The sequence below is a fragment of the Streptomyces sp. SID13726 genome (assembly GCF_010548375.1).
Classification (GTDB): domain Bacteria; phylum Actinomycetota; class Actinomycetes; order Streptomycetales; family Streptomycetaceae; genus Streptomyces.
Window position 1 is genome coordinate 1 of sequence record NZ_JAAGLY010000017.1, and the last position, 55,793, is coordinate 55,793.

The window sequence follows — 55,793 nt, forward strand, 5'->3', positions numbered from 1 at the left end:
GGTGGACGGCGTCGTGGCCGCCCTCGGGGGAGCCGATGGCCCAGGGCACGCCGACGTCGTCGGGGCCGGCGGAGAGGGTGTTGTTGCGGCCCTTGCGGAAGGTCGTGCCGATCGGGTGGATCGGGGGCAGGTAGACGACGTCGAAGCCCATCGCGGCGATCGCCGGCAGGCGGCGGGCGGCGGTGCGGAAGGTGCCGTGCGGCTGCTCGGGGGTGCCCTCGGAGCGGGGGAAGAACTCGTACCAGGACCCGAACAGCGCCCGTTCCCGCTCGACCAGCAGCGGCAGCGTCTCCGACGCCGTGATCAACTCCCGCAACGGATGGCGGGCCAGTACCGCGTCCACCTCCGGGGTGAGGGCCCCCGCCAGCCGGGTCGCCACCGGCAGCGAGTCGTCGCCGAGTGTCCGGGCCGCCCTGAGCAGCACCACGCGCTGCGGCCCCTCCGGCACCCCGGCCGCCGCGTGGGCGTACAGCTCGGCGCCCTCCTCCAGGACCAGACCGGTGTCGAGGCCGGCCGGCACCTTGATGCGGGCGGTGCGGCGCCAGGTGCTCACCGGATCGCTCCAGGCCTCGACACGGTACGTCCAGTGCCCCTCGACGTCCGGAGTGACCTCGGCGCCCCAGCGGTCGGTGCCCGGAGCCAGTTCCCGCATCGGCGTCCAGGGGCTGTGCCGGCCCTCCGGGTCGGTGAGGACGACGTTCGCGGCCACCGCGTCATGACCCTCGCGGAACACGGTCGCGGTGACCTCGAACGTCTCGCCCACGACCGCCTTCGCCGGGTGCCTGCCGGACTCGACGGCCGGGCGGACGTCCCGTACCGGGATACGGCCGATGACCGGGGTGGAACTCATGGGTCTCGCCTCCGTCGTGCTCGAGGCCGGGCGCTCAGCGCCCGGCCGGGGATCGAAGCCGCGTCGGAGGTGGCTACCTCCCCGCGGGGGAACCTTCCACGGATATCGGCAGAACCCGGCGGACGACGGCACTCGCCCGCGGCCGGTCGCCCTGCTCCTGGAGATACGCCACCACACTGGTCCGCAGATAGCGCTCGGCCGCGTCGGCCGCCTCACGCGCGCAGCGCTTGCCCAGCAGGACGCACAGCGTGTAGCCCGAGTCCTCGAAGGTGGCCCGGACGGTGCGGTCGCCAGGGGCGGCGAGCATCCGGCGCTCCCAGGCGCGGTAGCGCCGCAGTTGCCGGGCGACCTCGGCTTTGGCCGGTAGCAGCATGGCGACCTTTCGGGGGCGGGGGCGGACCCTGGGTACGCGAGATCCTCACTCATGGTGCACGGGTAACGACTCAGCGTCTTGTTGGATCTTCAACGACCCCATCGGTCGCTCGTGTTGCACGAATGGCGTAGCGCTCCCACTCTGAAGCGATAAGCGCTCACGCTCCGTTGTTCGGGGCCCGGCCCCGCGGGGGCCGGGAGGAGCGGGAGCTTCGCCGGTGAGGAGCCAACGACGATGAAGACCGCAGTGCCCTGCTACTACCACCTCGACGTGGAGGTCAGCCCCGAACGGGTCGGGCAGGTCAGGCGCATCCTGGCCGCCCATCTCCGGCTCTGGGAACTGGAGACCCTGGTCGAGCCCGTCTGCCGCAGTGCCGGACTGCTGCTCGAGGCCATCGACGAGCACGCGACGGACAAGAACACCTCGATCGAGCTGTGGTGGAACGGCCAGCACCTCATCACCGCCGTCGCCGAGCACGACAGCGACCTGCGCCCGGACCTGGATCTGCGCGGCTGCCTGGAACGCATCGCCGCGACCAGCGACGGCTGGGGCTGTTGCGCCACGGACACCGGCAGCAAGGTCATCTGGTTCACCCAGCGCGCCCGCTCCGGCGAGAGTGTCCCGCTGGTCCCGACGGCCCCCGTGCCCCGGCTGCGGGAGGTGCTCCAGGTGCCGCGCGCGGTGCCGGTCCCGGCCCTGGCCGCCGGCGGGCGCTGACGGTGCCGGTGTCCAGGAGGAAGCCGTACCGGAACGACGGGACAGGGGTGTGCGCCTGGAGCGGCCACCCCTACCCGCTGGGCGCCGTGTTCGACGGCGAGGGAACCAACTTCGCGCTGTTCAGCGAGGTCGCCGAGCGCGTCGAACTCGTCCTGGTCGACGAGCGGGGCGCCCACACCGGCGTCCCGCTGACCGAGGTCGACGGCTTCGTCTGGCACGGCTTCGTGCCGGGCGTCGGGCCCGGACAGCGGTACGGCTATCGCGTGCACGGGCCCTGGCAGCCCGAGCTCGGCCACCGCTGCGATCCGTCGAAGCTGCTCCTGGACCCGTACGCCGAGGCGGTGGACGGACAGACGGACAACCACCCCTCGCTGCGCACCCCCGGTGCCGACAGCGCCGGGCACACCATGCTCGGCGTGGTCACCGACCCGGCCTTCGACTGGGGCGAGGACCGGCCGCCGCGCCGCCCCTACGCCGACAGCGTGATCTACGAGACCCACGTCCGCGGACTCACCCGCACCCACCCCGACGTGCCGCCCGAACTGCGCGGCACCTACGCCGGTCTCGCCCACCCCGCGGTCGTCGAGCACCTGACCTCCCTCGGGGTGACCGCCGTCGAGCTGATGCCGGTGCACCAGTTCGTGCACGACGGCGTGCTCCAGGACCGGGGCCTCACCAACTACTGGGGCTACAACACGATCGGCTTCTTCGCGCCCCACAACGCCTACGCCGCCCACGGCACCCGCGGGCAGCAGGTCACCGAGTTCAAGGCGATGGTGAAGGCGCTGCACGCGGCCGGGCTCGAAGTGATCCTCGACGTGGTCTACAACCACACCGCCGAGGGCAACGAGAAGGGCCCCACGCTCTCCTTCCGGGGCATCGACAACGCCTCCTACTACCGCCTGGTGGACGGCGACTGGGGCCACTACTACGACACCACCGGCACCGGCAACAGCCTGCTGATGCGGCACCCCTACGTCCTCCAGTTGATCATGGACTCGCTCAGGTACTGGGTCACCGAGATGCACGTGGACGGCTTCCGGTTCGACCTCGCGGCCACGCTGGCCCGGCAGTTCCACGAGGTGGACCGGCTCTCGGCGTTCTTCGACCTCATCCAGCAGGACCCGGTGATCAGCCGCGTCAAGCTGATCGCCGAGCCGTGGGACGTTGGGGAGGGCGGCTACCAGGTGGGCAACTTCCCGCCGCTGTGGTCGGAGTGGAACGGCAGATACCGGGACGCCGTACGGGACTTCTGGCGCGCGGAACCCGGTTCGCTCGGCGAGTTCGCCTCCCGGCTGACCGGCTCCTCCGACCTCTACCAGCACAGCAGGCGCCGCCCGCGCGCCAGCGTCAACTTCGTCACCGCGCACGACGGTTTCACCCTGCGCGACCTCGTCTCGTACAACGACAAGCACAACGAGGCCAACGGCGAGGGGAACCGGGACGGGGAGAGCAGCAACCGGTCCTGGAACTGCGGCACCGAGGGCGAGACGGACGACCCGGCGATCCTTGGACTCCGTGCCCGTCAGCAGCGCAACTTCCTCTCCACGCTGCTGCTTTCGCAGGGCATCCCCATGCTCGGCCACGGCGACGAACTCGGCCGCAGCCAGCGCGGCAACAACAACGCCTACTGCCAGGACAGTGAAGTCTCCTGGATCGACTGGCGGTTGAGCGACGACCAGCGTGAACTCGTCGACCTCACCCGGAAGCTGATCGGACTGCGGGCCGCCCATCCCGTCCTGCGCAGGCGCCGGTTCTTCCGCGGCGAGACAGTGACGCACGCGGGGCAGCGGCTGCCCGACCTGGTGTGGCTGCTGCCGGAGGGCCGGGAGATGGCCGAGGAGGACTGGCTGCGCTCCGACGCCCACGCGGTCGGCGTCTTCCTCAACGGTGACGCCATCGCCGAATCCGACCCGCGCGGACGCCGGGTGGTCGACGACTCGTTCCTGCTCCTGCTGAACAGCCACTGGGAACCGGTCGACTTCCTGCTCCCGGACCTCGCCTACGGCGAACGCTGGACGACGCTCGTCGACACGGCCGAACCCCAGGGAGCGGACGAGGCGGAGCACAAGGCCGGCACGGGCATGACGGTCGAAGCCCGCAGCCTGGTCCTGCTGTCCCGGCCGCCGACGGTCACGGACGAGGCGAACCCTCCTCGGCGTCGAGCGCGCCGAGCGCCCCGAGCAGCGGGGTGACATAGCCGGACGCCGTGGAGGCGCCGGTCGACAGGACGACGGCCTCGCAGTCCGGGCCGAAGCCGATGACCGCGCCGGGACCGGGATGGGCCTCGGGGAGCGTGTAGCCGAGATCCCTCATGAACGGGACGATCCTCTCCCACCGTTCCGGGGTGTGCCCGGGCAGCCGGTTGTTGACGCTGACCATGTTGAGCACGCGCCCGCCCTCGTCGTACGTCGGCGTGAACATGAACAGCCTGCGCTGCCGGTCCGCCTCCCGGACCCGCGCCAGCTCCCACGCCAGGCCCTCGGACACGTGCACCGCGACGACGATGCAGCGCGACCGGGGCATCAGGTCGAGGAACACCTGCTCCCAGGTGCCGTCCTCGCCCCAGTTCCGGGAGGCTCCCTCCCGGGGTACGCGGTCGGCGGGGTCGCCCAGGGCGACGAAGGGGCCGACCCGGTCGTTGAGTTCGCGGCTCAGAAACTTCTCGACGGTCTGGAAGGCCTCGAAGCGGTCCTCGGTCAGCCGCCTGGCGGTCCGCTGCGCGCGGTTGAGCCCCTCGGGCAGCTCCTTGCGGGAGAAATAGACGGACTCCCGGCCGAAGGTGCGCAGAAAGAGCACGGGCGGCCGCGGGTCCTCGCTCAAGGTCTGGTCGGCCGTGGGCAGTTCACTGCGCCGCCGCATCCACTCGGCCCAGGAGGCCGCCACACCGAACAGCAGCACCAGCCGGATGCCGGAACCCCAGGGGAGGCCACCGAACACGGAGAGCGCCAGTGAACCCAGCGCGCACATGCCCGCGAGCGTCGACACCAGCCCGAACGGTGTCCTGGGCCGTCGTGGTCCGAACCGCCTGCGCCTTGCCATGAGAAACCCCCGTACGGTGCGTGTCCACCCGGCTCAAGCGTCCTCGGCCGGATCGCCGCCGCGCACCGCAAAGGGCCCCGAATACAGGGGTGTTGATGCGTGCGGGGGAGTCGCCGGGTGTGCGATCGGCGTAGTTCCGGCTCATCCGGGACTCAGCGCGCGCACCCTTTGGAACGCTCGTCGTGACAGCGGTTCGACACGGGTCGTGACAGCGGCTGGACACAGGGGGAGAGCGGAGATGGACCGGTATCGCAGGGGGTGGACAGCGGCTGCCGTGTGCGGGGTGCTGATGCTCGGGGGATGCTCCGCCGGAGGGGACGGCGACTCGCCGTTCGGTGACGTCAGCTCCTCCTCGGAGGAGACCGGGGTGGAGCCCACCCGGTCGAGTCCTGACGATGTACCGGACGGCGACGTCGGCTGGCAGGCGGAGACCGAGGACGCCGTGGCCGTCGTGGACACCTTCTGGGCGACCCACTGGAACGACCACTTCACCGGTGCCTACGAGTCCCCTCAGGTGTTCGGCGCCTACCGGGCGGGCAGCCCGGACGCACCGGGCTGCGGCGGTGAACCGGCCCTCCCGGGCAACGCCTTCTACTGCACCGACGGGGACTTCCTGGCCTGGGACGCCCAGTTGATGGCGGACGGTTACCGCAGCGGGGACTCCTGGGTCTACCTGGTCGTCGCCCACGAGTGGGGGCACGCCGTGCAGAACCGGGTGCTCGGTCTCAGCGACGTGGCACAGGAACTCCAGGCCGACTGCCTGGCCGGAGCGACCCTCTTCGGATCGGAGGACCTCCGGTTCGAGGAGGGCGACACCGACGAACTCGCGGCGGCGCTGGCCGCGCTGGCCGACGACACGCCGTGGACGAACTCCTCGGACCACGGCGACGCCAACGAACGCATCTCGTCGTTCGCCGCCGGCGGGCGGGGTGGAGTGGAGGCGTGCATGCCGACGGAGTGAGGCGGCGCGAGCCGGGCCACAAACCGCGCGAGCCGGGCCATGTATTGCCGTTACCGCTCCCGGTGGGACGTCACCGTGAACAGGGCCCCGTCCGGGTCCCGGAGCACCGCCTCGTCGCCGGTCTGGGACAGCACGCCGCCGCCGTGGGTCTCCGCGGCCTTGGCGCAGGCCGCCACGTCCGTGACCGTGAAGTGGACCTGCCAGTGCGGGCGGATCGTGGGGTCGGGGGCCGAGCCCAGCGCGCCCGACTCGATCCGGGCCACCACGTCGCCGCCGCTGCGCAGCACCACCTCGCCGCCCTCGTAGCGGACCTCGCAGCAGCCGGGGCGCTCCGAGGCCCAGTCGAAGACCTCGCCGTAGAAGATCGCCGCGTCGAAGGCGTCACGGGTGCGCAGCCGGACGAAGGCGGGCTGGGCGCTGCGCCACCCCTCCCAGTTGGCGACGAGCTCGCCCTCCCAGATGCCGAAGCCCGCGCCGTCGCCGTCGGCCAGGAGGGCCGCCCGGCCCGGCGGGAAGGAGAGCGGGCCGACCGCCAGGGTGCCGCCGCGTTCCTGTACCCGGGCCACCGCCTCGTCCGCGCTGGGCACCGCGAAGTACGGCGTCCACGCCACCGCCATCTGCCACATCGAGGCCACCGCCGCGATCCCGGCGACCGGGGTGCCGTCCGCGAGCGCGACCCGGAAGCGGTCCCCGAGCTTCGCCGGCTTCCACTCCCACCCCAGCACGGCCCCGTAGAACGCCTCCGTGGCCTCCTGGTCGCGACTGGTCAGGCTCACCCAGCAGGGGGCGCCGAACACATGGTGCGTGGAGACGACCTCGGCGGTCGCGGTGGGCTGTCTCGGGTCGTGGTTCATGGCAGTCGCGTCCTGCTCTCGTCGGCCGGCGGCCACCGGGTCGGGCCTCAAGTGTCCGTCCGGAACCGCCGCGGGCGCCTGCCGAGTACCCCGGGGGCGGCACCGAAACGGTGGCGTGTCCGCCCTCCCTCGGGGTGGCGTGGACCCGTCCGGGTGACAGGATGGACGGGTGCCAGGCGAACCGAACGAACCCGAGGACGAGTCGGACCGGATCTTCGAACTTCAGGGGGAGGTCGACCAGCTCAAGGAAGCGATCGCCTCCCACGCGGTCGTGGACCAGGCCATCGGCATGGTCGTCGCGCTCGGCAGGGTCACCCCGGACGAGGGCTGGCAGGTACTGAAGGACGTCTCCCAGCGCACCAACATCAAACTGCGCAACGTGGCGGAACTGATCCTCATCTGGGGACGGTCCGGCGAGATCCCCGCCGGAATCCGGGCCGAACTCCAGGAGGCCCTGGAGCGCCGCGGCCCGACCCAGATCCCGGAGGCGCCGCCGGAGTGACGGCGCCCGCGGGGGTCAGCCGGCCTCGGACAGCGCCTCCTCGGACAGCACCTCCCCGCGCAGCCGGTCGAAGCAGGTGCTGAGCAGCCGCGAGACGTGCATCTGCGAGATGCCCAGCTCCTCGGCGATGCCGCTCTGGGTCATCCCCCGGAAGAAGCGCAGGTAGAGGATGGTGCGCTCGCGCTCGGGCAGGGCTTCGAGACAGGGCCTGACGGCCACCCGGTCGACGACCACGTCGTAGCCGGGGTCGGTCCCGCCGAGCGCGTCGCCCAGGGCGTAGCCGTCGGTGCCCGGCATCTCGGCCTCCAGCGACAGCGCCGAGAAGCACTCCAGGGCCTCCGTGCCGGTGCGCACCTCGTCCTCCGTGAGCTGGGCCCGTTCGGCGATCTCGGCCGTGGTGGGCGACCGGCCGGGGATGGTCGCCGAGAGTTCCTTGGAGGCCTGCCGGACCCGGTTGCGCAGGTCCTGGACCCGGCGCGGCACGTGCAGCGTCCACATGTGGTCGCGGAAGTGCCGCTTGATCTCACCGGTCACGGTCGGCACCGCGTACGCCTCGAAGGCGCTGCCGCGTGCCGGGTCGTAGTGGTCGACGGCCTTGACGAGCCCGAGGGCGGCCACCTGGTAGAGGTCGTCGAGGGACTCTCCGCGACCCCGGAAACGGACGGCGATCCGCTCGGCCATGGGCAGCCACAGCTCGACCAGCTCGTCGCGCAGTGCCTTGCGCTCCGGGCCGTCGGGCAGCCGCGCCAAGCGCTCGAACGCCGCGTTGGTGTCGGGGGCGTCGTCGTGCGGATGGGGCTTCGTTTGGGTGGCGACGGTCATGTCGCGCACCTCCCTGAGCGGGTGCTGAAAGGACAGACACCGTGGGAGGCGCGCGCACTCGGACCCTCGCGAGGGGACATCCGGGGCCCGCTCGGCGGGCTCCCACGGACGTGCCTCCTGTCCGAAGCACTTCTCTGCGAATGCCCGCTATCGGGTGAAATCAAACAGAAACCCGTCTATGTGCTTGACTCGCCCTTGGTCGAGATACCTCTGACACAGAGCTAATCTCGACGATGTGGACGAGGAGACCTTCCCGCAAGAGCTGGCCGACGCACTGGTCGGCGTCCAGCGGCTGCTCAGGCGCAGACTGCGCGCCGGACTGACCGTGCCGCGGCTGCGCGGCGCCGAGGTCGAACTGCTGCGCCTGGTCGAGTCCCGGCCCGGCATCGGCGTGTCCGACGCCGCCAAGGAGCTGTACCTGGCCGGGAACTCCGTATCGACCCTGGTCAACCAGCTGGTCAAGGAGGGCCACCTGGTCCGCGAGACCGACCCCGCCGACCGGCGTGCCGCCCGGCTGCTGCTCACCGAACAGGCCGAGGCGCGGCTCAGGGACTGGAAGCAGCGGCGCGTCGCACTCGTCGAACGCCAGGTCGCCCGACTGGACGCGGCCGACCAGGAGGCCCTGCGCGCCGCGCTCCCCGCCCTGCGCGCGCTCGCCGTCAACCTGCACGAGGAGGCCGAGGAGTCATGACACCCGAAGCTGTTTCCTGCACCGGGCTCGCCTACGCCTTCGGCGACACGAAGGCCGTGGACGGGCTCGACCTCACCGTCGGGGAGGGCGAGGTCTTCGGACTGCTCGGCCCGAACGGCGCGGGCAAGACCACCGCCATCCGCTGCATCACCACCCTGCTCCCGGTCCCGGCCGGCATGATCCACGTCTTCGGCCGCGACACCGCCGCCGACCCGATGGCCGTACGGCGCCTGCTCGGCTACGTACCGCAGCAACTGTCCGCCGACGCGAACCTCACCGGCCGGGAGAACGTCACCCTGTTCGCCCGCGTCTTCGACGTGGCCCGCAAGGAGCGCGCCGCACGCGTCGGCCAGGCCCTCGCCGCGGTCGACCTCACCGACGCCGCCGACCGGCTCGCCGGCACCTACTCAGGCGGCATGGTCCGCCGCCTCGAACTCGCCCAGGCCCTGGTCAGCGCGCCCCGGCTGCTCATCCTCGACGAGCCGACCATCGGCCTCGACCCGATCGCCCGCACCGGGGTGTGGGAGCACATCAACGCCGTACGCGAGGCGACCGGCATGACCGTCCTCGTGACCACCCACTACATGGACGAGGCCGACCAGTACTGCGACCGGGTCGGCCTCATGCACCGCGGCCGTATCCGCGCCCTCGGCACCCCCGAAGAACTCCGGCGGGGCCTTGCCGAGAAGCGGGGCACCGACACCCTGCCGACCCTGGAGGACGTCTTCCGGGACGTCGCCGGCAGTGGACTCGAAGACGAGGGAGGGGATTTCCGCGATGTCCGAAGCACCCGCCGCACCGCGAACCGTGTCGGCTGACGCGAGCTCCATCAGCCTGCTGCTGCGCCCGCCGGAGCCGCGCGCGGGCTGGCGCCTGCTGCCCGCCCGGGTGGTGGCGATGTGCGCCGTGGAACTCCAGAAGCTCAGCCACGACCGCACCGAGCTCTACACCCGCGCCGTCCAGCCCGCCCTGTGGCTGCTGATCTTCGGCCAGACCTTCACCCGCATCAAAGCGATCCCCACCGAGGGCATCCCCTACATCGACTACCTGGCGCCCGGCATCATCGCCCAGTCCGCGATGTTCATCGCCATCTTCTACGGCATCCAGATCATCTGGGAGCGGGACGCGGGCATCCTCAACAAGCTCCTCGTCACCCCCACCCCGCGCTCGGCGCTGACCACCGGCAAGGCCTTCGCGGCCGGTGTGAAGTCGCTGATCCAGGCCGTCGTCGTCATCCTCATCGCCGCGCTCCTCGGCGTCTCCCTGACCTGGAACCCGCTCAAGCTCCTGGCCGTCGGGGCGATCGTCATCCTCGGCTCGGCGTTCTTCTCCTGCCTCTCGATGACCATCGCCGGCATCGTGCTCAGCAGGGACCGGCTGATGGGCATCGGACAGGCCATCACCATGCCGCTCTTCTTCGGCTCCAACGCCCTCTACCCGCTGTCCGTGATGCCGGGCTGGCTCCAGACGGTCAGCAAGGTGAACCCCCTCAGCTACGAAGTCGACGCCCTGCGCGGCCTCCTGCTGGGCACCCAGCATCATCTGGCGCTCGACTTCGCGGTGCTGGCCGTCGCCGCCGCACTCGGCATCACCGCGGCCTCCTCCCTCCTCGGCCGTCTGGCCCGCTGATCATGCGTGGGCGACGTGATGTGCGGCACGCCGGTGGAAGGGTTTTTCCGGCCGTCTGGCGGATTCTGCCTGCGCACGGCTTGATCACTGATCAAAGGGGGTGAATTCCCTGGCCACAGCGCATTCCGCTCATTTGACAGTGCATTGAGCACACAGATAGGAAGCAGCTCTCTGAGGTCGAAGAGGTGCACTGTGTACGAGCCGAACGTGGTCGGGGACTGGCAGGAGTACGACGAGCATGCCGGTCTGCGGGTCCGCGTCCACCGTCTGGAGGCGGCCGAGCCCCCGCGTGGACGCGACGACGCCGCCGAAGGGCTCACCTACTTCAGTGTCCGGGTGACCGTCGAGAACCGCGGCGCGCTGCACCCCACCGTCCATCTGGAGGACGGCCAGATCGACGTGCGGATCGGCTCCGAAGGCGAGAGCGCGTTCATCGACTGGCGCAACTCGCAGTTCATCGAGGGCTTCGACGTCTACCCGCTGCGCCGCGCGACCGCCGTGCTGTTCGCGGCGGGACCGGAGACCACCCTCGACCAGATCGACGTACAGATCCAGCTGCGCGTCGACGACGACTGGGCCGACCGCCGGCTGTGGGCCGGCGGCATCGGACTGGACGAGGGAACCGCGCACCCGGCCGCGGGCCGTGAGGGACTGGCCTGCCAGGTCAGCAACTTCCTGCGGGACCAGGCCGAAGAGGGCACCGCCTGACGGTCAGTGCGGGATGCCGTCGATGAGCTCGCGGGCCCCCTGCCGCAGCAGTGCCACGGCGACCGAGGTGCCCAGCGTGGCCGGATCCAGTCGGCCCGCCCACTCGTGGGCGTTCAGCCGGGTCTTGCCGTCCGGGGTGAACACACAGGCCCGCAAGGACAGTTCGCCGGTGTGGTCCACGCGCGCGTACCCGGCGATCGGGCTGTTGCAGTGACCCTGGAGGACGTGCAGGAACATCCGCTCCGCGGTCGCCTCACGGAAGGTGTCAGGGTCGCCCAGCGCGCTGACCGCGTCGATGAGTTCGGTGTCGCCCTCCCGGCACTGGAGCGCGAGGATGCCCGCGCCGATCGGCGGCATCATCGTCTCGGGGGAGAGGATCTCGCTGATCACGTCCTGGCGGCCGATGCGGTCGAGCCCGGCGACCGCGAGCAGCAGCGCGTCCGCGTCACCCGCCTCCAGCTTCGCCAGCCGCCGGTTGGCGTTGCCGCGGAACGGCACGCACTCCAGATGCGGATGGGTCGCGGACAGCTGCGCCACCCGGCGCACCGAGGAGGTGCCGATCCGGGTGCCCGCAGGAAGCTCGTCCAGGGTCAGCCCACCCGGGTGGATCAGGGCGTCCCGGATGTCGTCCCGCTTGAGGAACGCCGCGAACGTGGTGCCCGCCGGGAGCGGACGGTCGGCCGGTACGTCCTTCACGCAGTGCACCGCGAGATCCGCCTCGCCGGCCAGCAGCGCGGCGTCGACCTCCTTGGTGAACGCGCCCTTGCCCTCGACCTTGGACAGGTCGCCCATCCACTTGTCGCCGGTCGTCTTCACGGGCACGACCTCGGTGCGGACACCGGGGTAGAGGGCCGCCAACTCGGCGCGGACACGCTCCACCTGGGCCAGCGCCATCGGCGAGTCACGGGAGACGACACGGATCAGTTCCGGGAGGGACATGCGGGACACGATAGACCCTGCGGCAGGTCAGTGTTCGACGCTCACGGAGTCGCGGGACTTCTGAGGGGGGTCTTGCGGGTTCGGCCGCGCCAGCACCACCAGGGCCCCTACAGTCAGGAGCCCCCCTGCCAGAAACGCGCCGCGCGTCCCGGCCGACGGCAGCAGCGCACCCCCGAGCAGGGCACCGGCGGCCACGCCCACGTTGAACGCCGCCGAGTTGGCGGCCAGAGCCGTCTCGGTCCGCCCCGGAGCGACCAGCAGCACCTGGCTCTGCGTCGCCATGAACACCGGCCCCACCGAGGCCCCGAGCAGCATCAGCAGCACGACGGTCGCCACCTGACTGCTCCCGCCCGCGTACAGCCCGAGCAGGGCCGCGGCCTGTCCCGCCACCGGCACGGCCAGCGTGGCCCGCGGACACCGGTCGAGGAGCGGACCGGCCACCGTGACCCCGGCCAGGCCCGCCGCGCCGAACGCCAGCAGCACGGCGCTCACCGCGTCCCGGCCGAAACCGCTCACCTCGTCCAGGAAGGCCGTGATGTACGTGAACCCGGTGAACGCCCCCGTCACCGACAGCGCCGTGGTGGCCAGCACGACCAGGAACCGGCGCCGGTCGGGGGCGGCGCCGTACGCCGAGTGACTCTCCTGCGGGCGCGAGGTCGGCAGCAGCACGGCCACCGCGACCAGCGCCACCACGGCGAGCGCGCCGAGCACCGCGAACGGCACCCGCCAGCCGCTGTGCCCGCCCAGCCAGGTGCCCGCCGGCACCCCGGCCACCGTGGCCAGCGAACCGCCGACCGACAGCAGCCCGATGATCCGGCCCCGCCGCCGAGGCGGGAACAGCCCTACCGCGACCGGCCCCATCACCGCCCAGAACAGCGCCTGCGCGAGTGCCGTCGCCACCCGGGCGGCCAGCAGCAGGCCGTACGACACCGCGGTGAGCGCCGAGAGCCAGCTGGCCACCGCGAGCACCGCGAGGAGGCCGGTCATCAGATACCGGCGCGGCACCGACCGGGTGGTGTGGGCGAGCGGCAGCGAACCGACGGCGACCGTCAGGCCGTAGCCCGTGACCAGCGCGCCCACCGCCGCGAGGGAGACCCGCAGGTCGTCCGCCATCAGGGGCAGCAGGCCCACGGGGAGGTTCTCGGTGGTGTTGAAGGTGAACGCCGCCAGCATCAGCGCCGCGACGACGGTGGCCCTGCGCCAGGGGGCCGGAGACGCGCTGTCCATCCGACTGCCTTCCGGGGGAGGTGAAGAGGGACGGCCAGCGTGCTGCGGCGCGGCGTACGGCTCTACTCTTTCGGTCCAGGACGAATCCCCCCTCGCCGCCAGGGAGTTACGCCGTGCCGCTGACCCTGCGCCTCGGGAACGACGACCTCAGACGGAGCCGGTTCGCCGTCTCCCCGCTCTGCCAGACCCACGAGGCGCTGCGCATGCTGCGCCGACCCGCCGGGCACGGCTACCACCGGGCCTGGCTACGGCGTACGGCACCCGCCGTCACCGGGCTCGACCTGTCCCCGCTGTGGCTGTTCATCCGTCCGTCCGGGGGCTACACACCGGACTTCCTGGGCCCGCCGCCCGAGCATCCGAATCCCCGCTTCGAGGACGAACTGGCCCGAGTGCGCGCCACCGATCCGGCCCTCGCCCACGCCGAGATGACCCGCTCGCTGGCCTGCGCGCCGGGGCTCGCGGAGTCGCCGCGCGGCCGGGCCGCCCTGGACGACCCGGCCGCGACCGTACGACGCCTCGCCGACCTCACCGAACAGGCCTGGCGGGCGCTGGTCGCCCCGGACTGGCGGCGCCACCGGGCCGTGCTGGAGGCCGACATCGCGCACCGCTCCCGGCAGGTCGCGGACGCGGGCCTGGACGCCCTGTTCACCGGACTGCACCCCGACGTCGACTGGGCCGACGGCAGCCTCACCCTCCCCGTGCGCGGCGACATGGCGGACGCCCAACTCGCCGACGGGCGGGGCGTGTTGCTGATGCCGAGCGTGTTCGTCTGGCCGGACGTGGTGAGCGGCTTCGCCCGCCCCTGGCAGCCGACGGTCATCTATCCCGCGCGCGGGATGCGCGGACTCCACGACGACGAGGTGCCGCGCCCGCCGGAGGCCCTGGCCCGGCTGCTCGGGAGGCAGCGCGCCGCGCTCCTGGCCGGACTCGACGACCCCGCCTCCACGACCGGCCTGGCCCGCCGCCACGGCCTCGCCCCGTCGACCGTCTCGGCCCATCTGGCGGTCCTGCGCGAGGCCGGGCTGCTCGGCTCACGCAGGCAGGGCCACCATGTGCTGTACGGGCGGACCCCGCTGGGCGACGCGCTGGTCTCCGGCGCCTAGACCAGCGGTTCGCTGAGCTCGACCGAGCGCAAGGCTGCCGCCAGGGCCTGCTCGTCACCGACGTCCAGGGCCGTGTCGGTCAGCTTGATGACATGCTCGTCGCCGTGGGCGAGGGCACGCTCCACGACCTCCTCGGGAGCGAGGCGCGCGGGCGGTGCGTAGGCGACGGCCTCCACCGGCGCGTACATCGCGGTGACCGCGGCCGACGCCGACCAGGCCGCGTGCAGGCTCGGCGCCCACAGGTCGCGGGGGAGCGAATCCAGCGCCCGCAGCACGGCGTTGGGGGCGGTCGCCGCGTGGACGAGCATGGTCGGCTCACCGTGCCCGTGCGTGGCGTAGCGGTGGGTGGCGGCGCGGACGAGCTCGGTCAGCCGCTCCTTCGCGAGATCCGGGTCGGTCACCTCGTCGGCCCAGACGGGCAGTCGCCGTACGGCCGCCAGACGGTTCCGGAACCCCAGGTGCCCCGGCCCGATCGCGGGTACGGCGTCCAGGGCCCCCGCCGCGCTCGGCGCGCCCGGCAGCGCCACGAGGCCGGTCACGGGCTGGTGCCGGGCCGCCCAGTAGCCCAGCGCGTGGGCGAGTTCGGTGACCCGGGGCGCGTTCTCCTCGGCCTCCAGGGCGCGGACGGCGTGGCCCACCCGGATCACCGTGTGCGTGGCCCCGCCGTACAGGCCCGGCAGCAGCCGCGGCCACCATACGGCGAGGACGTCCCGCCAGGGCCGCTCGCCGAGGGTGCGGGAGAAATGGTCCGTCCAGTCCGCGATGCGGCGCGGATCGCCCAGTGCCGAGCGCCAGTTGTCGTCCGTGACGGGCTCCGTGCGGTCGGGGAAGTCCTCGAGGCGGTCCTGGTAGAGGTCCAGCCACCGGTGCACCGAGCCCGCCCGCCCATGTGTGGCGAGCGCCTCGACGACCATGGGCGCGTGGTTGGTGAGCCAGCCCTCGTGCTCCGGGCCGGACGCGTGGACGCGTTCCAGGGCCTCTTCGAGGTACCCGCTCGTCTCGCTCGTGTCGGTCGTGTCCATGCACAGGACGCTATGCCGGACACCGGCCGGCCTGGATCGGGCGCGGGGCGGAAGCCGCGGGTACCTGGGTCCTAGGTCCCGCGCCCGATCACTGTGCCGGGTCAGGCGTTGGGGTCGAAGGAGATCCCCGAGGGCTTCGCCGACGTCAGGTGGGCCGCGAAGTTCGCGTCCTTGAGGCCGAAGTTGGCGCTGCCGAAGTCGTACGCGCTCAGCTTGTCGCGCAGAGCCGTCGACGGGTAGCCGTTCCAGCCGACCAGCGGCGGGTACTGCCAGGTGCCCTTGGCGTTCTCCGGCGGCTCGTCGTTGGAGTTCGCCAGCCGGAAGCAGTGCGTGCTGATGCCGTCCTTGTGGTACACGATCTTGGCGTGCGTGCCGTCGAAGCGGACGGCGGAGGCGGCGCTCACGGTGAACGAGCCGTGGTTGGACGTCGACACGTACTGGACCGCGCCGTTCTGCACCCAGATCACGACGTGCTCCCAGTCGTGCCGGTGCCCGCCGATGCTGCTGTTCGCGAGGGCCTGGTCCTTCTCGAAGTACAGGCCGTACATGTACGCGCACCAGCCGTTGTTGCACTTGTAGCGCGAGTACGTGTTGGTGTTGTCCAGGTCCGAGAGGTCGTGGCAGTCGCCGCTGAGCGAACCCGTCGGCTTCAGACCGCCGTTGATGGTGCCGTCGGGGCCGATGGCGGTCGACGAGTAGCAGCCGTCCGTGTCGTAGTCGAAGGCCGGCTGGTAGGTGTACTCGGCGGTCTCGGCGTTGCTGGGCAGCGCGGCGGGCGGGGCGGCGAACGCGGCCGAGGGGAAGGCCACGACGAGCGCGGCGGCGCCGGCAAGGCCGGTGAACCATCTCGCGCGGTGCTTCTTGAACGACGGTGACGACACTGCGTCCTCCTCGTGGTCCGGGCGCAGCCCAACGGCTGTGGGGTTACTGGGGAGTTCAGCTTCCCCGCTTTTCATGTCCGCGCCAAGAGGTTGAAGGCGTCACTCCGGTTACGGGTCGCCCAATATTCGGATCATGGGGGCGTGTCGGGGAGTTCGGCAGAGGACTCCTCCGGCGCGAGGTCCGGGCGCAGCCGCAGCCACGACGGCTGACGCAGCAACCCCGCCCGGGTGCGGGTGCTGTAGCGGACCTCGCCCACCAGCCGGGGCAGCACCCAGCGCGCCCGCGGGACCGCCGGGACCGGGTCGAACGGGCACGACTCCGCCGTCAACGCGGCCAGCAGCACGGCGAGTTCGGCCCGCTCCGGCTCGCTCCAGCCGGTGCCCACATTGCCGATGTACCGCAGCCGCTCTCCGGCCCGCTGCCCCACGAGCACCGCGCCGGGCAGGCCCGTGAGCCGTCCCTTGCCCGGCAGCCAGCCGCCCACGACGACGTCCTCGCTGCGCAGGTTGCGGATCTTGATCCAGGACCGGGACCGCACCCCCGGCTCGTACACCGAGTCGAGCCGCTTGCAGACCAGGCCCTCCAGACCGTGCTCACGGGTCGCCCGCAGCGCCTGCTCGCCATGACCGACCAGCGCGGCGGGCGTCGACCAGTGCGGACCGGTGAGCTCCAGGTCCTCCAGCTGAAGGCGCCGCTGTGCGTAGGGAAGGCGGAGGAGGGAGTGGCTGCCCAGGTGCATCAGGTCGAACAGCACGAGGTGTACGGGCGCCTCGGCCGCCCGACGCGCCGCCCTGCCGGGCGCGTGGGCCAGCCCCATGCGCGGTTGCAGCAACTGGAAGTCCGCGCGCCCCTGTTCGTCCAGCGCCAGGATCTCCCCGTCCAGCACCGCGGGCAGAGGCCCGAGCACCGCGCCCAGCTCACGCAGCTCCGGATAGGCACCGGTGATCTCCTCCCCGGACCTGGCGCGCAGCACGACATCGCCGTCCCCGGTGAGGGAGACCACCACCCGCTGGCCGTCCTGCTTGGTCTCATAGGCCCAGCGCGCGTCCTGCGAGGCGGGCGGCAGCGTGCCGGGCGTGGCCAGCATGGGGCGGATCGAGGGGAGCGTCACGGGTCAGTTGTCGACACGGGTATCTACCGCCACGCGTCGCGAGTGCGGGTTTCCCCTGAACGGGCGGCGGGTGAAGGGCCGTCAGGCGGCGTGCGGCGGGGGAGAGGGGCGGAGGGGGGCGGAGGTGGTCCGACATGAGTCGGTGCGGCGGCGGGGCGCCCTCGCGGGCGGACGGCCCCCTGGGGCGGCCCGGCCTCAGACGATCCCTCCGTTCGCCCGCAGCACCTGCCCGTTGACCCAGTGACCGGCCGGGCTCACCAGGAACGCCACCACGTTGGCGATGTCCTGGGGCGTCCCCAGGCGCTCCAGCGGAGGCTGTGCGGCCAGGCGGGCGACCGTCTCCTCGTCCTTGCCGTCGAGGAACAGGTCGGTGGCGGTGGGGCCGGGGGCGACGGCGTTGACGGTGACGTCGCGACCGCGCAACTCCCGGGCGAGGATCAGGGTGACGGCCTCGACCGCGCCCTTGCTGGCCGCGTAGGCACCGTAGCCGGGGAAGGCCAGCCCGACGACCGAACTGGAGAGGTTGACGAGGGCGCCCCCCGGGCGCAGCCGGCGCGCGGCCTGCTGGTCGACGACGAAGGTGCCGCGGATGTTGGTGCGGTACAGCGCGTCGAGATCGCCGAGGTCCAGATCCGCGATCGGGGACAACGGCATCCGGCCCGCGGAGTGCACCACCACGTCGACACCGCCGTACGTGGCCTCCGCCAGGTCGAACAGGGCGGCCACCTCGGTCTCGTCGGCGACGTCCGCGCGGGCGGCGTACGCGGTGCCGCCGGCCTCCTCGACGGCGCGCACGGTCTCGTCGGCCGCCTCCTTGTTGCCCGCGTACCCGACGACGACCGCGAACCCGTCGGCGGCGAGCCGCTCGGCGATCTGCCGTCCGATGCCGCGCGAGCCGCCGGTCACGATCGCGACACGCCGGTCCGTCCTGGGCTGAGTGGTCATGACTGCATCCTTTGTTAGCGCTGCTACGGCTGATTCGTATCGACGATAACATAGAATCGTAGCGACGATAACCCCTGGCTCGTATCGTCGCTACGAATGTCGTACCGTGGGGGCATGGATGCGAGGGAAAAGATCCTGGAGGCGGCCACCGAGCTGCTGGCGGGTGCGTCGGCCGCCGATGTCTCCACGCGCGCGGTGTGCGAGAAGGCCGGGGTGGGGGCGCCGATGCTCTACCGGCTCTTCGGCGACAAGGCCGGGCTGCTGGCCGCCGTGGTCGACCGGGGGTTCGAGCAGTACCTCGCGTCCAAGCGGGCGGCACGCCCCGGCGAGGACCCGGTGGCGGATCTGCGGAGCGGCTGGGACACCCATATGCGGTTCGCGCTGGAGCACCCCCACCACTACCGCCTGATGTACTCGCCCGAGCTGACCGTGCCCCCGGCCGCCGCCCAGGAGGCGCACGACCTGCTGCACGGCATCCTGGAGCGCTGCGCGGCCGAGGGGCGCCTCACCGTGCCGCCCGCGCTCGCCACCCAGATGATCATGTCCGCCAACGTCGGGGCGGCGCTGTCCGCGCTCACCAGACCCGAGCAGTACGCCGACGCGAAGTACTCGCAGCGGCTGCGGGACGCGGTGCTGGACTCGGTGACCCGGCCCGCCGGCACCGCCGAGGACGCCGGTGCAGCGCGTGAGGGGAGTTCCGTGCCCGTCGCGGCCGCCACGCTGGCAGCCAGGCTGCGCGCCGACCTGCCGCCGACGTTCACGCCTGCCGAGTCGGCCCTGCTCCAGCAGTGGCTGGAGAAGCTCACCGACCGCTGAGACGAAACCGGCCGTTGCGGCGTCACCGACCGTCCAGACGTCACCTGGGCGTCAGCTGAGGCGTCAGCGGCCGTCCGGCGGCAGCGCCTGCACCAGGCCCGACTGGTACGCCATGACGACGAGCTGGGCGCGGTCCCGGGCGCCCAGCTTCGTCATCGCGCGATGGACGTGGGTGCGGACGGTCAGCGGGCTGACGAAGAGCTTCTCCGCGATCTCCTCGTTGGAGTGCCCCTCGGCCACCCAGGCCATCACCTCGCGCTCCCGGCTGGTGAGACCGGTGAGGTCGTCGGAGGAGGCGAGCCGGGTCCCCAGTCCCGGAGTAGCCAGGAACCGGGTGATCAGGGTGCGGGTCGCGCCGGGGGAGAGCAGGGAGTCACCGGAGGCCACGGTCCTGATGCCGGACAGCAGGGCCTCGGCGGTGACGTCCTTGCCGAGGAAACCGCTGGCTCCGGACCGCAGCGCCTGAGCGACGTACTCGTCGATCTCGAACGTGGTCAGGATCAGTACCCGTGTGTCGGTCAGCTCCACGTCCGCGCAGATCACCGACGTGGCGGTCAGGCCGTCGGTGCCCGGCATCCGGATGTCCATCAGGATGACGTCCGGCCGGTGCAGCCGGGCGAGGTCGACCGCCTCGGCACCGTCGGTGGCCTCCGCGACCACCTCCATGTCCTCACAGGAGTCGATGAGGATCCGGAAGGTGGCCCGCAGCAGGGCCTGGTCGTCGGCGAGGAGTACGCGGATGGTCATGGGGTCCGTTCTTGACGTTCCGGAGCGGTGGGGGACCGGCGCAGCGAGGGTCGGCCCGCCACGCCCGGCCGGCCGGAGCCGGGATGGCCCTCGCCGGCGGACACGAAGCCACCGGACACGAAGCCACCGGACGTGAAGCCACCGGACGTGAACCCGCCGGACCCCGAGCCCCCGGACCCGGAGCCGCCCGACGCGAGCTCCGGCAACCGCAGCGCGGACGTCAGCGCGACGACCGTACGGACGTGGTCGTCGGCGTAGCGCCGCAAGGGGATGCTCATCGGGTCTCCGGTCGTGTCCTGGAACCATGGTGGCCGATGCCCGCCAGGTCGGCCGCCGCACCGGTCCCGGCGGAGCGGTGCCGCCGCCCGGGTCCGGGCCCGGCCGCCTCCCCAGTCTTCCGGGTGCCGGGTGCGCTCGTCGTCGTACGGCTGCCGACAATCGCCGCTACTCGGGACGCAGTACACGGCTGGGTCCGGGTCATCCCCGGGCAGGACACGAACGCCGACGGCCGCCGCCCGGACGGGCCCGGTGGCGGGGCGCCCGGTGGGAGGGCGACCGTCAGGCGGGCCCGGCGACGGAGCGGCGGCCGTCGGGCGGGAGTGTCAGCGTCCCGAAGGTGTCCCCGCCGCCGTCCCCGCGGCGACCGGCGCCGGGCCGGGCTCGGCCACGGCGGCGCGTGGACGCGGGATGAAGGAGGCGATGGCGAAGGCGAGCAGCGCGGCACCCGCGCCGATCGCCATGACGGTCTTGAAGCCGTTCTCGGACGGCAGCGCGTAACCGCCGAGGTCGATGGTCATCTGGGCCAGCACGACACCCGCGAGGGCACTCGCCGTGGACGTACCGATGGACCGCATCAGGGTGTTGAGGCTGTTCGCGGCCGCCGTCTCCGAGGCGGGCACGGCACCCATGATGAGCGCGGGCATGGAGCCGTACGTGAACCCGATGCCGGCGCCGATCACGCAGGAGACCAGCACCAGGTGCCAGACCTCGGACATCAGCACGATGTTCAGGCCGTAGCCCGCGGCCACGATCAGCGCGCCGATCATCAGCGTCACCTTCGGGCCCTTGGCCTTGGAGACCGCCGCCGAGACCGGTGCCAGGGCCATCATCACCAGACCGGAGGGGGCCATGACCAGACCGGCGGTCAGCAAGGACTTGCCCAGGCCGTAACCCGTCTGAGTGGGCAGCTGGAGCAGCTGCGGCAGGACCAGGGACATCGCGAACATCGAGAAGCCGATCGCGATCGACGCGAGGTTGGTGAACAGCACCTGGCGGCGGGCGGTGGTGCGCAGGTCCACCAGCGGCTGCTCGGTGCGCAGTTCGAAGAAGCCCCAGGCCAGCAGGACGATCACGGCCGCGGCGAACAGACCGAGCGTGGTGCCGCTGGTCCAGCCCCAGTCGGCGCCCTTCGAGACGGCCAGCAGGAGCGAGACCAGGCCCACGGCCATGCCGACCGCGCCGATTGCGTCGAACCGGCCGCCGGTGCGCACCCGGGACTCCGGCACGAACGCCATCACCAGGGCGACGGCTATCGCGCCCATCGCGGCCGAGGCCCAGAACAGGACGTGCCAGTCGAAGTTGTCCGCGATCAGCGCGGCGGTCGGCAGACCGAGGGCGCCGCCGACCCCGAGGGAGGCACTCATCAGCGCGGTGGCCCCGGCCAGCCGCTCGGCGGGCAGCTCGTCGCGCATGATGCTGATGCCGAGCGGGATGACACCCGAGGACAGACCCTGCAGGGCACGGCCCACGATCATCGGGACCAGCGCGTCGCTGAGCCCGCAGACCACCGATCCGAGCACCAGCATCACACCGCTGACCAGCAGCATCCGGCGCTTGCCGAACATGTCCCCGAGACGTCCGACGACCGGGGTGGCCACGGCCGCCGCGAGCAGGGTCGCCGTGACCGCCCAGGCGGTGTCCGAGGCCGGGGCGTCCAGCAGCTTCGGCAGTTCCGGCACGATCGGGATGACCAGGGTCTGCATCAGCGAGACGACGATTCCGGCGAAGGCCAGCACCGCCACCACGGCGTTCGGCCGGGGCGGGGCCGCGGTGCCCGCGTCGGCGGATCTGGCGGGAGCGTCGGACATGAAGGAGCCTCCAGGACGGGGAGCGGGGCCGGGAACTCGGCCGAAGTTAAGTCAGGTGCTTGACTTAGCTTACTGGGCCCGGATGTCCTGACCGTGCAGCGATCGCCGGAGCCGAGGAGGACCCATGTCCTGGAGCGAGCGCCAACCGTCACTTGCCTACCCCCTGCGCCGCGGGCCGGTGCTGGAACCCCCCGAGGAATGGGCCGCCCTGCGGCAGAAGTGCCCCGTCGCCCGGGTGACCCTGCCCAGCGGCGACGAGGCGGCCCTGCTGACCCGCTACGAGGACGTACGCCAGGTGCTCGCCGACGGCCGCTACAGCCGCCGGCTGACCGCGCACGACGCCGCCCGCATCGCCGACCACGAGTCCGGCGGGGTCTTCGGCAGCGACATGGCGGCCGCCCTCCCCGACGGCGGCGAGGCCCACCGGCGCTGGCGGCGGCTGGTGGGACGGTGGCTCACCGCCGAACGCGTGGCCGCCCTGACACCCCGCATCGAGGCGAGGACCGAGCGGCTCGTCGAGGACATGGTGGCGTACGGCCCGCCCGCCGACCTGCGGGCCCGGCTGGCCTTCCCGCTTCCGGTGTGGGTCATGTGCGAGCTGCTCGGCGTCCCCGCCGCCGACCACGACCGCTTCGCCCGCTGGTCCGACACCCTCCTCAACCTGACCCGCTGCACCCAGGAGGAGTACGACTGCGCCCAGGACGACTTCGTCGACTACCTCGGGGCACAGGTCCACGCCCGTCAGGAGGAACCCACCGACGACCTGCTCGGCGCGCTCGTCACCACCCGGGACGGCGACGGCCGCCGGCTGTCCGAGCGGGATGTCGTCTTCACCGGCCAGGCCCTGCTGGTCGCGGGACACGAGACCACCATGAACGTCATCGCGAAGATGGTCGCCCTCCTGCTCGCCGACCGGCGCCACTGGGAGCGGCTCCTCGCCGACCGCTCCCTGGTGCCGAGCGCCGTCGAGGAGGTGCTGCGCTTCGACGCCGAGCCCGGCCTCGGCATGCCGCGCTACCTCGCCGACGGGGCCGAGATCGCCGGCACCCTGCTGCCCCCGGGCACCACAGTGCTGTGCGACGCGGCGGCCGCGAACCGCGACGAGAGCGCCTTCGCCTGCGCCGCCGAGATGACGCTCGACCGCAGCCCCAACCCGCATCTGGCGTTCGGCGCCGGAGCCCGCTCCTGTCTGGGCCAGTCGCTGGCCCGCGCGGTGCTGCGCACCGTCCTCGACGTGCTGTTGCGTAGGCTTCCGTCCCTGGAACTCGCCGCACCGGCGGCGGACCTCAGGCGGCTCGAGGGACTGGCCGTCGGAGGGCTCAGTGAAGTCCCGGTGCGGTGGTGAGCATGGCGGGCAGGACGGTACGCGAGGAGCAGGTCAGCGCGACCCGGGAGCTGATCCTGACCGCGGCCGAGCGGCTCTTCGCCGAGCGCGGTGTGCTCGCGGTCTCCAACCGTCAGGTCAGCGAGGCCGCGGGCCAGGGCAACAACGCCGCCGTCGGCTACCACTTCGGGACCAAGGCCGACCTGGTCCGGGCCATCGCCCGCAAGCACCACACCCGGGTCGAGGAGATCCGCGCCCGGCTGCTGGCCGGGGTCGGTGACTCGGCGGACGTGCGCGACTGGGTGGACTGCCTGGTCCGGCCCGTCCCCGAACACCTCGCCGCACTGGGCAGCCCCACCTGGTTCGCCCGGTTCTGCGCACAGGTCATGACCGACCCGGTGCTCCAGCAGATCATGGTCGAGGAGTCCATGGCCTCGCCGTCCCTCCCGGTGATCGTCGAGGGGCTGCGGCGGTGTCTGCCCGAACTGCCCGCCGACGTCCGGGCCGAGCGCGCGGAGATGGCCCGCCATCTGATCGTCCACATGTCCGCCGACCGGGAGCGGGCCCTCGCCGAGAACACCCCGACCCCGCGGGCCAGTTGGTACGACGCCGCCACCGGGCTCGGTGACGTCGTGGTCGCCATGTGGACCGCTCCGGTCACGCCCGCGTCCGGCTCCTAGAGGGCATTGATTGAGTCAGGCAAGGAGGAGGCTAGGGTGGGGGAGCGCCTCGAAGCGCGTCCCCCACGAACGGTTCTGCCCATGCCCGGCTCCAGCGCGCGACCGGCACTCGCCCGCGGTGCCGGTCAGCGCCTCCTGATCGTCGCCGGCGACCCGGACGTCGCCGAACTGCTCTCCACCACGCTGGAGTTGGCGGGCTACCGGGTCGTCGCCGTCGCTGCCGCGAACGACGGGATGGCCCTGCTCGCGCGGGAGCGGTTCGACCTGGCCGTCGTCGACGCGACCCTGCCCGATGTGTCCGAACTGGGCCGCACCAGGCCCGCTTTGGCCCGTCGGCCCCCGGTCCTGCTGCTGATCGACTACGACTCCCTGGACCGGATCGTGCCCGAACTCGGCCTGGGTGAGCGGGACTACGTCACCAAGCCGTTCCGGGTGGCCGACATCCTGGTCCGGGTCCAGATCCTGCTGCGCGGCACCGGCGCGAACCCGGCCCGGAGCGGCGCGCTCTCCTATCGCGACCTCGTCCTGGACGACACCCTGTGCGAGGCCAGGCGCGGGCCGCGCGCACTCGACCTCACGCCCGCGGAGTACCGGCTGCTGCGGCACCTCCTGGTCAACGCCCACCGCGTGCTGTCCAAGGAGCAGATCGGCCGGTACGTCTGGGGCGACCACCGCGGCGGCAACGCGATCGAGCAACTGGTCTCCCGGCTGCGGCGCAAGGTCGACCAGGACGCCCCCGGCCTGATCCACACCCGGCGCGGCTTCGGATACTGGCTGGGGCGCGCCGACACCGACGCGTGACGGCCCTGTCGGCGCGTGAGGCCCCTGTCGGCGCGTGACGGCTCCTGCTGCAAACGCGGTGCCCGACCTGGCCCGCTCATGACGGAGCGCGATATGCGTGGCACCCGGGGCGAACAACTCCTTTACGTCGCAGGACAGTTGGCGAATCGATCCTGTATGTGATCCGGGTCACGTCAGCTTCCTGTCAGGTCACTGACGGGATGGCGTCAGCCCCGTCTGTTTGCATGTGCTCATCGAGGCCTCGACCACTTCGCCCCGGCGCTCCGCCCCTGGACGGAGCCCCCCCACCACCGAGGAGAACCATGGCCGACACCCTGGCCGTTCCCACAGCCGACGCACCCGGCACGGCCCCCGAGTTCCCCATGCCGCGCGCCTCCGGATGCCCCTTCGACCCGCCGCCCGGACTCCGGAAACTCCAGGAGGAGGGCCCGCTCGTCAAGGTGCGCCTCTGGGACGGCAGTGAGCCCTGGCTCGTCACCCGCTACGCCGAGCAGAAGCAACTGCTGGGCGACCCCAGGGTCAGCGCCGACACCGACACCCCCGGCTACCCGACCAAGGCCAGCCCCGAGGCCGGCGAGGGCAAGCTCAGCTTCATCATGATGGACGACCCCGAACACGCCAGGCTGCGCCGGATGGTGACGGCCCCCTTCGCCATCAGGAAGATCGAGGCCCTCAGGCCCGCCGTGCAGCGGATCGTCGACGGACTGATCGACGACATGCTGGCCGGCGACGGCCCGGTCGACCTGGTCGAGGCGTTCGCCCTGCCGCTGCCCTCCCTGGTCATCTGCGAACTGCTCGGCGTCCCCTACGACGACCACGCGTTCTTCCAGGACAACACCAAGACCATGGTCCACCGCGAGGCCACCCCCGAACAGCGCGGCGCGGCGAGCAGGGAGATCGCCGGCTTCCTCGCCGGACTGATCACCCAGCGGATCGCCGAACCGAAGGACGACCTGCTCACGACCATCGCCGAGCGCGTCACCACCGGTGAGATCGACCACCGGCAGGCCACCGAGATGGCGCTGCTCATGCTCTTCGCGGGCCACGAGACCACCGCGAACATGATCGCGCTCGGCACCGCCGCGCTCCTCGAACACCCCGACCAGCTCGCCCTGTTGCGCGAGAGCGACGATCCCCGGTTCGTCGCGGGCGCGGTCGACGAACTGCTGCGGTACCTCAACATCGCCCACCTGGGGCGCCGCCGCGCGGTCACCGAGGACATCGAGATCGCCGGACAGGTCGTCAAGGCGGGCGACGGCCTTATCATGGTCAACGAGATCGCCAACCGCGACCCCGAGGTCTTCGAGGACCCCGACCGCCTCGACCTCACCCGCGACGCCCGCCGCCACGTCGCGTTCAGCTTCGGCGTCCACCAGTGCCTCGGCCAGCCGCTCGCCCGCATGGAGCTCCAGGTCGTCTACGGCACCCTCTACCGGCGCATCCCCACCCTGAAGCTCGCCCGCGCCGTGGAGGACGTGCGGTTCAAGCACGACGCGTTCATCTACGGCGTCCACGAACTGCCGGTGGCCTGGTGACGGCTCCCCGTCCCACGAACGAACGAGAACCACGAGAGAAGCAAGGGGAATCCCATGAAGGTGGAGCTGGAAGCCGACAAGTGCGTCGCCTCGGGGCAGTGCGTGGTCGCGTCCATGGAGGTCTTCGACCAGGACGACGACGGCATCGCGGTCCTGCTGGCGGAGGAGGTCGGCGACGAACTCGTCGAGAGCGTGCGGGAAGCCGTGGCGGTCTGCCCGGCCGCCGCCATCCGGCTGGTCCGGTCGTGAGGCGGATCGCCGTCGTCGGCGCCTCGGCCGCGGGACTCGCGGCCGTCGAGACGCTCCGGCGGGAGGGCTACGACGGTACGCTCACCCTCGTCGGCGACGAGCCGGAACTCCCGTACGACCGGCCGCCGTTGTCCAAGCAGGTCCTGGCCGCGGAGTGGGAGCCCGACCGGCTCGCCCTGCGCACCTCCGCCGACCTGACCGCGCTCGACCTCGACCTCCGGCTCGGCGTGGCGGCCACCGGCCTCGAACTCGTCGACCGCACCGTGCGGTTGGCGGACGGAACCGAGGTGCCGTACGACGGCCTGGTCATCGCGACCGGGGTACGGCCGCGCCGGCTGCCGGGCGAGGGCGCCCACGTCCTGCGCACCCTCGACGACGCCCTCATGCTGCGGGAGCGGCTGGCTCGCGGGCGGCGGCTGGTCGTGGTGGGCGCCGGTTTCCTCGGTGCGGAGGCCGCCGCGGTGGCCTGGCGGCTCGGCGCCCACGTGACCCTGCTCGAACCCGCCGCCGTCCCACTGGCCCACGCGGTCGGCGCCCGGGTCGGACAGATGCTGGCCGCGGCCCACGTGGACCGGGGCGTCGACCTGCGCTGCGGGGTCACCGTGACCGAGGTGACCGAGGACGGGGTCCGGCTCGCCGACGGCGGGATCGTCGAGGCCGACGAGGTGCTGGTGGCCATCGGCTCGCTGCCCAACACCCGGTGGCTGGAGGGCAGCGGGCTCGCGCTGGGCGACGGCGTGGTGTGCGACGAGTACTGCGAGGCGGCGAAGGATGTCTACGCGGCCGGTGACGTGGCCCGCTGGTACAACCCGCTGTTCGGCACGTCGATGCGGATCGAGCACCGCACCAACGCGGCCGAACAGGGCATGGCCGCCGCCCGCAACCTGCTCGCGGCCCCCGAGGCCCGCAAGCCGTTCGCGCCGGTGCCGTACTTCTGGTCCGACCAGTACGACATGAAGATCCAGGCGTACGGCTTCCTGCGCGGTCACGACGAAGTCGCCGTCGTCGAGGGCGACTTGGCCGAACGCCGGTTCATCGCCGCCTACCGCACCGGCGACCGTGTGAGCGGCGCCCTCGCGGTGGGCGTCCCGCCCAAGGCGCTGCGCCAGTGGCGCCAGGCCGTCGCAGCCGGAGCGACCTGGCACGGCACCGTGCGCACCGGGGTCCCGGCGGTCGAGGCCTGATCGCCCGGCGGGGGTGCGGCGGCCCACCCGGGCTGCCGCACCCCCACGGCCGTATGTCGTACGTCCGCAGTACGCTCGCTGAACGTCCGCCGTAGATTACTTGAGTTACGCAACAAGATGGTAAACTCGCGAGTATGTCCTCACAGCCGCTCCCCGACGTCCCCGCGTCTGAAGAAGTCATCGAGATCGAACGGGCGCTCACCCGCATCACCTATCTGAGCACCCGGGCCCGCCAGCACGACCGACTGATGTCGCTGGCCGAGGTACCGCTGGACCGTGCCGCCGTGGCGCTGCTGCGGCAGGTCGCCGACACCGAGCCGATGCGCCCGGGGGAGCTGGCCAACCGGCTGGGAGTGGAGGCCTCGCACGTCACGCGTACCGTCCAGCAGCTCCAGAAGTCGGGGTACGTCACCCGCGTCCCCGACCCGGACGACCGGCGCGCTCAGCGCATCCAGCTCACCGAGACCGGCCGCAAGGCCATCGACCGCATCCGTGACGCCGGTGCCCGGGGCATGCAGCTGGCCCTGTCCGACTGGTCTCCCGAGGAGCTGCGCCAGCTCGCCGGGCTCTTCCACCGCATGGTCGACGACTTCCTGTCCTACTCCATCGATGACTCCAGCGAGGACTCCGTCGACGACGAGAGCGCGGAGCCGACGCCGGCCGGGACCGCCTGAGGCTCAGCGCACCGGAAGACGCGGACCGACCCGTCCGGCGGGTTCGCGCAGCCCCCGCAGCAAGAGCGCGCCCAGCGCGGGCAGTGCGACGAGCGGCACCAGCGCGGTCCGCAGCGACGTGGCGTCGGCCAGCGCCCCCAGCGCCGGTGCGGCCAGCCCGCCGACGCTCACCGTCAGGCCCAGCGTGACCCCGCTCGCCGTGCCCACCCGCCGGGGCAGGTAGTCCTGGCCCAGGGTGACGTGCAGGGAGAAGGGCACGTACAGACCGGCCGAGGTCAGGGCGACGAACAGGTACACCGCCGGGCCGGGGACCAGCACCACCCCGGCCACGGCGAGCACCGTCAGCGCGTACGCCCGCCGCACCACCGCCGTCCGTCCGTACCGGTCGGCGAGCCGGCCCCCGGCGACCGTCCCCACCGCACCGCCCGCGTACAGCACACACAGCGCCGCCGTACCGGCAAGGTCCCCGCCGCCGGTGCGCTGACGGACGTACGACGAGACGAACGCGCTCAGCCCGACGAACACGACCGACCGGCACACCACCGCACCCGACAGCCGCAGGAACGACGGCCAGTCGTCACGCCCGCAGCCTTCGGCCGCGGGGCCGGAGAGCGCGCCGCGCCGGGACCGGCGTACGGCGGCCGCGCACAGGCCCGCCCCCGCCACGGCCGGTACGACGAGCAGGGGAGTGGCGCCCAGGCCGCTCAGGGCGATCACGGCGGCGACCAGCAGCGGAGCCAGGGCGAAGCCGATGTTGCCGCCGAGCGAGAACCACCCCATCCCCCTGTTGCCGTCGGGTGCCACGGCCCTGGCCGCCCGGGCGGCCTCCGGATGGTAGGCCGCGACCCCGATCCCGGACACGGCGACCGCCGCCAGGGTCAGCGGATAGGAGTCGAACACGCCGCTCAGCGCGACCCCGCCACCCGCGGTCAGCGCGCTCAGCGGCAGCAGCCACGGCATCGCCCACCGGTCGGTCAGCGCGCCGAACAGCGGCTGCACCACCGACGAGAGCAGGGACGCGGCCAGGACGACGCCGGACGCGGCGGCGTAGGAGTAGGCGCGCTCGGTGACGAAGAACGGCACCAGGGCGGCCACGGCCCCCTGGTACACGTCCACGCAGGCGTGGCCCAGGGACAACAGCGTGAGGGAACGTTTCTCGGACACCCGACGAGCCTCGCGCGGACGGTCCGTGGCCCGCTTCCGATAATCTGCCCAGCGATGCCGAACATCCGCCATACGCCCACGGCACCCACCGACGCCCGCCACCTGGCCGCGGGCGCGGAGATCGACGCCCACCGCCACGACGACCACCAGATCGTCTACGCGGGCTCCGGCGTCCTCGCGGTCACCACCGACGCCGGCACCTGGTTCGCGCCCGGCACCCGGGCCATCTGGGTCCCCGCGGGCACCGTCCACGCCCACCGCGCCCACGGCAGCCTCGACCTGCACCTCGTCGGACTGCCCGCCGACGACAACCCGCTCGGCCTGGACGCCCCGACCGTGCTCGCCGTGGGCCCACTCCTGCGCGAGCTGATCCTCGCCTACACCCAGGACCCCGACCGGGACAGCCCCGAACGCCGCCGCCTGCTCGGCGTCCTCCGCGACCAGCTGCGTGCCTCGCCCCAGCAGCCCCTGCGGCTGCCCGCCCCCGCCGATCCCCGGCTCGCCGCGGTCTGCGCACTCGTCCACACCGACCCCGCCGACCCGCGCACCCTGGCCGCGCTGGGCGCCGCCACCGGAGCCTCCGAGCGCACCCTCAGCCGGCTCTTCCGCGCCGAGTTCGGCATGACCTTCCCGCAGTGGCGCACCCAGTCACGGCTCTACCACGCCCTGCGCCTGCTGGCCGACGACGTCCCCGTCACGGCCGTCGCACACCGCTGCGGCTGGTCCTCCGCGAGCGCCTTCATCGACGTCTTCCGGCGCTCCTTCGGCTACACGCCCGGCACCCACAACCGCCGCTCGCCATAAGGGCGGAGGTCGCCGTACGAGCTGTGTGTACCGTCCAGTAATGTGCGCGGCAGCCCCCCAGGAGGAGGAACCGTGCCACGGTCCCCACGCTCGCCCCTGCTGCTCGCCGGCCTGCTGGCCACCGCCGGCGCAGCCCACTTCGCCGCGCCCCGCCAGTTCGACGTGATCGTCCCCCGGGCCCTGCCCGGCAAGGCCCGCACCTGGACCTACGCCAGCGGTGCCGTGGAACTCGCGCTCGCCGCCGGTCTCGCGCTGCCGCGCACCAGGCGGACGGCCGCGCTCGCCAGCGCCGCGTTCTTCGTCGGGGTCTTCCCCGCCAACGTCAAGATGGCCGTCGACTGGCGCCACCGCCCGGCCCCGCAGAAGGCGGCCGCCCTCGGACGGCTCCCGCTGCAAGTGCCGCTCGTGCTGTGGGCACGCGGCATCGCGAAGAGCATGGAGGACCAGGCATGAGCAAGGCGACAGAGGCCGGCGACACCGTCGAGGACTTCCAGCTCCCCGACGAGACCGGCACCGACCGCAAGCTGTCCGAGCTGCTCGCCGACGGCCCGGTCGTGCTCTTCTTCTACCCGGGCGCCCTGACCGCCGGCTGCACCGCGGAGGCCTGCCACTTCCGCGACCTGGCCGCCGAGTTCGCCGCCGTCGGCGCCCGGCCCGTGGGCATCAGCGGGGACACCGTCGAGCGCCAGCAGGAGTTCGCGGGCCGCCACACCCTCGGCATGCCCCTGCTCTCCGACGCCGACGGCGCCGTACGCGAACGCTTCGGCGTCAAGCGCGGCTTCTCCCTCGCCCCCACCAAGCGCGTCACCTTCGTCATCGCCGAGGACCGCACCGTCCTGGAGGTCGTGCGCAGCGAACTGCGCATGAACACCCACGCCGACCGCGCCCTCGAAGCGCTGCGCGCACGCCACAAGTGACGGACGGGACCCGGTTGCACCGTTTCGGTTGATGCGGTCTGACAAAGGGACCATCCTGGACCATATGGAGCACGTCTCCGCTACGGCGACCACCGATGCCTCCGGCATGGTGACGGGGTGGAGCGAGGGTGCCCGGCAGCTGACGGGACACACGGCCGAGGCGGTCGTGGGACGGGCGGCACGGGAACTGCTCGCCGAGGACCCGCCGGGGTCCGCCGTGGCGGCACTGAAGGGGACCGTCGTACTGCGCCGGCACGACGGTTCCCCTCTCACGCTCCTCGTGGAGGCGTGCCCCCTGCTCGGCGCCGACGGCACACCGGCCGGATACGTGCTGACCGGCCGCCCGCCCGGCTCCGCCGAGTCCACCCTGGCCGGACAGGCCTTCCAGCAGGCCTCCATGTCCATGTCGGTCTTCGACACCCGCCAGCACTACCTGCGCCTCAACGACGTGGCCTGCCGGGTGATGGGCGTCTCCGAGGAGGCCCTGCTCGGGCGGTTCTTCGCCCGGACCGTCGAGGACGCCGAGCACAGCCGGGGCTTCCTGGCCAACCTCCGCCAGGTCGCCGAGACCGGCATGCCCGTCCGCTACGAGAGCTTCACGGGCGCGCCCGCCCTCAACCGCGAGCACGCCTGGAGCATCGAGATGTGGCCCGTGCGCGAGGACGGCACCGGCGAACTCACCGGCGTCGCCCTGGCCGCGTTCGACAGCAGCGACCAGTACTGGGCCCGCCAGCGGCTCGCCCTGCTCAACGAAGCGGCGGCCGCCATCGGCACCACCCTGGACGTGGTGCGCACCGCCGAGGAACTCGTCGGACTCCTCGTGCCCCGCTACGCCGACTTCGCCAGCGTGGACCTCCTGGAATGGGTCCTCGGAGTGGACGAACCGCCGACGGTCCTGGACGGCGACGTCGTCCTGCGCCGGGTCGCCCACGGCTCGGGACACGAAGGCACCCCGGAGGCCGCCGTCCACCTCGGCGAGACCGACCTCTACCCCGCGTTCTCACCGCCCGCGCGGGCCCTGCGCGAGGGCCGGGCGGCCGTCAGCCAGGCCGGCGAGCCCGACTTCATGCGCTGGGTCGCCGAACGCAACGCCCGCGCCCCCGCAGGGCGCACCTACCGCAAGGGCGTCCACTCCATGCTCGCGGTGCCGCTCAAGGCCCGCGGCACCACCCTCGGCGTGGTGGTCGCCGTCCGCATCGCCCACCCCGACGACTACGGCGACGACGACGCCGTCCTCGGCGAGGAACTCGCCAGCCGCGCCGCCGTCTGCATCGACAACGCCCGCCGCTTCGCCCGCGAGCGCACCACCGCCCTGGCCCTCCAGAGCAGCCTCTTGCCCCGCGGACTGCCCGGACAGGCCGCCGTCGAGGTCGCCCACCGCTATCTGCCCTCCGGATCGCTGGCCGGCATCGGCGGCGACTGGTTCGACGTCATCCCGCTCTCCGGCAGCCGTGTCGCCCTCGTCGTCGGGGACGTCGTCGGCCACGGCATCCCGTCCTCGGCGACGATGGGCCGCCTGTGCACCGCCGTGCGCACCCTCGCCGACGTCGACCTGCCGCCCGACGAGCTCCTCACCCACCTCGACGACCTGGTCACCCACCTCGCCTCCGACGACCGCGACGACGAGGGGGGAGAGGTCGCCGAACTCGGCGCCACCTGCCTCTACGCCGTCTACGACCCCGTCTCCCGCCGCCTCACCGCGGCCGCCGCGGCCCACCCGCCGCCCGCGGTCGTACTGCCCGACGGCACCGCGAGCCTCGTCCCGCTGAGCGCCGGACCCCCGCTCGGCGTCGGCGGCCTGCCCTTCGAGGCCACCGAGATCGAACTCCCCGAAGGCGCCGTCGTCGCCCTCTACACCGACGGCCTCATCGAGGACCGGGACCGGGACGTCGACCACGCCACCGACGAACTGTGCCGCGCGCTCACCGCCAGGACCGACACCCTCGACGACCTGTGCGACACGGTCCTGAAGGCCGTACTCCCCGAAGAGCCCGGCGACGACGTGGCCCTGCTGCTGGCCCGCACCCGGGCCCTCGGCACGGACCGCGTCGCCACCTGGGACGTCGAGCCCGACCCCGCGCACGTCGCCGCCACCCGGCAGGCCGCCACCGAGCAACTCGCCGCCTGGGGACTGGAGGAGGCCTCCTTCGTCACCGAACTCGTCGTCAGCGAACTGGTCACCAACGCCATCCGCTACGGCGAACCGCCCATCCAGCTACGGCTGATCCGCGACCGTACCCTCATCTGCGAGGTCTCCGACGGCAGTTCCACCTCGCCCCACCTGCGGCGCGCCCACGCCTACGACGAGGGCGGCCGCGGGCTGCTGCTGGTCGCCCAGCTCACCCAGCGCTGGGGGAGCCGGCAGACCGGCACCGGCAAGACGATCTGGGCCGAGCAGTCACTGGAACCGCCCGAGTTCTGATCACCGCGCTCACTCGAAGGAGCAGCCGGGGTTCGGCACGTCCTCCGAGTACGGCGAGCCGTGCGGCAGTACGTACAGCACCTCCAGGACGAGGGTCGTGGTGCCCTCGTTGCGGCCGAGATGGACATCGCCCGGGCCGCCCGGCTCCCGTACGACCGTGCCCTGCGGGTAGACGCCGTCGCTCTGGCAGTCGGGGTGGTAGTGGCTGAGGGTGCCCTGCTTGACGTACCCGTAGACGGGCCCGTCGTGGTAGTGCCAGCCCGTGGACTGGCCCGGCGGGACGGTGATCTCCCTGAGGACGTAGTCGGTGTCGACCACGGTCTTCTGGGCGATCAGCGTGCCGACCACACCGGGGCCCGGCGGGGTCGCGTGGGCGGTGCCGCCCGCGAGGACGCTGGCGGTGACGACGGCGCCGGACAGGGCGGTGCGGAGCGCGGTGCGCATACGGAGGGCCTCCTGGCTCGGGTGCGTGAGCGACTGCGTGTCGCAGTGAACATAGAGGCAGGTAGGGGGAGTTGGGCGGTGTTCCGCGGATCTTGCGGTCCGGGAGACTACCCGGGACCCGCCCGAGGCCCGCCCGGTCCGCGCCGGACGTGCCCCGCCGGGTCACCGTGCCCCGAGGGTCCTCGCGGGCTCAGAACTCCTCGTGCGTCTCGGGGTCGCCGCCGAGGCGCCGGTGGGCGCGGTCGCCGATCGCCGCCACCTCGGCCTCGGTCAGCTCGAAGCCGAACACGTCGAGGTTCGCCCGCTGCCGGTCGGTGTCACCGGACTTCGGGATCGGCAGGGCGCCGAGCTGGAGGTGCCAGCGCAGGATCGCCTGGCCGGGCGTGACCTCGTGCGCCTCGGCCACCCGGCGCACCGCCGGGTCCTCCAGCAGGTCCGAGCCCCGGCCCAGCGGGCTCCAGCTCTCGGTGACGACGCCCTTGTCGGCGTGGTAGGCCCGCAGCTCGTCCTGCGGGAAGAAGGGGTGCAGCTCGATCTGGTTGACGGAGGGCAGGACCCCCGTCTCCTTCTCCAGCCGCTCGATGTGCGCGGGCGTGAAGTTGGATACCCCGATCGACCGTACGAGACCGTCCTCACGGAGCTTGATCATGGCCTTCCAGGAGTCGACGTACTTGTCGACCCGGGGCAGCGGCCAGTGGATCAGATACAGGTCCACGTACTCCAGGCCGAGACGGGCGCGGGACTCCTCGAAGGACGCCAGGGTCTCCTCGTAGCCGTGATGCCGGCCGGGGAGCTTCGTCGTCACGACGATCTCCTCGCGCGGGACACCACCGCCGGTCACACCGCGGCCGACGCCGGTCTCGTTGCGGTAGTTCGTCGCGGTGTCGAGGAGCCGGTAGCCGCTCTCCAGGGCGGTGCCGACCGCCCGCTCCGCCTCGGCGTCGTTCATCGGCCAGGTGCCGAGGCCGAGGGCGGGGATCGTCGTACCGTCGTTCAGGGTGTGCGTCGGGATGCTGATCACTTGCGGACCTTCCCTTGACTGTGTCGTCCCCCCAGCCTCACGGATAGGGTGAGCAGTGATCAACCGGACGGGCGGGGACGAGGGCAGCGGACGGCATGGGAAGCACCGAGAAGCGGTCGGCGGGACCGGGGCGTCCCACGTCACGGGACGTCGCCCGGCTCGCCGGCGTGTCCCACACCGCCGTCTCCTTCGTCTTCAACGGCCGCGCCGAGGGCAACCTCTCGCCCGCCACCCAGGAACGCATCCGCCAGGCCGCCACCCAGCTCGGCTACCGCCCCGACCCCGTCGCCCGCGGCCTGCGCAGCCGCCGTACGGCCGTCATCGGCCTGGTCACCGACGAGATCGCCTCCTCGCCCTTCGCGGGCCGGCTGCTGCGCGGTGCCATGGAGACGGCCTGGGACAGCGACCACCTGGTCCTCACCGTCGACTCCGGCGGCGACCGCGCCAAGGAGGACGCGGCCGTCGCCGAACTCCTCGACCGGCGCGTCGACGGCATCATCTACGCGGCCATGTCCCTGCGCCGCGTCCGCGTCCCGGAGGGCCTGCACCGCACCCACTCCGTGCTCGCCAACTGCCTGCCCGACGACGACTCCCTGCCGTCCGTCATCCCCGCCGAGCGGGCGGGCGGTCGTACGGCGGCCCGGCTCTTCCTCGACCAGGGGCACCGCAGGATCGCGCTGGTCGGGGGCCAGGACGACATCGCCTCGATGGAGCGGACACGGGGTTTCCGGGACGCGCTGCGCGCCGAGGGCATCACCGTGCCCAAGGACTGGGTCGTCCGCACCGGCGGCGAGATCTCCAGCGGCTACCAGGGCGCCATGCGCCTCCTGGACGGCGTCCCCGCCGAGCACCGCCCCACCGGACTCTTCTGCTACAACGACCGGGTCGCGGCGGGCGCCCTGCACTGCGCGGCCCGCCTCGGCCTCGTCGTGCCCGACGACCTCTCGGTGGTGGGCTACGACGACCAGGAGCACATGGCCGAGTTCCTGTCCCCGCCCCTCACCACCGTCGCACTGCCGCACCGCGAGATGGGAGAGACGGCGGCACGGCTCCTCCTGGACGCCATCGACACCGGCCGAACCCCACCGGCGACGGTACGACGCATCGCCTGCCCGGTGATCAGCCGGGGGTCGGTGGCCGGGGCGCCGACGGCGTGACGCCTCGCGGGTCACACCGCCGGCCTGCCCGGAGACTCGACAGGACCTCCCGTCAGGGAGTCGCCCGTCCGCTGCCGAGCGCCCACCACTCGGCCTCCACCAGCGCGCCGGACACGGTCAGCTCGGCCGTGTCCCCGGGGCGCCGGTACACCCGCTCGGTGATCATCACCCGTTCCCCGGCGAAGAGTTCGAGCAAGGACCCGTCGACCAGGACCCGCACGGTCAGCGGTCCTTCGGGCACCCTCGCGACCAGGGGACCGTCGCCATCGGGCCGCGACCGGGGCCACCCGGACCGGTCCAGCGTCACCGTGCCCGCTTCGGGGTCGAGACGGACCGTGAGTTCAGCGCCTGACGCGGACCGGAGCAGGGTCACGGTGGCGGGTGATGGTGCGGTCACCGTCAGGTCGTAGGCGTCGGGGAGCGGTCCCTGGTCCAACGGCTCGGCGGAGCGCAGGAGTTGCAGCTCCGGTGCCGGTGCGAGGCGGAGGGTGCCGTCGTCGTGCACGTCCACGACTCGGGGCGCTGTCAGGACCCCCGCCCAGCCCGCCCGGTCCACCTCCTCCTGCGGGCGTGCCTCCCAGGACCAGCCCCACAGCAGCGCCCGGTCCTGTTCGGTGTCCTGGAGGACGGAGGGGGCGTAGAAGTCGCGGCCCAGGTCGAGGCGGTCGGCGTGGCGAGAGGTGAACGTCAGCTCGCCACCCGGGAGTTGAGTCGGGCGGCCCGTCACGTACGCCGTGCCCAGGGGGTCGCCGTCCCAGAGGGCCAGCGCCAGCACCCACTCGCCGCCGGGTGTCCGGGCCAGCTGGGGGCACTCCCAGCCGGTCGGTCCCGGGCCGAACGCCGCTGCCGTCACCGGGTCCCGGCCGTCCAGGAAGACTCCGGCGAACCGCCAGTCGTAGAGGTCCTCGCAGTCGTACACCAGCACCGACGGTGTGCCGTCCGCGTGCCCGGCGCCGACCAGTGCCCAGCGCCGGTCGGCGAACCGGAAGACGAACGGGTCGCGGAACATCGTCACGTCCAGGCCGGCCGGCGGACCGGACACCACCGGGGCCGGGACCGGCTTCCACGCCACGAGGTCGTCGTCCTCCGCCACCGCGAGGCAGATCGAGCCCAGGCCCGTGTGGGTGCGGTCGACACCGGTGTACACGGCGGTAGGGACGCCGTCGTCGTCGACCACGCAGCCCGACCAACAGCCCGCCTCGTCCGGGCCGCCGGGTGTCGGGGTGAGGGCGATCGGATGGTGGTCCCAGTGGGCGAGGTCGGGGCTGGAGGCGTGGCCCCAGTGGACGTTCGTGTGCACCGGGGCGTCCGGGTTGTACTGGTAGAAGAGGTGATGACGGCCGCGCCAACGGAAGGGCCCGTTGGGGTCGTTGACCCAGTTGGCGGGCGGACGGACCCTGAAACGCGGGGCGTTGGGGTCGAGGCTCAACGGTTGACTCCTGCGGAGGTGATGCCCTCGCGGAGAGGGCGCTGGCCGACGAGGAAGACGGCGACGGCGGGGATCATCGAGAGCACGACACCGGCGAGGACCACCGAGATGGAGCCGGTGCCGAGGTTGCCCTGGAGGGAGACCAGGCCCAGTGGGAGGGTGTAGTTCTGGCCGGAGGTCTCCAGGATCAGCGGGCGGAAGAACTCGTTCCAGTGGTAGTTGAAGGCCAGCACGCCGACGATCGCCAGGCCGGGTGTGGCGAGCGGCGCGTACACCGACCGGAAGGTCCGCCAGGGTCCCGCGCCGTCCAGCATCGCCGCCTCGCCCAGGTCCTTGGGCATGCCCAGGAAGTACTGGCGCATCAGGAAGGTGCCGAAGGCGGTCGGGAACGCCGGGATGATCAGCCCGAGCAGGGTGTCGGTCAGGCTCATCGACTTCAGGACAAGGAACACCGGCACGATCGTGACCTGCAAGGGGACCATCATGGTCGCCAGGACGAGGCCGAACAGCGGCTTCTTGAAACGGAATTCGAGGCGCGCGAAGGCGTAGCCCGCGAGACCGGCCGTGATCATCTGGCCGACCGCGATCAGGGCGGTCACCAGCGTCGAGTTCAGCGCCAGCAGCCAAACGTCGATCTGGTCGAAGACCCCGCGGTACGACTCCACCGTCGGATGCGTCGGGATGATCTTCGGCGGCAGGTCGAAGGACTCCGCCGGGGTGCGCAGGGACGTGGAGACCGTCCAGATGACCGGGCCCAGCGTCAGCAGGGCGCACAACGTCAGTCCGGCGATCCGCGCCCAGGGGGCGAGCGAGTGCCGGGTACGGCTCATCGTCAAGGTCGCTTGGGTCATGGGGGACTCACCGGCTCACTGGTAGTGGACGAAACGCCGGCTGAGCCGGAACTGGAGGGCGGTGACCGCCATGATCAGGACGAACAGCAGCACGCCCACCGCGGACGCCTCGCCGAAACGCAGCTGCTCGAACGCCGACTCGTAGATGACCATCACGACGGTGCGGGTGGAGTCGCCGGGCCCGCCGTTGGTCAGCACGTACGGCTGCTCGAAGACCTGGAGGGCGTTGATGACCCCGACGACGGTCGCGACCAGCAGGGTCGGCGACAGCAGCGGCAGCGTCACGTGCAGGTGCTTGCGCAGACCCGTCGCCCCGTCCAGGGAGGCCGCCTCGTGGATTTCCTTGGGGATGTTGTTCAGCCCGCCCACGAACAGCAGGAACGAGAAGCCGAACTGCTGCCACACATAGACCAGGATCACCGCGGCCATCGCCGAGTTCTCGGATGTCAGCCACGGCACCGGGGCGATCCCGATCAGCCCGAGCCCCCAGTTCACGACGCCGAAGTCCTGGTTGAACAGGTACTTCATCACCACCGAGATCGACGCCGCCGACAGCACCAGCGGGAAGAAGAACGCGGAGCGGAACACCGAGCGCAGCCACACCGGCATCCGCCCGTTCACCGCGAGCGCCAGGGTCAGCGCGATCAGCAGCTGGAGCGCGACCGCGAGCACCATGAAGACGAGCGTGTTGCGGAAGGAGACCAGGACGGTCGAATCGGTGAAGACCTCACGGTAGTTGGCGGCCCCGGCCCAGGTCGGGGAGTCGATCACGTTCCAGTGGAAGAGGCTCAGCACGACCGAGCCCACGATCGGCACCACCGTGAAGATCACGATGCCGACGATGGTGGGGGCGAGGAACAGCGTGGCCAGCAGCTTGGTGCCGCGGTCGCGGGCCGGGGGCCCTGCGGCTCCGGCGGCGGGCGCGGGCGCGGGCCGGGACGGTCGTACGGTGGCGATCTCGGTGTTCGTCATACCTCACGCTCCATGGCCTTCTCCAGATCGCTCTGCATCCGGCGCAGCGCGGGGCCCACCGAGCGCCGGGAGGCCAGCGCGGTCCCGGTGTGCTTCAGCAGCACCTGTTCGACCTCGGCGACCTGCGGCGGTGCCGGGATCGGTCCGGTGTCGGGGAACTTGTCGAGGGTGTCGTAGAAGACCTGCCAGTGCCGGGGGCCCATCTCCCGGTAGCGGTCCTCGGTGAGCATCGAACGGCGGGCCGGGGTCGTCTGGTTGGTCTCGAAGAGCCGCATCAGGGTGTCCCTGCGGGCCGCGAACTTGATGAACTCCCAGGCCTCTTCCTGCTTCTTCGAGGTCCGCAGCAGCGCGTAGCCGGCGGCGCCGAACTGCATGCGCTGGGTGCGCCAGCGCGGGAAGTACTGCACGTCGAAGCTGCCCGGCTTCATCCCGGCCTGGTGGAGACCGCCGGCCCAGAAGCCGCCGGCCGGGGTGACGCCGACGCGGCCGGTGGAGAACACGCCGATGAGGTTCTGGCCGTTGCCGCCCTCGGGGCGGGTGCACAGGTCCTCCTGGATGAGGGAGGCGAGATAGTCGTACGACTCCTCGACGCGCGCGTCCGTGGCCTGCGGGGTGGTCCACCGGAAGCCGCCGCCACGGCCCCGGCGGTCGGCGGCCGGGTAGAAGCCGTCCCACAGCCACGCCCCGCCCGGTGCCTTGGACTCGGCGAGCAGATTGGTGCCGTTGGCGAACAGCCAGGGCACGACCCCGCCCCACAGGCGGTTGGTCCAGAAGTACGGCGTGAACTGGGAGCCGCTGGACTTCTTCATGTCCCGCAGGAGTTCGGTGAAGTCGTCGCGGGTCCAGTCGGCCGCCGGGAAGCCCGCGCCCGCCCGCTTCAGGACCTGGCTGTTGAGGTACATGTCGGCCGCGTTGAACTCGACCGGCAGCTGGTAGAGGCTGCCCTCGTACATCATCGACTCCACCAGCGAGGGGTGGACGTCGGTGAAGTACTCGCGCAGTTCGGCCGCGTCCCGCTTGACCCACTTGTCGAGGGCGACGCCCAGGCGCTGGGCGAAGAGCTGGACGCCCTCGGTGGCGACGTAGACGAGGTCGGGGGCGGTGCCCGCGGCGATCTGGGTGAGGATCTTCGCGAAGAAGTCCGACCAGTCCGTGGCCTGGACCGCGTTGATCCGCAGTCTGATGTCGGGGTGGACCTTCTTGAAGCCCTCGGTGAGGGTGCGGATCGCCTCGGGGCCGTAGGCGGGGCCGAGGGTGGCGACGACGAGGGAGCCGTCGTCGCGGCCGGGAATGTCGGCTCCGGTGAGCCGGTCCCAGCTGGCGGCGGTGCCGGCGAGCGCGGCGGCGCCCGCTCCGTAGGCGCCGTACCGCAGCAAGGTGCGACGGGTGACGTGCGAGTCGGTCATCCAACAGGGCCTAACTCGTGTTAGCCAGATTCTGATGCCCCAGATGATGGGAAGCGGGACACAGACCTGTCAAGGCCCGCGAAGACTTGACCTTTAACGAGTTAGGTCTCACAGTCCTGATCCACATGAGCCGCCGTTTCCAGTGAGAGGAACGATGTGTGATGGGCGGGATTTCCAGGAGAGCGCTGTTCGCGGGATCGGTCGCGGGAGCCGCGGTCGCGGTGTTGCCCGCGGGACCGGCGGTGGCGAGGCCCAAGTCGGCCGCCGCATGCGCGAGTTACCGCGCCGAGTACCACTTCACGGTCCCCGACCAGTGGAAGAACGATCCACAGCGGCCGGTGTGGATCGACGGCGAGTACCACTACTACTACCTCTACAACGCCGACTACACGACCGGCGTCGTCGGCACCGCCTGGCGCCTGGCCACCAGCTCCGACCTGGTCTCCTTCACGGACCGGGGTGTCGCCGTACCCAAGAACACGACGGCCAACGGCGACGTCTGGTCCGGCTCCGCCGTGGTCGACACCGGCAACACGGCGGGCTTCGGGGCGGGCGCGGTCGTCGTCCTCGCCACCATGTCCCCGCACGACGGGGACGCCGACCAGGCGCAGTACCTGTACTACTCCACCGACGGCGGCCGCACCTTCACCAACTACGGCACCGACCCGGTGCTGCCCAACCCCGGCGGACGCGACTTCCGGGACCCGAAGGTGATCCGCGACGAGGAGCGCGGCCGGTGGGTGATGACCCTCGCGGAGAACAACAAGGTCGGCTTCTACCACTCGGCCGACCTCAAGTCCTGGACGTACGTGAGCGGTTTCATCAAGGACGGGATCGGAGTGCTGGAGTGCCCCGACCTGTTCCGGCTCACCGCCTCGGACGGGACCGTGAAGTGGGTGCTGGGCGTGAGCGCGAACGGCAAGGGATCCGGGCTGCCCAACACGTACGCGTACTGGACCGGCTCCTTCGACGGTACGACCTTCACGGCCGACACCGCCGATCCGCAGTGGCTGGACCACGGCTGGGACTGGTACGGGGCCGTCACCTTCGAGAAGCGGTCCCCGAGCGGGGTGCTGGACCAGACGGCGCGGTACGCCATCGGCTGGCTCAACAACTGGGACTACGCGAACACCACGCCCACCATCGACTGCGACGGGTTCGACGGCACCGACTCGATCGTGCGCGAGGTCTCCCTGAAGCGGGACGCGTCCGGGGTGTACTACCTGGCCTCGCAGCCGGTGTCCGGGCTGGACGACCACGTGTCCCGCACGGTCGACCTGGGCGATCTGGAGGTCACCGGTACCCGTGTCCTCGGCTACACGGGTGTCGCCTACGAACTGAGCTGTGAGATCAGCTGGGACCAACTGCGCGGTGCGGGCGTGCAGTTGCGCCGCTCACCGGACGGGGGCCGGCACATCGACGCCGGGATCTACGACGACTACGCCTTCCTCAACCGGCGGGGCACCGTGAACCCGGACCCGACCGGGCGGTGGCAGGAGAGCCACAGTCCCTTCTCGGGGGACAGGGTGAAGCTGCGGATCCTCGTGGACCGCACGTCGGTCGAGATGTTCGTCGACGACGGCCGCTACGTGCACTCCTCGGAGGCGTTCCCGTATCTGATCGACACCGGGCTCGCGCTGTTCTCGATCGACGGGACGGCGGTCTTCGAGAACGTGGTGATACGGGAGTTCACGGTCTGAGGACGTGGGCGGTGCCGCCGTCCGCGGCGAGGGCGGCGGCGATCCGCCGATGGGCCAGCCGCCGCTCCTCGTCGGGGACCGGTGGCAGGAGTTCCTCCCACACCGGCAGGAAGGAGCCACGGAGTTGCAGCATGCCCGCAGGCCGGGCGAGCAGCCAGAAGTGCAGGTGGGCGGCGCCGTCGCCCCAGCGGTTCACATGGACGCGGGCGACGCCGTCGAGGCTCAGGATCGCCCGCTCCGCCCGCTGGAGCAACGGGCCCAGTTCGGCCGCGCGTTCGGCGGGCAGGTCGGACAGGTCGTGGTGGGCGCGCGGTTGCAGCATCACGACCGCCGGGAGACGGGACTCGTCGCCGACCGCGTCGAGCCGCCAGTGGTCGTCGGACCACAGGGCCTCCGTCACCGGCTTCAGACAGGCACCGCACCGCTCCGGGCCGTCCTCGCCGGCGCGGGCGGGCTCGGGCAGGACCGGCGGTCGCAGGGGCCGGGCCCGGAGGTCGCCCTCGAAGGGGAAGGTCTCCCAGGAGGTCACCGAGTCGGCGGGCAGAGGAAGCCTTTCGCCCGTGGGCAGCCGCCTTACGAAGGCGCCGGGCTCCTGGGGAGTTGCGGGAACGGCCACACTGGGCAGTCAACCATGCGTGACGTGCCCCGCGGGGTACGGACTTCGGACAGATGCCGGCGATCGACGGAGCACGCATGACAACGGACCAGGGCACGGCGGAGCGGGACGCGGGCATCGAGGTGAACCCGGTCGCCGGGCACATCGGCGCCGAGATCACGGGAGTCGACCTGTCGGGTGACCTCGACGACTCGGTGGTCGCCGCGATCCGGGCCGCGGTGCTGCGCTGGAAGGTGGTGTTCTTCCGGGGACAGAAGCTCGACCACACCGGGCACGTGGCGTTCGCCCGCAGGTTCGGCGAGCCGGTCGTCCTGCGCAGGCGCGGCAGCGCCTCACCCGCGGACTTCCCCGAGGTGGAGACGACCGCCGACCGGCTGGAACTGGGCGGGAAGTTCGGCATGGAGCACGACGAGTGGCTGCAACGCCGACGCCACACCCTGCTGCGCGGCTGGCACTGCGACCACGGCGCCCGCATCGACCCGCCCGCGGCGACGATCCTGCGCGCCGAGACGGTCCCGCCGTACGGGGGCGACACCCAGTGGGCCAACCTCGCCGCCGCCTACGCCGGACTCTCCGCGCCGGTGCGGGAGTTCGTCGACGGGCTGCGCGTCGAGCACCGGCTCGGCGTCGGCTACCAGCCCCGCCCGGGCGACGACGCCTACGTTCGCCACCTGCTGGACCACCAGGTCGCCTCGCTGCACCCGCTGGTGCGCGTGCACCCCGAATCGGGGGAACGGATCCTCTCCGTCAACGGCTACTACGTCGAGCAGATCGCCGGCCTCTCCCGCGCCGAGAGCCGGGCGGTCCTCGACATGCTCCTCGAACAGGCGGTACGGCCGGAGTACACGGTCCGCTTCCGCTGGGAGCCGGGCAGCGTCGCCTTCTGGGACAACCGCGCCACCATCCACCTCGCCCCGAGCGACAGCGCCCACCTCGGCTTCCCCCGGACCATGCACCGGGTGATGCTGGCCGGGGAAGTGCCCGTGGGCGTCGACGGCAAGCCGTCGCAGGCCGTCACCGGGACCGAGGTGGGGCGTTGGTGAGCTCAGACTCCTGACGTCCACCCGAGCGCGGGGCCCAGCTTCGTCGCCATGTCCGTGAGGATCTGCACGTAGTCCTCGTGCTCGAAGGTGAACGGCAGCGCGAACGCCACCTCGTCCACCTCACGGAACGCGGCGTGCGCGTGCAGGCGCTCGGCGATCTCCTCCGACGTGCCGACGATGTCCGGCGCGAACATCAACCGCGCCGGACCCTGCGGTGACGCGGTACGAGGGGTGCGCTTCGCCGCGTACTCCTCGTACTTGGTCCGCTGCGCCGCCGAGGCCGAGTCGGTGGGGATGACCACGAGACCCTGGGACACCCGGGCCGCCTCGCCGTCCGGGTGGGCGGCGCGGAAGGCGTGGATGTGGGAGAGCTGGATCTCCGCGAAGTCGTACGGCCCCTCGGCGGCCTCCGCCTTGACGACACTGCTGGTCAGGAAGTTCATGCCGTGCTCACCGGCCCAGCACGCCGAACTCGCACTGCCGCCGCCGTACCAGAGCCGTCGGCCGAGGCCGGGGGAGTGCGGCTGCACCCGGTCCGAGAACACCTCGAAGCCCTGCACCCCGCTGAAGTCGCTGGCCGGCTTGCCGCGCACCAGGTCGAGGAGGCGCCGCACCCGCTCGTAGGAGAAGTCCTCGGCGTCGGCCGTGTCCGGGTACAGCGCCCCCTTGACCTCGTCGAAGTGCATCGGCGGGCCCACGCTGACGCCGGGGTTGATCCGGCCGCCGGACAGGATGTCGACCGTCGCCAGGTCCTCCGCCAGCCGCAGCGGGTTCTCCCAGCCGAGCGGGGTCACCGCCGTGCCCAGCTCGATACGGCTGGTGCGCTGAGAGGCGGCGGCCATGACGGCGACGGGGGACGAGATGCCGTACTGGAGATGGCGGTGGCGCAGCCACGCGCTGTCGAAGCCGAGCCGCTCGCCCAGCTCGATGATCTCCAGCGTCGACTCGTGACCGCGCCGCGGGTCCGCCTCGTCGAACAGGCCGATGGTCAGAAAGCCCAGCTTGCGCAGGGGGCGGGGGGTCGGCGGCACGGGCTCCTCCGGAGGTTGCTTGACGCATCAAGTAGTACGGCAGTGCCAACCCGGCGGCCCCGCGTGATGTTCCCGTCCGCACAGGCCCTTCGGGTCAGGCACGGGGCAGCGGGATGATCACCTCGTCCTCGACCGGCGGGTCGATCTCCTGGGCGAGATTGCCGGTGGCCGCGAAGCAGCGCAGACGCACGGATTCCGGGGTGACGTCGAGCCGCAGGAAGCACTTGAAGAACGGCGGGCTGTAGGTCGCCGAGCTCGGCGAGAACAGCTGCGTGTAGATCTTGCGCACCGGGAGCCGGAAGCGTGACCTGCGGTCCGGGCGGCCACCGGCGCCGAGCAGACCGGCGACCAGCCGGGTGCGGAAGGTGACGCGGGCGGGCTCGCCCGGGAGCCGGGTGGGCGGGATGCCGAGCCGCTCGGCGATCACCGCGGTGGCCTCGGCCTCGGTCAGGGTGAAGAAGCGGCGCAGGCGCAGGCGGCGGCCGTAGAGCCTGCTGTAGAAGGCCAGCGAGTCGCCGCGCAGCGGATAGCAGCGGAAGTCCCGCTCCGTGACGTCGGCGATCGACACCCGCGGGATGGTGTGCGTGGCGTGCATGAACGCGCCGCCACCGCCCGAGACGACGTACTGGACGGTCCTGCCGCCCACGTCGACCGGGTAGCGCTGGTAGTTGTGGATGTCGCCGCCTATCGCCGCGACGAAGTGGTGCTCGGGGTCGCGCACGATGTCGTCGACCGTGCCGCCGCCCTCGATGGCGCAGGGGTGGTGCTCACCGTCCACGTAGAGGGGCGAGCCGGTGACGAGGATCTTCGGACGGGGACCCTGGGAGACCTCGCGGAGCCAGGCGCCCTGCTCGGCGTCGAGGGTGCCCAACAGCCCGGTGTCTATGCCGATGATGCGCAACGGACCCGTGTCCACGGCCCAGTACGGGCCCGGCTGGACCGCCTGTTGGGCCGGTGCCGCACGCAACTCGCGGGCCTGGTCCAGGTGTTGGCCGTCTCCGGTGCGCGGGCGGTGCCACAGCAGGGAGCGCAGCCAGGCGCGGGTCAGGGGGCGCGGGGCCGGCTCGGGCGCGAGGGGCGGGGCGTCGTCGCAGAAGACGCGCATGAAGGCGCCGAGGTCCTCGTACCAGTCGTGGTTGCCGGGTATCGCGTAGATCGGCGCCGGATAGTCCTGGTAGGGCTTGAAGAACTTTGTGCCGTAGTCGTCCGCGCTGCCCACCGGGTAGATCACGTCACTGGCGATCACCGTGAACCGGGTGTCCTGACTCATCTTCAGAAACCCCGGCACCACGGCGTACTGGGAGTCGTCGCCCTCGCCGGTGTCGCCGATGACCATGAACGAGAAGCGTTCCGGGTCCTCGCGCCGGATCACCTTGTCGGCGGGTGCCCCGGCCGCCGCGCGCTGGGCCACCCAGCGGCTTCGCGTACGGCCCGTGGGGTCACCGAACCAGGAGGCGACCACGCCGTTGCGGGCGGCCCACAGGGTCCTGGGATTCAGCCACGAGATCTTCTCGACCTTGGGTGGCATCAGCCCTTTGTACTCGCCGAGTTGGGCGGAGCCCCAGCCGGCGCCTGCGGCGGTATCGCGTGAGGATTCAGACACCGGTGCACCGTAACAACGATCTAGAACCGGCCAGGAAGGGGGAGTGCCGTAGGGGCACCCCCCTCACCGGTGACCCGGATCGTGCACGCTCCAGGGGGACCGCTCTCAGCTGCGCGGGCCTCGTGGTGCGGCCCAGTACGGGTCCTGCGGGGTGCGCGGGGCGCCGATCTGGGCCTCATGGCTCTCGAAGAGCGAGTCGGACCGGGCCGCCGTGCGCGAGGCCGAGCCGGACGGGCGGTTCCAGTCGCCGTCGCCGAGCACCAGCAGCGGGTCGAACATCACGACCACCCCGGCCAGCAGTAGGAAGATCGCCGGCCCCAGCAGCATGGGCAGCAGCAGCGAGGTGGGGGTACCGCCCGACCACGTCCCGCCGAGCCTGCTGTGCACATGGACGCTGACCGCGGCCATGCCCGTGTAGTGCATGCCCGTCACCGCGATGCCCATGATCAGGCTGGCCCCGAGGCTCGTCAGGAAGCCCCGGATCGTGACCGCCGCCCACAGTGCCGCGGTCGCCGCGACGATCGCGATCACCACGGAGAGCGCGACGACGGCCGGGTCGTACCGGATCGTTCCGTTGAGGTGCATCGCGGCCATGCCCAGGTAGTGCATCGCCGCCACGCCGAGCCCGGTGACCACGCCCGCGAACGCCAGGTTCGCGGTGCTGGCCCCGCGGTAGCCGACGATGAACACGCCGATGCCGACGACGACGATCGCCACGGCGAGACTGAGCACCGTGAGCCCCACGTCGTAGCGGATCCGGGCCTCCACCACCTGGAACCCGATCATGGCGATGAAGTGCATCGTCCAGATGCCGCAGCCGATCGACGCGGCGCCGAGCGCCAGCCAGCCGGGCTTCCACGACTGGTTGCTGAGCAGGGTGCGCACGATGCAGCGCAGCCCCAGAGCCCCTCCCAGACACGCCATCAGATATGCGGCCACCGGGGTCACCACGCCATAGCGGAACCCGTCAACCGTGCCTTCCATAAGCCAACTCCCCCCAGAGTCTTGGCTGGTCGTGGAGGAAGAGTTACGGCTGAGGTTCACCTAAATCAAGGCATTACCGTGGGTAAGCGGTGAACTCTCGGGCAGTGCGGTTGAACTTTAGTCACAGGAGGACAACTTTTGGCCAAGACGCCTCCCGGGCCCCGGAGATGTGACAGAGTTGAACGATTTTCAGCATTCTGTGGGGCGCGCAAGGCCGGATGCCGGTGCGGAAAAGCGGTTGTCGGTGCTTCGTCCTTCCTGGACTATCCCGCTGCGTGACCTCATCCCCGGAACACTCCTTCTCCCGCACCCGTCCGCTCGCCCTCGTCACCGGCGTGGGCCGCACCGTGGGCATCGGCGCCGGTATCGCGCGACGGCTCGCGGCCTCCGGCTGGGACATCGCCTTCACCTACTGGAACCCTTATGACGCCCGCATGACCTGGGGCGCCGAGCCCGGCGCGACCGAGGCGATCGACCGGCTCCTGGCCGCCGAGGGCGCGGCCACCGCGGCGATCGAGGCTGACCTCGCCGACCCCGCAACGCCCGCCCGGGTCTTCGACGAGGCGGAGCGGCTGGGTCCGGTCACCGCACTGGTGGTGAGCCACTGCGAGTCCGTCGACTCCGGGCTCCTCGACACCACCGTCGAGAGCTTCGACCGGCACTTCGCCGTCAACTCGCGCGCGACCTGGCTGCTCATCCGGGAGTTCGGGCGCCGCTTCACGGCCGCGCACGGCACCGGCCGGATCGTGAGCCTCACCAGCGACCACACGGTGGGCAACCTGCCGTACGGGGCGAGCAAGGGGGCGATGGACCGCATCACGCTGGCCGCCGCCCACGAACTCGCCCACCTCGGCGTGACCGCGAACGCCGTCAACCCCGGTCCCGTGGACACCGGTTGGATGTCCGAGGAGATCCGCGCGCACTGCCTCGGCGCCACTCCGCTGGGCCGCCTCGGCACTCCGCGCGACACCGCGCACCTCGTGGACTTCCTGTGCTCGCCCCAAGGGCAGTGGGTCAACGGGCAGTTGCTGATGAGCAACGGGGGCTTCGCCTGAGGGGAAGTCTTTGCCTGTGGCCGAATCCCTGCGGGGCGGTCCCGGTGGGGCGGGGGACCGTCGGTTTCGCGTGTGCAAAGTGCGGCCGAAACTGTCGGGTGGACCGGGGCGCCCTTGTTGCGGCCGTGTTGACCGCCCCTGCGACGGGGCGCACCCTCGCAGATGAATGGCATTTACATCTTGTTTGTCCTTGGGTCGCTGCCGCCTCTGGAGAACCGCAGGTGGGATGGGGTCCAGGGCAGACCTGGAGCGGGAGGTACCTGGATGTGCGGCATCACCGGCTGGATCTCCTTCGACCGCGACCTGGGCACCGAGGCCGCCGCATTGGATGCGATGACCGAGACGATGGCCTGCCGCGGCCCCGACGACCGCGGCACCTGGGCACAGGGCCCCGCGGCCCTCGGACACCGCAGGCTCGCCATCATCGACCTGCCCGGCGGCCGGCAGCCCATGAGCGCCGACACCCCGCACGGCAGCGTGGCCCTCGTCTACTCGGGGGAGACCTACAACTTCACCGAGCTGCGCCGTGAACTCACCGGCCGCGGCCACCGGTTCACCACCGACTCCGACACCGAGGTGGTCCTGCGCGGCTACCTCGAATGGGGCGACCGGGTCGCCGAGCGGCTCAACGGCATGTACGCCTTCGCGGTCTGGGACGGCCGCGAGGACAAGCTGGTGATGATCCGCGACCGTATGGGCATCAAGCCCTTCTTCTACCACCCGACCCCCGACGGCGTCCTGTTCGGATCCGAACCCAAGGCGATCCTCGCCAACCCCCTGGCCTCCGCCCGGGTCACCCTGGACGGGCTGCGCGAACTGTTCACCATGATCAAGACGCCCGGGCACGCCGTCTGGGACGGCATGGCGGAGGTCGAGCCCGGCACCGTCGTCACCGTGGACCGCTCGGGCGTCCACCGGCGCGTCTACTGGGAGTTGGAGACCCGGCCGCACACCGACGACCGCGACACGACCGTCGCCACCGTCCGCTCCCTCCTCGACGACATCGTGCGCCGCCAGCTCGTCGCCGACGTGCCCCGCTGCACCCTGCTCTCCGGCGGCCTCGACTCCTCCGCCATGACCGCGCTCGCTGCCCGCCAACTCGGCGCGCACGGCGAGAAGGTGCGCAGCTTCGCCGTCGACTTCGTCGGGCAGAGCGACCACTTCGTCGCCGACGAACTCCGCGGCACGCCCGACACCCCGTTCGTCCACGACGTGGCCCGCTCCGCCCACACCGAGCACCAGGACATCGTGCTCGACGCCCAGGCGCTCGCCGACCCCGAGATCCGCGCCAAGGTGATCCGGGCCCGCGATCTGCCCGCCGGGTTCGGAGACATGGACGCCTCGCTGTATCTGCTGTTCCGGGCCATCCGCGACCAGTCGACCGTGGCACTGTCCGGCGAGTCCGCCGACGAGGTCTTCGGCGGCTACCTCCAGTTCTTCGACGAGGAGGCCCGCCGCGGCGGCACCTTCCCGTAGCTGGTGAGCTTCGGCCGGCACTTCGGCGAGGACGCCGAGGTGCTGCGGCCCGGCCTGCTGGACTCCCTCGACCTCGGCGGATACGTCGCCGACGGGTACAGCACCGCCGCCGCGGGTGTCCGGCGCCTGGACGGCGAGAGCGACTTCGAGTACCGGATGCGGCGGATGAGCCACCTGCACCTCACCCGGTTCGTGCGCATCCTCCTCGACCGCAAGGACCGCGCGAGCATGGCCGTCGGCCTGGAGGTCCGGGTCCCGTTCTGCGACCACCGGCTCGTCGAGTACGTCTACAACACGCCCTGGGCCCTGAAGTCCTTCGACGGCAGGGAGAAGACCCTGCTGCGGGAGGCCACCGCCGACGTGCTCCCCAAGTCCGTGTACGACAGGGTCAAGAGCCCCTATCCCTCCACCCAGGACCCCAAGTACGCCGCCGCGCTCCAGGACCAGGCCAAGGACCTGCTGACCCGGCCCGGCCACCCGGTCTTCGACCTCGTCGACCGCGGCCGCCTGCACGCCGTCGCCCACCGGGCGCAGCCGGTGCACGGACAGGCCGAACGGCGTGGCCTGGAACGGGCGTTGGACCTGGCCCTGTGGCTGGACATGTACCGCCCGGACATCAGGCTCGCCTGAGACTCGCCCGAGAACGGACGGACCGGCGGCGGGCGTCAGACGTCGGCCGCCGGTCCGAGCACCGTCAGATCACCCTCCCGCGCGGCGATCATCGCGAACGGGAACCTGTCGAGCTCCAGACACAGGCCGACGTCGTCCGGATGAATCCCCGGATACCCGCGCCGGACGCCCCGCGCGAGCGAGGCCGCCGCTCTGGACGTCCGGGCACGCAGGAGATACGGCGCCGGATCCACGTCGTCGGACCCGGCGCGCTCCCCGATGTACTGCGCGCAGGCGAGGTCCTCCTCGGCCCGGCCCTCCTCGCCCGTGACGACGAACGTCACCTCGGGCGCGCCGCGTTCACGCAGGAACCGCGCGGTCGCACCGGCCACGACGAAGCTCGCGCACAGCACCAGCTCCGCGTCGGCCACGGCCAGGGCACCCGCCGTCCCCGCGGTCGTCCTCTGCACCACCGTGCGGCCGGTGAGGTCCCAGTCCGCCAGCCGAGCAGGGGAGTTGACCATGTCGAAGCCGGGGGAGGGCGGTCCGTCCTTCAGCGCCAGCCACCCCGGACACCGGGCCTTGAGCGCCAAGGCCTCCTCCTCCGAGGACGCCAGGACGATCTTCTCGGCACCCCTGGCGAACGCCCACGCGGCCACCGTGAACGCGCGCATCACATCGACCACGACCGCGACGGAGGGCGTCCGCGTCAGCTCCGGGACACCGAGGAAACGGCAGCGGACACGGCTCATAGGTACTCGTCCGGGAGCCGCAGAGCGGGCCCGCCTACCTGCAACCCCAGCGGAACCGCACGGCCCTTCGGCTCCTCCCACGCCTCCTGGCGGCCCAGCGCGGTGAGGTCGAGGTGGGGATAGCCGTTGTGGAACTCCTCGATGCCCCGGCCGAAGGTCGAGTACGTGTGGAACACCTCGTCCCCGACCCGCAGGAAGGCGCTGATACCGGGCCAGTCCCCGCGCATCCCCTCCGACCAGGGGGTCCCGGCCTCGGCCAGCTCCGCCTCCGAGCGGTGGAAGACCTGCACCGGAGTGACCCGCTCGTCGACGGTCGCGTGGAAGTCGTAGTTGAAGTCGCCGCCCGCCGAGGAGTACCAGGGGAACGACCACCCCATCCGGGCGCGGAAGGCGGCGAGTTGCGGGTACGGCGCCCTCGTCACCGCGGCCAGCGACGTGCCGCGTACGTGCAACTGCCGCAGGTTCCCCAGCTGGTCGGCCGCCGACGAACAGCTGGGGCAGCCGGTCTCGCGGGGGTGCTCGGTGCCGTCGGCGTCGATGTCGAAGGTCCACATGAAGTGGTGCACGACCAACTGGGGCCGCCCCTCGAAGAGTTCGAGCAGACCCACCTCGCCGTCCGGGCCCTCGAAGACGTACGGCTTCTCCACCCGGACCATCGGCAGCCGTCGCCGGGCGGCGTTGAGCCGATCGCGCGCCCGGGTGGCCTCCTTTTCCTGGGTCAGAAGTTCCTTACGGGCGCGAAGCCACTCATCACGAGAGACCACCTCGGGCAGATACGTCATCGCCGTCATCTCCTGTCGGCCACGGAACACGAGCCACCCCTCAAGCCTGCGCCGCCCCCGGTCCCAGGGCGAACCTGCCCGCTCAGAGCGCCACGACCCGACTCGTGTGCCCCTGGAGACGGACCGAGGCCAGGGCGGCGCACACCACCGGCATGCCGTCGAGCACGCTCTGCCGGCCGCGGTGTCGATGCGGGCGCTGGCCGACCGGGTCGGGGTCACGCCGATGGCGTTGTACCGGCATGTCGCGGACAAGGCCGCGCTGCTGGACGGCATGGTCGGACGGCTGCTCTCGGGGCTGCTGCCTGCGGAAGCTGCCGGGGGACAGGCCTGGTACCAACGCCTCGACGCGCTCGCGCACGCCTGCCGGAAGCTGACCCAGCGCCATCCCTGGGCCGCTCACCTGTTCTTCTCACGCCCCGCGGTCACGCCGGACGCCGTGCGGGCGGTGGACATCGTCTACCTGGCGCTCGTCGAGGCCGGGGTCCCGGAGTCGGAGGTACCCCGGCTGGAGCGCCTGATCAGCACCTTCGTCATCGGCTTCGCCGCGTCCGAGGCCTCGGGCCGCTTCGCACCCGGCTCGATGGACCCGCGCGGGCGGCGCGGCCAGCTCCCGGACGGCGAACTTCCCGGTCACCGCAAGGTCGGCCCCTGGCTCGACCTGCCCGTCGACCTCACCGCCGAGTTCGAGGCCGATCTGGCCGACATCCGGCGCCTCGTCGAAGCGGCCGCGCGACGGGCGGGGTGAGACGGGTCGGCCGACTTGCCACCGGTTGATCGGCGTTTTGGGGGTAACCGGAAGAGCAAGAGCCGACCCTGCGAATAGGAGGCCGTGATGGTCGCCCTCGGTGTCATCCTTCTGATCATCGGTTTTCTCACCGGAGTCTCGATCCTGTGGACCATCGGGATCATTCTTCTGGTGATCGGCGCCGTTCTGTGGCTCATGGGTTCCATGGGGCACGCCGTCGCCGGTCGCCGGCACTATTGGTGACGTCGACGCCGTACCGCCCTGCACACCGCACGGCGGTCGAAGGCTTTGCCGGGCCGGTCCGCGGTCATGACGACACGGACCGGCCCCGCTCGTGACCGGGGCCGGGCGTGCGCGCGGGTCACGGCTTCCGGGCGAGCCCGCCGTGCTCGGCGACGATCTCCGGGGCCGGTGAACCGGGCTCCGGGCGCCATTGCGTCACGGAGACGACACCCGGCTCGACGAGTTCCAGGCCGTCGAAGTACCGGGTGATCTCCTCGACCGTGCGCAGGTGGTATGGGACGGCCCCGCTGCTGTTGTAGGCGTCCTGCGCCTGCTCGAAGACCGGGTCGACACCGCGCGACCCGTCGTCGACCAGGAGATGGCTGCCCGAAGGAAGAGCGGCCATCAGCCGGGTGACGATCGAGCGCGCCTGGTCGTGGTCGCCGACGTGTCCCAGGATGTTGCTGAGGATGAGCGCGGTGGGGCGGCCGAGGTCCAGGGTCTCGGCGGCGCCCGCGAGAATGCGGTCCGGGTCCGTCGCGTCCGCGTCGATGTACGCCGTGGCGCCCTCGTGGCTGGAGTAGAGCAGGGCGCGGGCATGGGACAGCACCATCGGGTCGTTGTCGACGTAGACGATCCTGCTCTCGGGGGCGATCCCCTGGGCCACCTCATGGGTGTTCTGCGCGGTCGGAAGCCCGGTGCCGACGTCCAGGAACTGCCGGATGCCCGCCTCGGCGACCAGATACGTGATGGCCCGGCGCAGAAAGGCCCGGCTGCCGCGCGCGATGGTGACGATGCCCGGGAAGACGTCCGTGTAGGCGTCGCCGGCCGCTTCGTCGACGGGGTAGTTGTCCTTGCCGCCGAGCCAGTAGTTCCAGATGCGGGCGGAGTGCGGCACCGACGTGTCGATCTTCGGGTGCTCCGCTGGTCCGGGTGTCGTCACCGGGTCGCTCATGGGTCGGGTCCGTCCTTCAGCCGCTGCGTCGATGATTCACGCCACAACCTACGTCCGAACACCCGTTGCCCACCCGCCAGTTCGGGAATTCCGGTGGGCCCGGGACCACCGCTGCCGCACGGCCGCCCGCCGAGAGCGCGCCGGGGTTTCTCAGCGGCCGCGCCGCACCTGGGCCGCCCGCCGGGCCTCGGCGAGCTTGCGGGCCTCGCCGGCCTTCCTGGACTTGCCGCCGGTTCCGCGGGAGGCGTCCTTGCTGGTGCCCAGGCCCCGGAAGGGGGCGTTGGTGTTCTTGGGTCGTGCCCCGCCGTCCAGCGGGGTGCCGGAGGGGGCCTTGGCTCCGGTGATCCGGCTCAGCTGGGCCTCGCCCGAGCGCACCTTGGTGACGGTCGGCTCGATGCCCGCCTCGGCGAGGACCGCGCTGGTCTCGCGGCGCTGGTTCGACAGCACCAGGGTGACGACGGTGCCCGCCGCGCCCGCCCGGGCGGTACGGCCCGCGCGGTGCAGATAGTCCTTGGGGTCGGTGGGCGGGTCGACGTTGACGACGAGGTCGAGGTCGTCGATGTGCAGGCCCCGGGCGGCGACGTTGGTCGCCACCAGCACGGTGACCTCCCGGCTCTTGAACTGCGCGAGGGTCCGGGTGCGCTGCGGCTGGGACTTGCCGCTGTGCAGGGCCGCGGCGTGCACCCCGTTGGCCCGCAGATGCCGGGTCAGCTGGTCGACGGAGTGCTTGGTGTCCAGGAACAGCAGCACGCGTCCGTCACGGGCGGAGATCTCCGTGGTGACGGCGTACCGGTCCGGTCCGTGGACGACCAGGACGTGATGGTCCATCGCCGTGACCGCGCCCGCGGACGGATCGACCGAGTGGGTCACCGGGTCGTGGAGGTAGTCGCTGACCAGCTGGTCGACATCGCGGTCCAGCGTGGCCGAGAACAGCATCCGCTGGCCGTCGGGGTGCACCTGGTCGAGCACCTCGGTGACCTGCGGCAGGAACCCCATGTCGCACATCTGGTCGGCCTCGTCGAGCACGGCGATCCGCACCCGCCCCAGACGGCACGCCTTGCGCTCGACGAGGTCGTGCAACCGGCCCGGGGTGGCGACGACTACCTCGGCCCCGTCGCGCAGGGCGGCGATCTGCCGGCCGATCGACACACCGCCGAC

Annotated in this window: 56 protein-coding genes and 1 pseudogene (1 of these 57 running past the window's edge); 28 read left to right on the forward strand and 29 right to left on the reverse strand. The window is 71.8% G+C overall.

The annotated features are described in order from the left end of the window. Both G3I78_RS33655 and G3I78_RS33660 read right to left on the reverse strand, forming a co-directional pair. Window positions 1–850: maltotransferase domain-containing protein (locus G3I78_RS33655; RefSeq protein ID WP_164431682.1), on the reverse strand; the 850-nt coding region annotated here is incomplete at its 3' end. A 73-nt stretch (window positions 851–923) separates the two neighbouring features. Further along, entirely contained in the window at window positions 924–1,223 is a 300-nt protein-coding gene (locus G3I78_RS33660) for a DUF5133 domain-containing protein (RefSeq protein WP_164431684.1), read from the reverse strand. A 234-nt stretch (window positions 1,224–1,457) separates the two neighbouring features. On the opposite strand from G3I78_RS33660, the gene G3I78_RS33665 reads away from it, so the two are divergent. Both G3I78_RS33665 and glgX read left to right on the forward strand, forming a co-directional pair. Next, window positions 1,458–1,940, forward strand: a complete 483-nt coding sequence (locus G3I78_RS33665; protein ID WP_164431686.1) for a pep a2 — start codon at window positions 1,458–1,460, stop codon at window positions 1,938–1,940. 47 nt (window positions 1,941–1,987) lie between these two features. Then, window positions 1,988–4,135: a glycogen debranching protein GlgX gene (gene glgX, locus G3I78_RS33670; protein WP_164431962.1), complete on the forward strand. Its 2,148-nt coding sequence runs from the start codon at window positions 1,988–1,990 to the stop codon at window positions 4,133–4,135. On the opposite strand, the gene G3I78_RS33675 is transcribed toward glgX, so the two are convergent. Next, entirely contained in the window at window positions 4,074–4,928 is an 855-nt protein-coding gene (locus G3I78_RS33675; protein WP_164431688.1) for a hypothetical protein, read from the reverse strand. The two genes, glgX and G3I78_RS33675, sit on opposite strands and share 62 nt — an antisense overlap. Window positions 4,929–5,220: 292 nt before the next feature. Between G3I78_RS33675 and G3I78_RS33680 the strand changes: the two genes are divergently transcribed. Continuing rightward, window positions 5,221–5,943 carry a hypothetical protein gene (locus G3I78_RS33680; protein ID WP_164431690.1) on the forward strand — a complete coding sequence of 241 codons (723 nt, stop codon included), beginning with the start codon at window positions 5,221–5,223 and terminating at the stop codon, window positions 5,941–5,943. A gap of 50 nt (window positions 5,944–5,993) precedes the next feature. Here G3I78_RS33680 and G3I78_RS33685 read toward each other — a convergent pair whose 3' ends face one another. Further along, complete coding sequence (locus tag G3I78_RS33685; RefSeq protein ID WP_164431692.1) at window positions 5,994–6,797, reverse strand: VOC family protein; 804 nt, start codon at window positions 6,795–6,797, stop codon at window positions 5,994–5,996. A 169-nt stretch (window positions 6,798–6,966) separates the two neighbouring features. Between G3I78_RS33685 and G3I78_RS33690 the strand changes: the two genes are divergently transcribed. After that, entirely contained in the window at window positions 6,967–7,299 is a 333-nt protein-coding gene (locus tag G3I78_RS33690) for an ANTAR domain-containing protein (protein WP_164431694.1), read from the forward strand. A 15-nt stretch (window positions 7,300–7,314) separates the two neighbouring features. Here G3I78_RS33690 and G3I78_RS33695 read toward each other — a convergent pair whose 3' ends face one another. Then, a complete protein-coding gene (locus tag G3I78_RS33695; RefSeq protein ID WP_164431696.1) occupies window positions 7,315–8,121 on the reverse strand; it encodes a SigB/SigF/SigG family RNA polymerase sigma factor in 807 nt (268 codons plus the stop codon). Window positions 8,122–8,356: 235 nt separating this feature from the next. On the opposite strand from G3I78_RS33695, the gene G3I78_RS33700 reads away from it, so the two are divergent. The 4 genes from G3I78_RS33700 to G3I78_RS33715 all read left to right on the forward strand — a co-directional run bounded on the left by G3I78_RS33700 (window position 8,357) and on the right by G3I78_RS33715 (window position 11,149). Further along, window positions 8,357–8,812, forward strand: a complete 456-nt coding sequence (locus tag G3I78_RS33700) for a MarR family transcriptional regulator (protein WP_164431698.1) — start codon at window positions 8,357–8,359, stop codon at window positions 8,810–8,812. Further along, the gene (locus G3I78_RS33705) at window positions 8,809–9,630 is read left to right on the forward strand and encodes an ATP-binding cassette domain-containing protein (protein WP_164431706.1); all 822 of its coding nucleotides are present in this window, start codon (window positions 8,809–8,811) and stop codon (window positions 9,628–9,630) included. The genes G3I78_RS33700 and G3I78_RS33705 overlap by 4 nt, the downstream gene beginning before the upstream one ends. After that, a complete protein-coding gene (locus G3I78_RS33710) occupies window positions 9,590–10,441 on the forward strand; it encodes an ABC transporter permease (RefSeq protein ID WP_164431708.1) in 852 nt (283 codons plus the stop codon). Before G3I78_RS33705 ends, G3I78_RS33710 begins: the two co-directional genes overlap by 41 nt. Before the next feature lie 192 nt (window positions 10,442–10,633). Beyond that, window positions 10,634–11,149, forward strand: coding sequence for a hypothetical protein (locus tag G3I78_RS33715; RefSeq protein ID WP_164431710.1), 516 nt, complete (start codon window positions 10,634–10,636; stop codon window positions 11,147–11,149). A 3-nt stretch (window positions 11,150–11,152) separates the two neighbouring features. Here the strand turns inward: G3I78_RS33715 and hemC are convergent, their stop codons facing one another. Both hemC and G3I78_RS33725 read right to left on the reverse strand, forming a co-directional pair. Continuing rightward, window positions 11,153–12,088 (reverse strand): hydroxymethylbilane synthase, encoded by a 936-nt coding sequence (gene hemC / locus G3I78_RS33720; protein WP_164431712.1) that lies wholly within the window; start codon window positions 12,086–12,088, stop codon window positions 11,153–11,155. Between the two features lie 27 nt (window positions 12,089–12,115). Beyond that, complete coding sequence (locus G3I78_RS33725) at window positions 12,116–13,315, reverse strand: MFS transporter (RefSeq protein WP_164431714.1); 1,200 nt, start codon at window positions 13,313–13,315, stop codon at window positions 12,116–12,118. A 113-nt stretch (window positions 13,316–13,428) separates the two neighbouring features. Between G3I78_RS33725 and G3I78_RS33730 the strand changes: the two genes are divergently transcribed. Beyond that, window positions 13,429–14,418, forward strand: coding sequence for a winged helix-turn-helix domain-containing protein (locus tag G3I78_RS33730; RefSeq protein ID WP_164431716.1), 990 nt, complete (start codon window positions 13,429–13,431; stop codon window positions 14,416–14,418). Here the strand turns inward: G3I78_RS33730 and G3I78_RS33735 are convergent. From G3I78_RS33735 to G3I78_RS33750, 4 genes are all read right to left on the reverse strand, one after another. After that, entirely contained in the window at window positions 14,415–15,440 is a 1,026-nt protein-coding gene (locus tag G3I78_RS33735; RefSeq protein ID WP_164431718.1) for a questin oxidase family protein, read from the reverse strand. The genes G3I78_RS33730 and G3I78_RS33735 overlap by 4 nt on opposite strands. 101 nt (window positions 15,441–15,541) lie before the next feature. Beyond that, complete coding sequence (locus G3I78_RS33740) at window positions 15,542–16,321, reverse strand: NPP1 family protein (protein ID WP_164431720.1); 780 nt, start codon at window positions 16,319–16,321, stop codon at window positions 15,542–15,544. A 131-nt stretch (window positions 16,322–16,452) separates the two neighbouring features. Further along, window positions 16,453–17,433 (reverse strand): non-homologous end-joining DNA ligase, encoded by a 981-nt coding sequence (ligD, locus tag G3I78_RS33745; protein ID WP_164431722.1) that lies wholly within the window; start codon window positions 17,431–17,433, stop codon window positions 16,453–16,455. Window positions 17,434–17,628: 195 nt separating this feature from the next. Beyond that, window positions 17,629–18,378 (reverse strand): SDR family oxidoreductase, encoded by a 750-nt coding sequence (locus G3I78_RS33750; RefSeq protein WP_164431724.1) that lies wholly within the window; start codon window positions 18,376–18,378, stop codon window positions 17,629–17,631. 114 nt (window positions 18,379–18,492) lie between these two features. Here G3I78_RS33750 and G3I78_RS33755 point away from each other — a divergent pair, with 114 nt between their 5' ends. Beyond that, window positions 18,493–19,194 (forward strand): TetR/AcrR family transcriptional regulator, encoded by a 702-nt coding sequence (locus tag G3I78_RS33755; protein ID WP_164431726.1) that lies wholly within the window; start codon window positions 18,493–18,495, stop codon window positions 19,192–19,194. Between the two features lie 63 nt (window positions 19,195–19,257). Here G3I78_RS33755 and G3I78_RS33760 read toward each other — a convergent pair whose 3' ends face one another. From G3I78_RS33760 to G3I78_RS33770, 3 genes are all read right to left on the reverse strand, one after another. Further along, window positions 19,258–19,941, reverse strand: a complete 684-nt coding sequence (locus G3I78_RS33760; protein WP_164431728.1) for a response regulator transcription factor — start codon at window positions 19,939–19,941, stop codon at window positions 19,258–19,260. Further along, on the reverse strand, window positions 19,938–20,219 hold the full coding sequence (locus G3I78_RS33765; RefSeq protein WP_164431730.1) for a hypothetical protein: 282 nt from the start codon (window positions 20,217–20,219) through the stop codon (window positions 19,938–19,940). Before G3I78_RS33765 ends, G3I78_RS33760 begins: the two co-directional genes overlap by 4 nt. Before the next feature lie 324 nt (window positions 20,220–20,543). Continuing rightward, a complete protein-coding gene (locus G3I78_RS33770) occupies window positions 20,544–22,028 on the reverse strand; it encodes an MFS transporter (RefSeq protein ID WP_164431732.1) in 1,485 nt (494 codons plus the stop codon). 124 nt (window positions 22,029–22,152) lie between these two features. Between G3I78_RS33770 and G3I78_RS33775 the strand changes: the two genes are divergently transcribed. The 7 genes from G3I78_RS33775 (at window position 22,153) to G3I78_RS33805 (ending at window position 28,475) form a co-directional block, all read left to right on the forward strand. Further along, window positions 22,153–23,373: a cytochrome P450 gene (locus G3I78_RS33775; RefSeq protein ID WP_164431734.1), complete on the forward strand. Its 1,221-nt coding sequence runs from the start codon at window positions 22,153–22,155 to the stop codon at window positions 23,371–23,373. Window positions 23,374–23,375: 2 nt separating this feature from the next. Continuing rightward, the gene (locus G3I78_RS33780) at window positions 23,376–24,032 is read left to right on the forward strand and encodes a TetR/AcrR family transcriptional regulator (protein ID WP_203615877.1); all 657 of its coding nucleotides are present in this window, start codon (window positions 23,376–23,378) and stop codon (window positions 24,030–24,032) included. Window positions 24,033–24,113: 81 nt separating this feature from the next. Further along, entirely contained in the window at window positions 24,114–24,833 is a 720-nt protein-coding gene (locus G3I78_RS33785) for a response regulator transcription factor (RefSeq protein ID WP_164431738.1), read from the forward strand. Between the two features lie 302 nt (window positions 24,834–25,135). Further along, the gene (locus tag G3I78_RS33790) at window positions 25,136–26,368 is read left to right on the forward strand and encodes a cytochrome P450 (protein WP_164431740.1); all 1,233 of its coding nucleotides are present in this window, start codon (window positions 25,136–25,138) and stop codon (window positions 26,366–26,368) included. 54 nt (window positions 26,369–26,422) lie between these two features. Then, complete coding sequence (locus G3I78_RS33795) at window positions 26,423–26,617, forward strand: ferredoxin (protein ID WP_164431742.1); 195 nt, start codon at window positions 26,423–26,425, stop codon at window positions 26,615–26,617. Next, the gene (locus tag G3I78_RS33800) at window positions 26,614–27,801 is read left to right on the forward strand and encodes an FAD-dependent oxidoreductase (protein WP_164431744.1); all 1,188 of its coding nucleotides are present in this window, start codon (window positions 26,614–26,616) and stop codon (window positions 27,799–27,801) included. Before G3I78_RS33795 ends, G3I78_RS33800 begins: the two co-directional genes overlap by 4 nt. A gap of 134 nt (window positions 27,802–27,935) precedes the next feature. Beyond that, window positions 27,936–28,475, forward strand: a complete 540-nt coding sequence (locus tag G3I78_RS33805; protein WP_164431746.1) for a MarR family transcriptional regulator — start codon at window positions 27,936–27,938, stop codon at window positions 28,473–28,475. 3 nt (window positions 28,476–28,478) lie between these two features. Here G3I78_RS33805 and G3I78_RS33810 read toward each other — a convergent pair whose 3' ends face one another. Further along, complete coding sequence (locus tag G3I78_RS33810) at window positions 28,479–29,639, reverse strand: MFS transporter (protein WP_343243919.1); 1,161 nt, start codon at window positions 29,637–29,639, stop codon at window positions 28,479–28,481. Window positions 29,640–29,693: 54 nt separating this feature from the next. On the opposite strand from G3I78_RS33810, the gene G3I78_RS33815 reads away from it, so the two are divergent. The 4 genes from G3I78_RS33815 (at window position 29,694) to G3I78_RS33830 (ending at window position 33,782) form a co-directional block, all read left to right on the forward strand. Beyond that, complete coding sequence (locus G3I78_RS33815) at window positions 29,694–30,443, forward strand: helix-turn-helix transcriptional regulator (RefSeq protein ID WP_164431750.1); 750 nt, start codon at window positions 29,694–29,696, stop codon at window positions 30,441–30,443. A 72-nt stretch (window positions 30,444–30,515) separates the two neighbouring features. After that, on the forward strand, window positions 30,516–30,896 hold the full coding sequence (locus G3I78_RS33820; protein ID WP_164431752.1) for a MauE/DoxX family redox-associated membrane protein: 381 nt from the start codon (window positions 30,516–30,518) through the stop codon (window positions 30,894–30,896). Continuing rightward, on the forward strand, window positions 30,893–31,360 hold the full coding sequence (locus tag G3I78_RS33825; protein WP_164431754.1) for a peroxiredoxin: 468 nt from the start codon (window positions 30,893–30,895) through the stop codon (window positions 31,358–31,360). Before G3I78_RS33820 ends, G3I78_RS33825 begins: the two co-directional genes overlap by 4 nt. Before the next feature lie 64 nt (window positions 31,361–31,424). Further along, a complete protein-coding gene (locus G3I78_RS33830; protein WP_164431756.1) occupies window positions 31,425–33,782 on the forward strand; it encodes a SpoIIE family protein phosphatase in 2,358 nt (785 codons plus the stop codon). 9 nt (window positions 33,783–33,791) lie between these two features. Here G3I78_RS33830 and G3I78_RS33835 read toward each other — a convergent pair whose 3' ends face one another. Then, on the reverse strand, window positions 33,792–34,226 hold the full coding sequence (locus tag G3I78_RS33835) for a cupin domain-containing protein (RefSeq protein WP_164431758.1): 435 nt from the start codon (window positions 34,224–34,226) through the stop codon (window positions 33,792–33,794). 190 nt (window positions 34,227–34,416) lie between these two features. After that, window positions 34,417–35,247 carry an aldo/keto reductase gene (locus G3I78_RS33840; RefSeq protein WP_164431760.1) on the reverse strand — a complete coding sequence of 277 codons (831 nt, stop codon included), beginning with the start codon at window positions 35,245–35,247 and terminating at the stop codon, window positions 34,417–34,419. 95 nt (window positions 35,248–35,342) lie between these two features. Here G3I78_RS33840 and G3I78_RS33845 point away from each other — a divergent pair, with 95 nt between their 5' ends. Continuing rightward, entirely contained in the window at window positions 35,343–36,404 is a 1,062-nt protein-coding gene (locus tag G3I78_RS33845; RefSeq protein ID WP_164431762.1) for a LacI family DNA-binding transcriptional regulator, read from the forward strand. 52 nt (window positions 36,405–36,456) lie between these two features. Here the strand turns inward: G3I78_RS33845 and G3I78_RS33850 are convergent, their stop codons facing one another. Genes G3I78_RS33850 through G3I78_RS33865 form a run of 4 tightly spaced genes read right to left on the reverse strand, consistent with a single transcriptional unit; the run spans window position 36,457 to window position 41,062 of the window. Next, window positions 36,457–37,833: a glycoside hydrolase family 32 protein gene (locus G3I78_RS33850; RefSeq protein ID WP_164431764.1), complete on the reverse strand. Its 1,377-nt coding sequence runs from the start codon at window positions 37,831–37,833 to the stop codon at window positions 36,457–36,459. Then, window positions 37,830–38,684 (reverse strand): carbohydrate ABC transporter permease, encoded by an 855-nt coding sequence (locus tag G3I78_RS33855; protein WP_164431766.1) that lies wholly within the window; start codon window positions 38,682–38,684, stop codon window positions 37,830–37,832. The genes G3I78_RS33850 and G3I78_RS33855 overlap by 4 nt, the downstream gene beginning before the upstream one ends. Before the next feature lie 15 nt (window positions 38,685–38,699). After that, a complete protein-coding gene (locus tag G3I78_RS33860) occupies window positions 38,700–39,656 on the reverse strand; it encodes a sugar ABC transporter permease (protein ID WP_164431768.1) in 957 nt (318 codons plus the stop codon). Then, a complete protein-coding gene (locus tag G3I78_RS33865; protein ID WP_164431777.1) occupies window positions 39,653–41,062 on the reverse strand; it encodes an extracellular solute-binding protein in 1,410 nt (469 codons plus the stop codon). The genes G3I78_RS33860 and G3I78_RS33865 overlap by 4 nt, the downstream gene beginning before the upstream one ends. 161 nt (window positions 41,063–41,223) lie before the next feature. On the opposite strand from G3I78_RS33865, the gene G3I78_RS33870 reads away from it, so the two are divergent. Continuing rightward, window positions 41,224–42,762, forward strand: a complete 1,539-nt coding sequence (locus tag G3I78_RS33870) for a glycoside hydrolase family 32 protein (RefSeq protein ID WP_164431779.1) — start codon at window positions 41,224–41,226, stop codon at window positions 42,760–42,762. On the opposite strand, the gene G3I78_RS33875 is transcribed toward G3I78_RS33870, so the two are convergent. Then, window positions 42,752–43,378 (reverse strand): hypothetical protein, encoded by a 627-nt coding sequence (locus tag G3I78_RS33875; protein ID WP_164431781.1) that lies wholly within the window; start codon window positions 43,376–43,378, stop codon window positions 42,752–42,754. The genes G3I78_RS33870 and G3I78_RS33875 overlap by 11 nt on opposite strands. 77 nt (window positions 43,379–43,455) lie before the next feature. On the opposite strand from G3I78_RS33875, the gene G3I78_RS33880 reads away from it, so the two are divergent. Beyond that, window positions 43,456–44,421, forward strand: a complete 966-nt coding sequence (locus G3I78_RS33880; protein WP_164431783.1) for a TauD/TfdA family dioxygenase — start codon at window positions 43,456–43,458, stop codon at window positions 44,419–44,421. Between the two features lie 2 nt (window positions 44,422–44,423). Here the strand turns inward: G3I78_RS33880 and G3I78_RS33885 are convergent, their stop codons facing one another. The 3 genes from G3I78_RS33885 to G3I78_RS33895 form a co-directional block, all read right to left on the reverse strand. Next, the gene (locus tag G3I78_RS33885; protein ID WP_164431785.1) at window positions 44,424–45,452 is read right to left on the reverse strand and encodes an LLM class flavin-dependent oxidoreductase; all 1,029 of its coding nucleotides are present in this window, start codon (window positions 45,450–45,452) and stop codon (window positions 44,424–44,426) included. A 94-nt stretch (window positions 45,453–45,546) separates the two neighbouring features. Further along, window positions 45,547–47,055 (reverse strand): metallophosphoesterase, encoded by a 1,509-nt coding sequence (locus G3I78_RS33890; RefSeq protein WP_164431787.1) that lies wholly within the window; start codon window positions 47,053–47,055, stop codon window positions 45,547–45,549. A 105-nt stretch (window positions 47,056–47,160) separates the two neighbouring features. Then, window positions 47,161–48,039 (reverse strand): MHYT domain-containing protein, encoded by an 879-nt coding sequence (locus tag G3I78_RS33895; RefSeq protein WP_164431789.1) that lies wholly within the window; start codon window positions 48,037–48,039, stop codon window positions 47,161–47,163. A gap of 275 nt (window positions 48,040–48,314) precedes the next feature. On the opposite strand from G3I78_RS33895, the gene G3I78_RS33900 reads away from it, so the two are divergent. Together G3I78_RS33900 and asnB are read left to right on the forward strand one after the other, a co-directional pair. Further along, entirely contained in the window at window positions 48,315–49,094 is a 780-nt protein-coding gene (locus tag G3I78_RS33900) for an SDR family oxidoreductase (RefSeq protein WP_164431791.1), read from the forward strand. Between the two features lie 264 nt (window positions 49,095–49,358). Then, window positions 49,359–51,200: pseudogene (gene asnB / locus G3I78_RS33905) on the forward strand (asparagine synthase (glutamine-hydrolyzing)). A gap of 35 nt (window positions 51,201–51,235) precedes the next feature. On the opposite strand, the gene G3I78_RS33910 reads toward asnB, so the two are convergent. Together G3I78_RS33910 and G3I78_RS33915 are read right to left on the reverse strand one after the other, a co-directional pair. Further along, the gene (locus G3I78_RS33910) at window positions 51,236–51,931 is read right to left on the reverse strand and encodes a 2-phosphosulfolactate phosphatase (protein ID WP_164431792.1); all 696 of its coding nucleotides are present in this window, start codon (window positions 51,929–51,931) and stop codon (window positions 51,236–51,238) included. Continuing rightward, a complete protein-coding gene (locus G3I78_RS33915) occupies window positions 51,928–52,722 on the reverse strand; it encodes a DUF899 domain-containing protein (RefSeq protein WP_164431963.1) in 795 nt (264 codons plus the stop codon). Before G3I78_RS33915 ends, G3I78_RS33910 begins: the two co-directional genes overlap by 4 nt. A 97-nt stretch (window positions 52,723–52,819) precedes the next feature. Here G3I78_RS33915 and G3I78_RS33920 point away from each other — a divergent pair, with 97 nt between their 5' ends. Together G3I78_RS33920 and G3I78_RS51315 are read left to right on the forward strand one after the other, a co-directional pair. Beyond that, a complete protein-coding gene (locus tag G3I78_RS33920) occupies window positions 52,820–53,458 on the forward strand; it encodes a TetR/AcrR family transcriptional regulator C-terminal domain-containing protein (protein ID WP_343243920.1) in 639 nt (212 codons plus the stop codon). Window positions 53,459–53,545: 87 nt separating this feature from the next. Further along, entirely contained in the window at window positions 53,546–53,701 is a 156-nt protein-coding gene (locus G3I78_RS51315) for a DUF6131 family protein (protein ID WP_239158220.1), read from the forward strand. Between the two features lie 118 nt (window positions 53,702–53,819). On the opposite strand, the gene G3I78_RS33925 is transcribed toward G3I78_RS51315, so the two are convergent. Beyond that, window positions 53,820–54,635, reverse strand: coding sequence for an SAM-dependent methyltransferase (locus G3I78_RS33925; RefSeq protein ID WP_164431793.1), 816 nt, complete (start codon window positions 54,633–54,635; stop codon window positions 53,820–53,822). 150 nt (window positions 54,636–54,785) lie between these two features. After that, on the reverse strand, window positions 54,786–55,793 hold the 3' portion of the coding sequence (locus tag G3I78_RS33930; RefSeq protein ID WP_164431794.1) for a DEAD/DEAH box helicase. 348 nt of this gene lie beyond the right edge of the window; only the last 1,008 of its 1,356 coding nucleotides appear in the window; the start codon falls outside the window, past its right edge; the stop codon is at window positions 54,786–54,788.

Coding starts and splice junctions, on each gene's coding strand:
- G3I78_RS33660 (WP_164431684.1), bottom strand. CDS start 1,223: ATGCTGCTACCGGCCAAAGCCGAGGTCGCCCGGCAACTGCGGCGCTAC.
- G3I78_RS33665 (WP_164431686.1), top strand. CDS start 1,458: ATGAAGACCGCAGTGCCCTGCTACTACCACCTCGACGTGGAGGTCAGC.
- G3I78_RS33680 (WP_164431690.1), top strand. CDS start 5,221: ATGGACCGGTATCGCAGGGGGTGGACAGCGGCTGCCGTGTGCGGGGTG.
- G3I78_RS33685 (WP_164431692.1), bottom strand. CDS start 6,797: ATGAACCACGACCCGAGACAGCCCACCGCGACCGCCGAGGTCGTCTCC.
- G3I78_RS33695 (WP_164431696.1), bottom strand. CDS start 8,121: ATGACCGTCGCCACCCAAACGAAGCCCCATCCGCACGACGACGCCCCC.
- G3I78_RS33705 (WP_164431706.1), top strand. CDS start 8,809: ATGACACCCGAAGCTGTTTCCTGCACCGGGCTCGCCTACGCCTTCGGC.
- G3I78_RS33710 (WP_164431708.1), top strand. CDS start 9,590: ATGTCCGAAGCACCCGCCGCACCGCGAACCGTGTCGGCTGACGCGAGC.
- hemC (WP_164431712.1), bottom strand. CDS start 12,088: ATGTCCCTCCCGGAACTGATCCGTGTCGTCTCCCGTGACTCGCCGATG.
- G3I78_RS33725 (WP_164431714.1), bottom strand. CDS start 13,315: ATGGACAGCGCGTCTCCGGCCCCCTGGCGCAGGGCCACCGTCGTCGCG.
- G3I78_RS33735 (WP_164431718.1), bottom strand. CDS start 15,440: ATGGACACGACCGACACGAGCGAGACGAGCGGGTACCTCGAAGAGGCC.
- G3I78_RS33750 (WP_164431724.1), bottom strand. CDS start 18,378: ATGACCACTCAGCCCAGGACGGACCGGCGTGTCGCGATCGTGACCGGC.
- G3I78_RS33755 (WP_164431726.1), top strand. CDS start 18,493: ATGGATGCGAGGGAAAAGATCCTGGAGGCGGCCACCGAGCTGCTGGCG.
- G3I78_RS33760 (WP_164431728.1), bottom strand. CDS start 19,941: ATGACCATCCGCGTACTCCTCGCCGACGACCAGGCCCTGCTGCGGGCC.
- G3I78_RS33765 (WP_164431730.1), bottom strand. CDS start 20,219: ATGAGCATCCCCTTGCGGCGCTACGCCGACGACCACGTCCGTACGGTC.
- G3I78_RS33770 (WP_164431732.1), bottom strand. CDS start 22,028: ATGTCCGACGCTCCCGCCAGATCCGCCGACGCGGGCACCGCGGCCCCG.
- G3I78_RS33775 (WP_164431734.1), top strand. CDS start 22,153: ATGTCCTGGAGCGAGCGCCAACCGTCACTTGCCTACCCCCTGCGCCGC.
- G3I78_RS33780 (WP_203615877.1), top strand. CDS start 23,376: ATGGCGGGCAGGACGGTACGCGAGGAGCAGGTCAGCGCGACCCGGGAG.
- G3I78_RS33785 (WP_164431738.1), top strand. CDS start 24,114: ATGCCCGGCTCCAGCGCGCGACCGGCACTCGCCCGCGGTGCCGGTCAG.
- G3I78_RS33790 (WP_164431740.1), top strand. CDS start 25,136: ATGGCCGACACCCTGGCCGTTCCCACAGCCGACGCACCCGGCACGGCC.
- G3I78_RS33795 (WP_164431742.1), top strand. CDS start 26,423: ATGAAGGTGGAGCTGGAAGCCGACAAGTGCGTCGCCTCGGGGCAGTGC.
- G3I78_RS33805 (WP_164431746.1), top strand. CDS start 27,936: ATGTCCTCACAGCCGCTCCCCGACGTCCCCGCGTCTGAAGAAGTCATC.
- G3I78_RS33815 (WP_164431750.1), top strand. CDS start 29,694: ATGCCGAACATCCGCCATACGCCCACGGCACCCACCGACGCCCGCCAC.
- G3I78_RS33825 (WP_164431754.1), top strand. CDS start 30,893: ATGAGCAAGGCGACAGAGGCCGGCGACACCGTCGAGGACTTCCAGCTC.
- G3I78_RS33830 (WP_164431756.1), top strand. CDS start 31,425: ATGGAGCACGTCTCCGCTACGGCGACCACCGATGCCTCCGGCATGGTG.
- G3I78_RS33835 (WP_164431758.1), bottom strand. CDS start 34,226: ATGCGCACCGCGCTCCGCACCGCCCTGTCCGGCGCCGTCGTCACCGCC.
- G3I78_RS33845 (WP_164431762.1), top strand. CDS start 35,343: ATGGGAAGCACCGAGAAGCGGTCGGCGGGACCGGGGCGTCCCACGTCA.
- G3I78_RS33855 (WP_164431766.1), bottom strand. CDS start 38,684: ATGACCCAAGCGACCTTGACGATGAGCCGTACCCGGCACTCGCTCGCC.
- G3I78_RS33860 (WP_164431768.1), bottom strand. CDS start 39,656: ATGACGAACACCGAGATCGCCACCGTACGACCGTCCCGGCCCGCGCCC.
- G3I78_RS33865 (WP_164431777.1), bottom strand. CDS start 41,062: ATGACCGACTCGCACGTCACCCGTCGCACCTTGCTGCGGTACGGCGCC.
- G3I78_RS33870 (WP_164431779.1), top strand. CDS start 41,224: ATGGGCGGGATTTCCAGGAGAGCGCTGTTCGCGGGATCGGTCGCGGGA.
- G3I78_RS33880 (WP_164431783.1), top strand. CDS start 43,456: ATGACAACGGACCAGGGCACGGCGGAGCGGGACGCGGGCATCGAGGTG.
- G3I78_RS33895 (WP_164431789.1), bottom strand. CDS start 48,039: ATGGAAGGCACGGTTGACGGGTTCCGCTATGGCGTGGTGACCCCGGTG.
- G3I78_RS33910 (WP_164431792.1), bottom strand. CDS start 51,931: ATGAGCCGTGTCCGCTGCCGTTTCCTCGGTGTCCCGGAGCTGACGCGG.
- G3I78_RS33915 (WP_164431963.1), bottom strand. CDS start 52,722: ATGACGGCGATGACGTATCTGCCCGAGGTGGTCTCTCGTGATGAGTGG.
- G3I78_RS51315 (WP_239158220.1), top strand. CDS start 53,546: ATGGTCGCCCTCGGTGTCATCCTTCTGATCATCGGTTTTCTCACCGGA.
- G3I78_RS33925 (WP_164431793.1), bottom strand. CDS start 54,635: ATGAGCGACCCGGTGACGACACCCGGACCAGCGGAGCACCCGAAGATC.